The sequence below is a fragment of the Nocardia jiangsuensis genome, assembly GCF_042650385.1.
Lineage (GTDB): Bacteria > Actinomycetota > Actinomycetes > Mycobacteriales > Mycobacteriaceae > Nocardia > Nocardia jiangsuensis.
Map to the genome: position 1 here is coordinate 1 of NZ_JBHSAX010000003.1, position 55,370 is coordinate 55,370.

At 71.8% G+C, this 55,370-nt stretch carries 55 protein-coding genes and 1 pseudogene; 29 read left to right on the top strand and 27 right to left on the bottom strand.

All coding sequences use genetic code 11. The features are described from left to right. The 3 genes from ACFO0B_RS01770 to ACFO0B_RS01780 all read right to left on the bottom strand — a co-directional run. On the bottom strand, positions 1 to 831 hold an 831-nt coding region (locus ACFO0B_RS01770), incomplete at its 3' end, for an FAS1-like dehydratase domain-containing protein (RefSeq protein WP_378610487.1). Then, entirely contained in the window at positions 828 to 1,556 is a 729-nt protein-coding gene (gene fabG / locus ACFO0B_RS01775; protein ID WP_378610488.1) for a 3-oxoacyl-ACP reductase FabG, read from the bottom strand. The genes ACFO0B_RS01770 and fabG, both read right to left, overlap by 4 nt. 10 nt (positions 1,557 to 1,566) lie before the next feature. After that, the gene (locus tag ACFO0B_RS01780; RefSeq protein WP_378610489.1) at positions 1,567 to 2,388 is read right to left on the bottom strand and encodes a mycofactocin-coupled SDR family oxidoreductase; all 822 of its coding nucleotides are present in this window, start codon (positions 2,386 to 2,388) and stop codon (positions 1,567 to 1,569) included. Between the two features lie 174 nt (positions 2,389 to 2,562). Between ACFO0B_RS01780 and ACFO0B_RS01785 the strand changes: the two genes are divergently transcribed. The 4 genes and pseudogenes from ACFO0B_RS01785 (at position 2,563) to ACFO0B_RS01800 (ending at position 7,464) form a co-directional block, all read left to right on the top strand. Next, the gene (locus tag ACFO0B_RS01785) at positions 2,563 to 3,372 is read left to right on the top strand and encodes an NAD(P)-dependent oxidoreductase (RefSeq protein WP_378610490.1); all 810 of its coding nucleotides are present in this window, start codon (positions 2,563 to 2,565) and stop codon (positions 3,370 to 3,372) included. 23 nt (positions 3,373 to 3,395) lie between these two features. Continuing rightward, positions 3,396 to 4,856: an aldehyde dehydrogenase family protein gene (locus ACFO0B_RS01790; protein ID WP_378610491.1), complete on the top strand. Its 1,461-nt coding sequence runs from the start codon at positions 3,396 to 3,398 to the stop codon at positions 4,854 to 4,856. Positions 4,857 to 4,882: 26 nt separating this feature from the next. Next, on the top strand, positions 4,883 to 6,535 hold the full coding sequence (locus tag ACFO0B_RS01795; RefSeq protein ID WP_378610492.1) for an acyl-CoA synthetase: 1,653 nt from the start codon (positions 4,883 to 4,885) through the stop codon (positions 6,533 to 6,535). Between the two features lie 69 nt (positions 6,536 to 6,604). Then, positions 6,605 to 7,464, top strand: a pseudogene (locus ACFO0B_RS01800) (SDR family oxidoreductase). A 7-nt stretch (positions 7,465 to 7,471) separates the two neighbouring features. Here the strand turns inward: ACFO0B_RS01800 and ACFO0B_RS01805 are convergent. From ACFO0B_RS01805 to ACFO0B_RS01815, 3 genes are all read right to left on the bottom strand, one after another. Continuing rightward, on the bottom strand, positions 7,472 to 8,341 hold the full coding sequence (locus ACFO0B_RS01805; RefSeq protein WP_378610493.1) for a phosphotransferase enzyme family protein: 870 nt from the start codon (positions 8,339 to 8,341) through the stop codon (positions 7,472 to 7,474). Continuing rightward, positions 8,338 to 8,742, bottom strand: a complete 405-nt coding sequence (locus ACFO0B_RS01810; protein ID WP_378610494.1) for a hypothetical protein — start codon at positions 8,740 to 8,742, stop codon at positions 8,338 to 8,340. The genes ACFO0B_RS01805 and ACFO0B_RS01810 overlap by 4 nt, the downstream gene beginning before the upstream one ends. Positions 8,743 to 8,819: 77 nt before the next feature. Next, positions 8,820 to 9,986: an acyl-CoA dehydrogenase family protein gene (locus ACFO0B_RS01815; protein WP_378610495.1), complete on the bottom strand. Its 1,167-nt coding sequence runs from the start codon at positions 9,984 to 9,986 to the stop codon at positions 8,820 to 8,822. A gap of 58 nt (positions 9,987 to 10,044) precedes the next feature. On the opposite strand from ACFO0B_RS01815, the gene ACFO0B_RS01820 reads away from it, so the two are divergent. Together ACFO0B_RS01820 and ACFO0B_RS01825 are read left to right on the top strand one after the other, a co-directional pair. Further along, positions 10,045 to 10,551, top strand: coding sequence for a DoxX family protein (locus ACFO0B_RS01820; RefSeq protein ID WP_378610496.1), 507 nt, complete (start codon positions 10,045 to 10,047; stop codon positions 10,549 to 10,551). 77 nt (positions 10,552 to 10,628) lie between these two features. Further along, positions 10,629 to 12,134 (top strand): class I adenylate-forming enzyme family protein, encoded by a 1,506-nt coding sequence (locus ACFO0B_RS01825; RefSeq protein WP_378610497.1) that lies wholly within the window; start codon positions 10,629 to 10,631, stop codon positions 12,132 to 12,134. 3 nt (positions 12,135 to 12,137) lie between these two features. On the opposite strand, the gene ACFO0B_RS01830 is transcribed toward ACFO0B_RS01825, so the two are convergent. Genes ACFO0B_RS01830 through ACFO0B_RS01855 form a run of 6 tightly spaced genes read right to left on the bottom strand, consistent with a single transcriptional unit; the run spans position 12,138 to position 18,203 of the window. Further along, the gene (locus tag ACFO0B_RS01830; protein WP_378610498.1) at positions 12,138 to 12,548 is read right to left on the bottom strand and encodes a PaaI family thioesterase; all 411 of its coding nucleotides are present in this window, start codon (positions 12,546 to 12,548) and stop codon (positions 12,138 to 12,140) included. Further along, complete coding sequence (locus ACFO0B_RS01835) at positions 12,545 to 14,203, bottom strand: class I adenylate-forming enzyme family protein (RefSeq protein ID WP_378610499.1); 1,659 nt, start codon at positions 14,201 to 14,203, stop codon at positions 12,545 to 12,547. The genes ACFO0B_RS01830 and ACFO0B_RS01835 overlap by 4 nt, the downstream gene beginning before the upstream one ends. Continuing rightward, on the bottom strand, positions 14,193 to 15,779 hold the full coding sequence (locus ACFO0B_RS01840; RefSeq protein WP_378610500.1) for a class I adenylate-forming enzyme family protein: 1,587 nt from the start codon (positions 15,777 to 15,779) through the stop codon (positions 14,193 to 14,195). The genes ACFO0B_RS01835 and ACFO0B_RS01840 overlap by 11 nt, the downstream gene beginning before the upstream one ends. Beyond that, entirely contained in the window at positions 15,779 to 16,591 is an 813-nt protein-coding gene (locus ACFO0B_RS01845) for an enoyl-CoA hydratase/isomerase family protein (protein WP_378610501.1), read from the bottom strand. Before ACFO0B_RS01845 ends, ACFO0B_RS01840 begins: the two co-directional genes overlap by 1 nt. Further along, entirely contained in the window at positions 16,576 to 17,379 is an 804-nt protein-coding gene (locus ACFO0B_RS01850) for an enoyl-CoA hydratase/isomerase family protein (RefSeq protein WP_378610856.1), read from the bottom strand. The genes ACFO0B_RS01845 and ACFO0B_RS01850 overlap by 16 nt, the downstream gene beginning before the upstream one ends. 20 nt (positions 17,380 to 17,399) lie before the next feature. Further along, entirely contained in the window at positions 17,400 to 18,203 is an 804-nt protein-coding gene (locus ACFO0B_RS01855; protein WP_378610857.1) for an enoyl-CoA hydratase/isomerase family protein, read from the bottom strand. A gap of 95 nt (positions 18,204 to 18,298) precedes the next feature. Here ACFO0B_RS01855 and ACFO0B_RS01860 point away from each other — a divergent pair, with 95 nt between their 5' ends. Beyond that, a complete protein-coding gene (locus tag ACFO0B_RS01860) occupies positions 18,299 to 18,973 on the top strand; it encodes a PaaI family thioesterase (RefSeq protein ID WP_378610502.1) in 675 nt (224 codons plus the stop codon). Next, positions 18,970 to 19,857: an enoyl-CoA hydratase/isomerase family protein gene (locus ACFO0B_RS01865; RefSeq protein ID WP_378610503.1), complete on the top strand. Its 888-nt coding sequence runs from the start codon at positions 18,970 to 18,972 to the stop codon at positions 19,855 to 19,857. The genes ACFO0B_RS01860 and ACFO0B_RS01865 overlap by 4 nt, the downstream gene beginning before the upstream one ends. Positions 19,858 to 19,927: 70 nt before the next feature. On the opposite strand, the gene ACFO0B_RS01870 is transcribed toward ACFO0B_RS01865, so the two are convergent. The 6 genes from ACFO0B_RS01870 to ACFO0B_RS01895 form a co-directional block, all read right to left on the bottom strand. Next, positions 19,928 to 20,764, bottom strand: a complete 837-nt coding sequence (locus ACFO0B_RS01870) for a TetR/AcrR family transcriptional regulator C-terminal domain-containing protein (protein ID WP_378610504.1) — start codon at positions 20,762 to 20,764, stop codon at positions 19,928 to 19,930. Between the two features lie 170 nt (positions 20,765 to 20,934). After that, positions 20,935 to 21,738: an enoyl-CoA hydratase/isomerase family protein gene (locus ACFO0B_RS01875; protein WP_378610505.1), complete on the bottom strand. Its 804-nt coding sequence runs from the start codon at positions 21,736 to 21,738 to the stop codon at positions 20,935 to 20,937. Further along, positions 21,735 to 22,928, bottom strand: coding sequence for a CaiB/BaiF CoA transferase family protein (locus tag ACFO0B_RS01880; protein WP_378610506.1), 1,194 nt, complete (start codon positions 22,926 to 22,928; stop codon positions 21,735 to 21,737). Before ACFO0B_RS01880 ends, ACFO0B_RS01875 begins: the two co-directional genes overlap by 4 nt. Further along, the gene (locus ACFO0B_RS01885) at positions 22,928 to 23,692 is read right to left on the bottom strand and encodes an SDR family NAD(P)-dependent oxidoreductase (RefSeq protein ID WP_378610507.1); all 765 of its coding nucleotides are present in this window, start codon (positions 23,690 to 23,692) and stop codon (positions 22,928 to 22,930) included. The genes ACFO0B_RS01880 and ACFO0B_RS01885 overlap by 1 nt, the downstream gene beginning before the upstream one ends. Continuing rightward, positions 23,689 to 24,876 carry a cytochrome P450 gene (locus ACFO0B_RS01890; protein WP_378610508.1) on the bottom strand — a complete coding sequence of 396 codons (1,188 nt, stop codon included), beginning with the start codon at positions 24,874 to 24,876 and terminating at the stop codon, positions 23,689 to 23,691. The genes ACFO0B_RS01885 and ACFO0B_RS01890 overlap by 4 nt, the downstream gene beginning before the upstream one ends. A gap of 25 nt (positions 24,877 to 24,901) precedes the next feature. Further along, positions 24,902 to 25,687, bottom strand: coding sequence for a coniferyl-alcohol dehydrogenase (locus ACFO0B_RS01895; RefSeq protein ID WP_378610509.1), 786 nt, complete (start codon positions 25,685 to 25,687; stop codon positions 24,902 to 24,904). Positions 25,688 to 25,802: 115 nt separating this feature from the next. On the opposite strand from ACFO0B_RS01895, the gene ACFO0B_RS01900 reads away from it, so the two are divergent. Continuing rightward, entirely contained in the window at positions 25,803 to 27,041 is a 1,239-nt protein-coding gene (locus ACFO0B_RS01900; protein ID WP_378610510.1) for a cytochrome P450, read from the top strand. 12 nt (positions 27,042 to 27,053) lie between these two features. Further along, a complete protein-coding gene (locus ACFO0B_RS01905) occupies positions 27,054 to 28,538 on the top strand; it encodes an acyl-CoA carboxylase subunit beta (protein ID WP_378610511.1) in 1,485 nt (494 codons plus the stop codon). Between the two features lie 45 nt (positions 28,539 to 28,583). Here the strand turns inward: ACFO0B_RS01905 and ACFO0B_RS01910 are convergent, their stop codons facing one another. Further along, positions 28,584 to 28,823 (bottom strand): hypothetical protein, encoded by a 240-nt coding sequence (locus ACFO0B_RS01910; protein WP_378610512.1) that lies wholly within the window; start codon positions 28,821 to 28,823, stop codon positions 28,584 to 28,586. A gap of 204 nt (positions 28,824 to 29,027) precedes the next feature. Here ACFO0B_RS01910 and ACFO0B_RS01915 point away from each other — a divergent pair, with 204 nt between their 5' ends. The 11 genes from ACFO0B_RS01915 to ACFO0B_RS01965 all read left to right on the top strand — a co-directional run bounded on the left by ACFO0B_RS01915 (position 29,028) and on the right by ACFO0B_RS01965 (position 40,674). Further along, entirely contained in the window at positions 29,028 to 30,653 is a 1,626-nt protein-coding gene (locus tag ACFO0B_RS01915; protein ID WP_378610513.1) for an AMP-binding protein, read from the top strand. A 3-nt stretch (positions 30,654 to 30,656) separates the two neighbouring features. Further along, on the top strand, positions 30,657 to 31,499 hold the full coding sequence (locus ACFO0B_RS01920) for an amidohydrolase family protein (RefSeq protein ID WP_378610514.1): 843 nt from the start codon (positions 30,657 to 30,659) through the stop codon (positions 31,497 to 31,499). Then, entirely contained in the window at positions 31,496 to 32,545 is a 1,050-nt protein-coding gene (locus ACFO0B_RS01925; protein ID WP_378610515.1) for an acyl-CoA dehydrogenase family protein, read from the top strand. Before ACFO0B_RS01920 ends, ACFO0B_RS01925 begins: the two co-directional genes overlap by 4 nt. Before the next feature lie 12 nt (positions 32,546 to 32,557). Next, positions 32,558 to 33,739, top strand: coding sequence for an acyl-CoA dehydrogenase family protein (locus ACFO0B_RS01930; RefSeq protein ID WP_378610516.1), 1,182 nt, complete (start codon positions 32,558 to 32,560; stop codon positions 33,737 to 33,739). After that, complete coding sequence (locus tag ACFO0B_RS01935; RefSeq protein WP_378610517.1) at positions 33,739 to 35,397, top strand: thiolase C-terminal domain-containing protein; 1,659 nt, start codon at positions 33,739 to 33,741, stop codon at positions 35,395 to 35,397. Before ACFO0B_RS01930 ends, ACFO0B_RS01935 begins: the two co-directional genes overlap by 1 nt. Further along, a complete protein-coding gene (locus ACFO0B_RS01940) occupies positions 35,394 to 36,269 on the top strand; it encodes an alpha/beta fold hydrolase (RefSeq protein WP_378610518.1) in 876 nt (291 codons plus the stop codon). The genes ACFO0B_RS01935 and ACFO0B_RS01940 overlap by 4 nt, the downstream gene beginning before the upstream one ends. Further along, complete coding sequence (locus ACFO0B_RS01945; protein ID WP_378610519.1) at positions 36,266 to 37,189, top strand: TIGR03619 family F420-dependent LLM class oxidoreductase; 924 nt, start codon at positions 36,266 to 36,268, stop codon at positions 37,187 to 37,189. The genes ACFO0B_RS01940 and ACFO0B_RS01945 overlap by 4 nt, the downstream gene beginning before the upstream one ends. After that, on the top strand, positions 37,186 to 38,175 hold the full coding sequence (locus ACFO0B_RS01950) for an aromatic ring-hydroxylating oxygenase subunit alpha (protein WP_378610520.1): 990 nt from the start codon (positions 37,186 to 37,188) through the stop codon (positions 38,173 to 38,175). The genes ACFO0B_RS01945 and ACFO0B_RS01950 overlap by 4 nt, the downstream gene beginning before the upstream one ends. Continuing rightward, entirely contained in the window at positions 38,172 to 38,792 is a 621-nt protein-coding gene (locus tag ACFO0B_RS01955) for a cysteine hydrolase (RefSeq protein WP_378610521.1), read from the top strand. The genes ACFO0B_RS01950 and ACFO0B_RS01955 overlap by 4 nt, the downstream gene beginning before the upstream one ends. Positions 38,793 to 38,864: 72 nt before the next feature. Further along, positions 38,865 to 40,121, top strand: coding sequence for an AAA family ATPase (locus ACFO0B_RS01960; protein WP_378610522.1), 1,257 nt, complete (start codon positions 38,865 to 38,867; stop codon positions 40,119 to 40,121). After that, positions 40,087 to 40,674 (top strand): RloB domain-containing protein, encoded by a 588-nt coding sequence (locus tag ACFO0B_RS01965; protein WP_378610523.1) that lies wholly within the window; start codon positions 40,087 to 40,089, stop codon positions 40,672 to 40,674. The genes ACFO0B_RS01960 and ACFO0B_RS01965 overlap by 35 nt, the downstream gene beginning before the upstream one ends. On the opposite strand, the gene ACFO0B_RS01970 is transcribed toward ACFO0B_RS01965, so the two are convergent. Beyond that, the gene (locus tag ACFO0B_RS01970; RefSeq protein WP_378610524.1) at positions 40,645 to 41,052 is read right to left on the bottom strand and encodes a DUF6463 family protein; all 408 of its coding nucleotides are present in this window, start codon (positions 41,050 to 41,052) and stop codon (positions 40,645 to 40,647) included. The genes ACFO0B_RS01965 and ACFO0B_RS01970 overlap by 30 nt on opposite strands. Before the next feature lie 64 nt (positions 41,053 to 41,116). Here ACFO0B_RS01970 and ACFO0B_RS01975 point away from each other — a divergent pair, with 64 nt between their 5' ends. Next, on the top strand, positions 41,117 to 41,698 hold the full coding sequence (locus ACFO0B_RS01975) for a TetR/AcrR family transcriptional regulator (protein WP_378610525.1): 582 nt from the start codon (positions 41,117 to 41,119) through the stop codon (positions 41,696 to 41,698). Here ACFO0B_RS01975 and ACFO0B_RS01980 read toward each other — a convergent pair. Genes ACFO0B_RS01980 through ACFO0B_RS02000 form a run of 5 tightly spaced genes read right to left on the bottom strand, consistent with a single transcriptional unit; the run spans position 41,695 to position 46,218 of the window. Next, on the bottom strand, positions 41,695 to 41,994 hold the full coding sequence (locus ACFO0B_RS01980; protein WP_378610526.1) for a hypothetical protein: 300 nt from the start codon (positions 41,992 to 41,994) through the stop codon (positions 41,695 to 41,697). The genes ACFO0B_RS01975 and ACFO0B_RS01980 overlap by 4 nt on opposite strands. After that, complete coding sequence (locus tag ACFO0B_RS01985) at positions 41,991 to 43,499, bottom strand: class I adenylate-forming enzyme family protein (RefSeq protein ID WP_378610527.1); 1,509 nt, start codon at positions 43,497 to 43,499, stop codon at positions 41,991 to 41,993. Before ACFO0B_RS01985 ends, ACFO0B_RS01980 begins: the two co-directional genes overlap by 4 nt. A gap of 54 nt (positions 43,500 to 43,553) precedes the next feature. Continuing rightward, entirely contained in the window at positions 43,554 to 44,549 is a 996-nt protein-coding gene (locus tag ACFO0B_RS01990) for an NAD-dependent epimerase/dehydratase family protein (RefSeq protein WP_378610528.1), read from the bottom strand. Then, complete coding sequence (locus ACFO0B_RS01995) at positions 44,546 to 44,986, bottom strand: nuclear transport factor 2 family protein (protein ID WP_378610529.1); 441 nt, start codon at positions 44,984 to 44,986, stop codon at positions 44,546 to 44,548. The genes ACFO0B_RS01990 and ACFO0B_RS01995 overlap by 4 nt, the downstream gene beginning before the upstream one ends. An 11-nt stretch (positions 44,987 to 44,997) precedes the next feature. Then, complete coding sequence (locus ACFO0B_RS02000) at positions 44,998 to 46,218, bottom strand: CaiB/BaiF CoA transferase family protein (RefSeq protein WP_378610530.1); 1,221 nt, start codon at positions 46,216 to 46,218, stop codon at positions 44,998 to 45,000. 101 nt (positions 46,219 to 46,319) lie between these two features. On the opposite strand from ACFO0B_RS02000, the gene ACFO0B_RS02005 reads away from it, so the two are divergent. The 7 genes from ACFO0B_RS02005 (at position 46,320) to ACFO0B_RS02035 (ending at position 52,799) form a co-directional block, all read left to right on the top strand. Continuing rightward, positions 46,320 to 47,861 carry an aldehyde dehydrogenase family protein gene (locus tag ACFO0B_RS02005; protein WP_378610531.1) on the top strand — a complete coding sequence of 514 codons (1,542 nt, stop codon included), beginning with the start codon at positions 46,320 to 46,322 and terminating at the stop codon, positions 47,859 to 47,861. A 17-nt stretch (positions 47,862 to 47,878) separates the two neighbouring features. Further along, positions 47,879 to 48,727 carry a mycofactocin-coupled SDR family oxidoreductase gene (locus ACFO0B_RS02010; RefSeq protein ID WP_378610532.1) on the top strand — a complete coding sequence of 283 codons (849 nt, stop codon included), beginning with the start codon at positions 47,879 to 47,881 and terminating at the stop codon, positions 48,725 to 48,727. Then, entirely contained in the window at positions 48,724 to 48,906 is a 183-nt protein-coding gene (locus ACFO0B_RS02015; protein ID WP_357016186.1) for a rubredoxin, read from the top strand. Before ACFO0B_RS02010 ends, ACFO0B_RS02015 begins: the two co-directional genes overlap by 4 nt. Beyond that, positions 48,903 to 50,123 (top strand): NAD(P)/FAD-dependent oxidoreductase, encoded by a 1,221-nt coding sequence (locus ACFO0B_RS02020; RefSeq protein WP_378610533.1) that lies wholly within the window; start codon positions 48,903 to 48,905, stop codon positions 50,121 to 50,123. The genes ACFO0B_RS02015 and ACFO0B_RS02020 overlap by 4 nt, the downstream gene beginning before the upstream one ends. 86 nt (positions 50,124 to 50,209) lie before the next feature. Beyond that, positions 50,210 to 51,382, top strand: a complete 1,173-nt coding sequence (locus tag ACFO0B_RS02025; RefSeq protein ID WP_378610534.1) for a thiolase family protein — start codon at positions 50,210 to 50,212, stop codon at positions 51,380 to 51,382. Positions 51,383 to 51,402: 20 nt separating this feature from the next. Next, a complete protein-coding gene (locus ACFO0B_RS02030) occupies positions 51,403 to 52,173 on the top strand; it encodes an SDR family NAD(P)-dependent oxidoreductase (RefSeq protein ID WP_378610535.1) in 771 nt (256 codons plus the stop codon). Positions 52,174 to 52,193: 20 nt separating this feature from the next. Next, entirely contained in the window at positions 52,194 to 52,799 is a 606-nt protein-coding gene (locus tag ACFO0B_RS02035) for a TetR/AcrR family transcriptional regulator (protein WP_378610537.1), read from the top strand. A 60-nt stretch (positions 52,800 to 52,859) separates the two neighbouring features. On the opposite strand, the gene ACFO0B_RS02040 is transcribed toward ACFO0B_RS02035, so the two are convergent. Then, positions 52,860 to 53,930 carry an NAD(P)H-dependent amine dehydrogenase family protein gene (locus ACFO0B_RS02040; protein WP_378610538.1) on the bottom strand — a complete coding sequence of 357 codons (1,071 nt, stop codon included), beginning with the start codon at positions 53,928 to 53,930 and terminating at the stop codon, positions 52,860 to 52,862. 5 nt (positions 53,931 to 53,935) lie between these two features. Beyond that, entirely contained in the window at positions 53,936 to 55,156 is a 1,221-nt protein-coding gene (locus ACFO0B_RS02045; protein ID WP_378610539.1) for an amidohydrolase family protein, read from the bottom strand. Positions 55,157 to 55,370: the final 214 nt, after the last annotated feature.

The window sequence follows — 55,370 nt, forward strand, 5'->3', positions numbered from 1 at the left end:
GGTGCCGGTGCCGCGCGGTGCGGCGGGGGCGATGCCGGGCGAGGTCTCGGGCAAGGTCTCGGGACGAGTGCGGCGCAGCCGGACCGGGTCGCCGCAGAAGATCGGGGCGAGGTTGCGGTGGCGGAGCAGTACCGGCGGGCCCGGGTGGTCGACGCGCAGCGTCTCGGCCAGTGCCAGCGTGGTGAGCGGGCCGTGCACGACGAGCGCCGGGTACCCCTCGACGCCGGTGGCATAGGGCCGGTCATAGTGGATGCGGTGCGCGTTCGCGGTGGCGGCGCTGAACCGCATGAGCACGGTGGGGTCGGTACGCAGCTCCCAGTCGCCCGGGCCGTGCCGCAGCAGCGGCACCCCGACCGGGTCGGATACCGCGGCGGCCGGGACGGCCACGGGGGCGGCGGCCGCCGCGCGGTAGATCAGATCCTGCCGCTCGCGCACGGCGACGACACCGTCCGGACCGGTCAGCGTGATCTCCACGACCACGACCACCAGCTCGCCGCTGCGCCCGCGCTTGAGCGTCACCGCACTCACCGTGGCCTCGCGCCGGACCGCGCTCCCGACCACCAGCGGCGCCTCGAACGACACCTCGCCCCCGGCGAACATCCGGCGCGGCAACTCCACCGGCGGCAGGAAACCGCCCCGGCGCGGATGCCCGTCCGGCCCGATCTCGTCCGCGGCGGGCCAGCGCGCCAGCGCCGCCCAGTGCCACAGCGGCGGCAGCGGATCACCCGGCCCCACCGCGGGCGCACCGGAGCCGAGCAGCGCGGTGAGCGCCGCCACCGGCCCCGGATCCAGGTACTCCTCGGTGACGACGGTGTGCGGTTCCCAGCTCACATGAACCGCCCGCCGGTGACTTCCAGGGCGGTCCCGGTCATGTACGACGACAGCTCCGAGGCCAGGAACAGCGCCACCCCGGCCACCTCGGCGGGCTCACCGGCCCGGCCCAGCGGGATCTCCGCCATCTTCTGATCCCACACCTTCTCCGGCATGGCGGTGGTCATCGGGGTGCGGATGAGCCCGGGTTGAATGGCATTGACCCGCACATTGAACCGGGCCACCTCCTTGGCGGCGGCCTTGGTCAGCCCGACGATCCCCGCCTTGGCGGCGGAGTAGTTGGTCTGCCCCGCCAGCCCGACCTTGCCCGACAGCGAGGAGAGGTTCACGATGCTCCCGCTCCCGCGCTCCCGCATGATCGCCGCCGCCAGCCGGGTACCGTGCCAGCTTCCCTTGAGGTGCACCGCGATGACCTGGTCGAACTGCTCCTCGGTCATGGTGCGCATGGTGGCGTCCCTGGTGATGCCGGCGTTGTTGACCATGACGTCGAGCGCACCGAACTCGGTCACCGCGACGTCGAGCAGCGCGGCCACGTCGTCGGCGGAGGTGACGTCGCACCGCACCGCCCGGGCGACATCCGCGCCGAGGCGCTCGGCGGCATCACCGGGCTCGAGGTCGCCGACGACCACCGCGGCGCCGTTGCGCACGAACGTCTCGGCGATGGCGAAGCCGATGCCCTGGGCGCCGCCGGTGACGACGGCGACCCGGCCTGCGAGAAGCGACATGGGGGACCTTTCAGTATTGGGTGACGCCCTGGTCGACGGCGACGCTCGCCGCCGTCATGGCGCGGGACCGGTCCGAGGCCAGCCAGAACACGGTCTCGGCGATGTCCTCGGGCTCGGCCACCCACAGTGGCAGGAACGGAGTGATCATGTGGGCAAGCGCAGGGTTGGTCTCGATGGCGCGGCCCAGCGAGGCGACCATGTCGCCGGTGCCCATCGGGGTGTTGACCGCGCCCGGGTGCACGCTGTTGACCCGGATCCGGTGCTTGCCCAGCTCGGCCGCGAGCGCGCGGGCCATGCCGGTGACGGCGTGTTTGCTGGCGGTGTAGTGCACCATGAACGGCTGCATCTTGAGCCCGGCGGCGGAGCTGATCAGGATGATCGAGCCGCCGCGGTCGCCCGCGATGAGGTGCGGCGCCCCGGCGCGCACCGTGTTCCAGACACCGGTGACATTGATGTCGATGGTGTCGCGGAAAGACTCGTCGGTGATCGCGTCCCAGGTCTCCGGGATGCTGATCCCCGCATTGGCGACGACGACATCCAGCCGGCCCAGCTCGGCGACGCCGGCGTCCACGGCGGCTTTCAGCCCCGTCGCGTCGCGCACATCCACCGCCGAGGCCAGGATGCGGCGCCCGGTGGCCTCGACCAGGCGCACGGTCTCGGCCAGGTCGTCCGGGGTGGGGGAGTCGTAGGGCACGGCGGGTGGCAGCGGACCGGCGATATCGACGGCGATGATGTCGGCGCCCTCGCCCGCCAGCCGCAGCGCGTGCGCCCTGCCCTGGCCGCGCGCGGCCCCGGTGATGAGAACGACCCTGCCCGCCAACTCGCCCGCCATTGCACTCCTCGATCGGTTCCGCCGCGGGCAAGCCCCGTGCCGTTCTGTATATAGTAAGCACAACGGTAAAAGCTCCGGAAGCGGTCCGCTCGGTGTGCGGCGGTGCTACGGTCTGTCTTACCGAAGGGTTATCCGTCCGCATCCTCGCGCGGGCGTCGCTGAAGGAGTGCGCGGATGTCGCAGATCATCGGTTTCATCGGGGCGGGCCGGATGGGCAGGCCCATGGTGCGCCGGTTGCTCGATGCCGGGCACCGGGTGCGGGTCTTCGCCCGCCGCGACGAGGTCCGCGAGCGGTTGCGCGAGTGGGGTGCGGAGCTGGTGGCGACGCCCGCCGAGGCCGCGGACGGCGCCGACGCGGTGCTCACCTGCCTGTTCTCCGACGACCAGCTGATCGAGGTGCTCGGCGGGGCCGACGGCGTGCTCGCTGCCGCGGACCCCGGCGTCCCGGTGGTCTCGCACAGCACCGGGACCGTGGCCACGGTGACCGCGCTCGCCACCGCGCACCCCGGCCGGGGCGTGCTGCTCGACGGCCCGGTCAGCGGCACCGCCGACGATATCGCCGCCGGGCGGCTGACGGTGCTGCTCGGCGGGCCGGAGGAAACGGTTGCTCGGGTGCTTCCGGTGCTCGTCGCCTACTCCGACCCGGTGATCACCACCGGCGCGCTCGGCACCGCGTTGAGCGTGAAGCTGGTGAACAACGCGCTCTTCGCCGCCAATGCCCAGCTCGTCGCCGCGGCGGTGGCGGTGGGGGAACAGCTCGGCTCCTCGGGCGAACAGCTGCTGGCCGCGCTCGCCCGGTGCAGCGGAAACAGCTACGCGGTCACCGCGGTGCGGGCCACCGGCGGGCTGCCGTCCTTCACCGCCAATGCCGCCCCCTTCCTGCGCAAGGACGTGGCCGCGTGCCTGTCCGCGGCCGGTGACCTCGGGGTCGACCTGGCCGGGCTCGCCGATGTCATCCGCACCGGTCCACTCGAACTCGCCTGATTCCCGCTGCGAAAGGCCCGATGATGACCCTGCCGCTGACGGCGACCGATCCGCGTGAACTGCTGGCGAACCAGCGGGCGGCGTATCTGCTCGAGGGGCCGCCGTCGGCGGCGGTCCGGCGCGAGCGCATCGACCGGCTGACCGCCATGGTGCTCGACAATGCCGATGCCTACGTCGAGGCGCTGGTCGCCGACTACGGCACCCGCTCGCCCACCGGCATCCGGTTCGCGGAGATCGTTGGCATGCTGTCGGTGCTCGAACACACCCGCTCGCACGTTCGGAGCTGGATGCGGTCGCGCAATCCGAGCCCGGCCGCGCGGCTGATGGGCATTCGCGCCGAGGTGCAGCCGACCCCGCTCGGCGTGGTCGGGATCGTCGGGCCGTGGAACTTCCCGCTCAATCTGGTCATCCTGCCCGCCGCGGCCGCCTTCGCCGCGGGCAACCGGGTGATGATCAAGATGTCCGAGGTGACCGCGCACACCGCCGAACTCACCGCCCGGCTCGCGGCCGAGTACTTCGACCCGGCCGAGCTGGCCGTGGTCACCGGCGGGCCCGACGTCGCCGCCGCCTTCACCGCGCTGCCCTTCGACCACCTGTTCTTCACCGGCTCGCCGCGGGTCGGGCAGCTCGTGGCGCGGGCCGCGGCGGAGAACCTGGTGCCGGTCACCTTGGAACTGGGCGGCAAGAACCCGGTCGTGGTCGGCCGCGCCGCCGATATCGGCCGGGCCGCTCGGCGGATCGCGCGGGCCAGGATGGTCAACGGCGGCCAGGTCTGCGTCTGCCCCGACTACGTCTTCGTGCCGGAGGAGCACTTCGCCGAATTCACCGGCGCGCTGCGCACCGAGCTGCGCGCGCTCTACCCGGCGATCCAGGACGACGCCGATTACACCGCCAGCGTGGACCGCGCCAACTACGACCGGGTGCTCGGCCTGATCGAGGACGCCCGCACCCGCGGCGCCGAGGTCGAATCGCTGGCTCCGCCGCACGAGCCCGAGGCCGACCCGGTCACCCGCAAGATCGCGCCCACCCTGATCACCGGCGTCACCGACGACATGCGGGTGGCGCAGGAGGAGGTGTTCGGTCCGGTGCTCGCGCTGCGGCCCTACCGTGCGCTGGCCGAGGTGACCGACTACGTCGCCGCCGGGCACTCGCCACTGGTCGCCTACTGGTTCGGCCCCGACGACGCCGATTTCCGGACCTTCGTCCGGAAGACCCGCAGCGGCGGGGTCGCGCGGAACGATTTCGCCGTGCACATGTTTCCCAGCGACGCGCCCTTCGGCGGTGTCGGCCACAGCGGGATGGGCGCCTACCACGGCAAGGCGGGCTTCGACACCTTCAGTCACCACCGCACCGTGGTCGGCTCCGCGCTGCCGTTCGCGGTGACCGCGCTGGCCGCGCCGCCCTTCACCCCGTTCCTGCGCAACGGCGTCGGCCTGGCGCTGCGCGCCGCCGCCTTCCGCGCCCGCCGCCGGCTCGGCCGGTGAGCATCCCCGACCTCGAGGAGACAGCAGTGTCCAGCTCCGTGACGACCGAGTTCACCCTCGTGCACACCGCCGACGTGGTGGCCGCGCAGATCCCCGACCGCGAGCTGGTGGTGCACGGCGACCGCCGCTATACCTACGCGCAGATCGCCGAGCGCTCCCGGCGGCTCGCCGCCTTCCTGCACGCCGAGGGCCTCGGCTGCCATCGCGAGCGCGCCGAACTCGCCGGGCACGAGGTCGGCCAGGACCTGGTCGGGATCTACGCCCACAACGGTCCCGAGTTCATCGAGGGCATCGTCGGCGCGCTGCGCGCGCGGGTGGCGCCGTTCAATGTCAACTTCCGCTACGTGCGCGACGAACTGCGGCACCTGATCGGCGATTCCGGCGCCACCGCCCTCATCTACCACGCCGCCTTCGCGCCCCGGCTGGCCGAGGTGCTGCCCGAGCTGCCGCACCTGCGGGTGCTCGTCCAGATCGCCGACGGCTCCGGCAATGCCCTGCTGGACGGTGCGGTCGACTACGAGACCGCCATCGCCGCGGCCGATCCGGACGCGCTGCCGGTCGAGCCGACGCCGGACGACCTGTACGTGCTCTACACCGGCGGCACCACCGGCATGCCCAAGGGCGTGCTCTGGCGCCAGCACGACCTGTTCGTGGCCGCCTGCGGCGGGCGGGACATGAACACCGGCGCGGTGGTCGAGTCCTACGACATCATCGCCGAGCGGGTCGCCGCCAACCCCGGCCTGAAACTCATGATCTTGCCGCCGCTCATCCACGGCGCCGCGCAGTGGGCCGCGCTGACCGCGCTGAGCTCCGGGCAGACCGTGGTGTTCCCGCCGACCGTCGAGCGCATCGACGCCGACGAGGTGGTGCGCACCATCGAGCGCGAGCGGGTCGCGGTGGTCACCCTGGTCGGCGACGCCATGGCCAGGCCGCTGCTCGCGGCGATCGAATCCGGCATCGCCGATGTCTCCTCGCTGGTGGCGATCGGCAATGGCGGTGCCGTGCTGAGCCCCGCGCTCAAGGAGCGGCTGCTGGCCGCCAAGCCGGGGCTGGTGATCATCGACGGCGTCGGGTCGTCGGAGGGCGGGGCGCAGATGTCGCAGGTCTCCGTCGCCGGTGCGCCTTCCGCGGGCACCTTCACCGCCGGTCCGCACACCCGGGTGGTCGCCGAGGATCTCGGCTCGGTGCTCGAGCCCGGGCACGAGGGGATCGGCTGGCTGGCCCAGCGCGGCCACGCGCCGCTGGGCTACAAGGGCGACGCCGACAAGACCGCCGCGACCTTCCCGGTGATCGACGGCACCCGCTTCTCGCTCCCCGGCGACCGGGCCAGGCACCTCGCCGGTGGTGGTATCGAGTTGCTCGGGCGGGACTCGATGACCATCAATACCGGCGGGGAGAAGGTGTTCGCCGAGGAGGTCGAGATCGCGCTGGGCTCGCACCCCGCGGTCGCCGATGTGATCGTGGTCGGCAGGCCGAGTCAGCGCTGGGGGCAGGAGGTGGTCGCGGTGGTCGCGCTCGCCGACGGTTCTGCCGCCACCCCCGAGGAGCTGACCGCGCACGCCGGACAGAGTCTGGCCAGGTACAAGCTGCCCAAGGCGGTCGTGTTCCGGCCCGCGCTCACCCGCAGCCCGGCCGGTAAGCCCGACTACCGCTGGGCGCGGGAGCAGGTGGCCGGGTAGCCGCTTCCAGGGTTGGGCCCATGGCGGGAATCAAGGGCGGCAGGCCGCGCAGCGGCCGGGCGCGGCGTCATGGTCGGCGCAGGGGCGAACCGGGTCGCGATCGTCACCGGTGGAGCGGGTGGCATAGGGGTCGCCACGGCGGCGCTTCTCGGGCGGGAGCAGACGGTGGTTCTCGCCGACGTCCGGGCGGAGCGGCTCGAGTCCGCGGTCGCCGGGCTGGCGGAGCGTGGGATCACCGCGGTGCCGGTTACCTGCGATGTCACCGATCCGGCTGCGGTCGAGCGGCTCTTCGAGACCGCGGTGGGGCTCGGGGAACTCGGGGCGGTGGTGCACACCGCCGGGGTGAGCCCGAGCATGGGCGACGCCGCGTTCGTGCTGCGGGTCAACGCACTCGGCACGCTGCTTGTCGGCGAGACGTTCTTCCGGGTCGTGGGCGAGGCTGCCGCGATCGTCAACGTGGCCTCCATGGCCGCGCACATGCTGCCCGCGCCGAAGCCGTTCCGGCGCAGCTCTTTCCCTTGGCCCTGCGCGACCAGGACGCGTTCCTCGGCGCATTGGAGGAGGCGTGCGCCCTCGCTCCCGAGGAGGCGCGCTCCGGCTACGCCTACGCCATCGGCAAGAGCTTCGTGCGCTGGTACAGCGCCGCGCAGGCCGAGCGCTTCAACGGCCGTGGCCTGCGCATCGTCTCGGTGTCGCCCGGGTCGATCGACACCGAGATGGGGCGGCTGGAGGCCGAGGCGGGTGCGGGTGCGGGTGCGATGGTCGCCGACTTCGCGGTGCCCCGTTGGGGCCGGGCCGAAGAGATGGCGGAGCTGCTCGCCTTCTGCGTCAGCGCGAAGGCCGGTTACCTCACGGGCACCGACATCCTCTCCGACGGTGGCGTGATCGCCTCCATGCACGAGCGGTCCCGGGTCACTGCCGCGGGGTAGCCGCGTGTCACAGCGCGCGCCATTCCCACGGCTTTGCTACGTGACCGCGCAGGCAGGCGATGCGGTGCCGCGCCTCGGCCGCTGCCGCCCGGTCGCGGTGGGCCAGGCCGATCGCGAAGGTGACCCAGCGCAGTTCCTGGATATCGGCGAAGATCCGGAACTCCGGTGTCGAAATCATGTCGTAGCCGCCGTACCCGGTGACGAAGGACCGGTAGGCCGCGGTGTCGAGGCGCGTGAAGTCGGCGTGGTCGACGGCGAGTTGCACGAGATCCCATTCGGGGCGGCCGCGCGAGACCTTGTCGAGGTCGAGGAAGATCGGGGTGCCGTCGGCGGGCACAGCGAGGTTGCCCTGCCAGGCGTCGCCGTGGATCACCGTGATCCGCGCCGGGGGCGGAAGTGCTTCGTACTGCCGCCGCAGTGACGTGTAGTGCCGGATCAGCCACTCCCGCTCGTCGTTCCCGAAGGCGGCGATCCGGTCGTGGAGCCCGCTGAACGGCTCGTATTCCGGCAGTTCGAAGGTGGTCGGTGGGTCGAGAGCGTGCAGGCGGGCGAGTGCCGCGCCGAGCTCGGCGGGGGTGGCGGGGCGGTGGTCCGGGATCAGATGCCACCAGGTGACGGGGCGGTCCTCGACAACGATCGGTTGGGGCAGCGTTGTCATCGCTTCGACCGTGGGGATCCCGGAGGCGTTGAGCCACTGAGAGACGCGGAGTTCACGGTCGGCGGCAGCAACGCTCGCGGATGGTCCGATTCGGGCGACGATACCGCCGCTCAGTTCGACAATGGCGTTGGCACCGTCGCGCAGCAGGGTCGCGGTGTTCATGTCGAGGCCGACGTGGGCGGCGGCACGTTCGAGAATGTCGATGGGTTTCCCGCTCATGGGATCGCTTCGAGATCCGGTAATGCCGCGATGGCATGGCGAAGTTCGGTGACCTCGGCGATCCTCCGGTGTCGCGTCGTAGCGGCGGCGAGATCTCTCGATTCATCCCGCACCCGCTGCGAACGGAGCTGCGCGGCGTCGTCGAGCGCTTCCAAGCCGAGGCCGGCGGCCACGCGCGGCTCGCCGATTCTCATTGTGAGGGTGGCCAGCCGAGTGCGTGAGAAGGTTCGTGAACGGGGGTAATTCTCATCCTGTAGCAGGATGGCCTGCTCGATTCGGGGCGCCGCCGGATCGATACGACGGCGTGCGACGGCGACAGGGATCATGGCTTTTCCGGTGCTCCCCAGGTGTTCGGCTCGGTCGTAGTAGCACATCCAGGGTGGGTCCTCGGCGAATTTCACCGAACACACCGGGCACGCCTGGACCGCCCTCGGCGAGGACGCGCCGGTCACCGACGCCGTCGCCAGACCCTCGCGACCTATCGCGCGCGCTGAGCGGCGCGCACCAGCCCGCCGCCGATGATGAGGCGCTGGATCTCGCTGGTGCCCTCGTAGAGCCGCAGCAGGCGGACGTCGCGATAGATGCGCTCCACGGTGACGTCGCGCATGTAGCCGGTGCCGCCGTGCACCTGGACCGCGAGATCGGCCACCTTTCCGGCCATTTCGGTGCAGTACAGCTTGGCGACCGAGGGCGCGACCCGGCGATCCTCCTCGCTCACCCACAGCCGGGCCGCGTCGCGGACGAGGGCGCGCCCGGCCATCACCCCGGTCTGCATATCCGCGAGCATGGCCTGGACCAGCTGGAATTCGCCGATGGCTGTGCCGCCCTGGGTGGCGCCCGCGGCGTAGGCGACCGATTCGTCCAGGGCGCGCTGGGCGGCGCCGACGGCGAGGGCGGCGATGTGCACCCGGCCGCGCGCGAGCGAGCTCATGGCGGCGCGGTAGCCGACATCCTCGCTGCCGCCGACCAGGGCGTCCTCGCCGACCCGGACGTTCTGGAAGCGGACCTCGGCGGTCCACGCCCCCTCCTGGCCCATCTTGCGGTCCTTCGGCCCGACCTCGACGCCGGGGGTGCGCGCGGGGACGAGGAATACCGCGATCCGGTCGGGGGCCGTGCGCGCGAACACCACGAAGAGGTCGGCGACCGGAGCGTTGGTGATGAAGCGCTTCTGACCGTCGATGACCCAGTCGTCGCCATCGCGGGCGGCGGCGGTGCGCAGCGATGCGGGGTCGGAGCCGGCGCCTTCCTCGGTCAGGGCGAACGAGGCGACCACGGAGCCGGACGCGATGTCGGCGAGCCAGCGCTGTTTCTGCTGGTCGGTGCCGTAGCCGACGAGCACCTGGCCAGCGATGCCGTTGTTGGTGCCGAAGAGGGACCGGAGGGCGAGGGTGGTGTAGCCGAACTCGAGGGCGAGCTCGACGTCCTGCGCCAGGTTCAGCCCGAGGCCACCCCACTCCGGCGGCAGCGCGTAGCCGAAGAGGCCCATGGCCTTGGCCCGGTCGACGATGTCGTCGGGGACGCGGTCGTTCGCGGCGATCTCCCGTTCCCGGGGCAGCACGAACTCCCGGACGAACTTGCGGGTCTGGGCCAGGATCTCGCGGAACTCGTCCTCGGTCACCGCGTCGTTCCCTTCCGCACTCGTCATCGCCGATCCTCCTCGTTGTGTATGTGCTTACTGTAAGACTAGCGGTAAGTTGGTCGCCATGACGGCGTTCGATACGGGTGTGCTGATCCTGCGGTTGTGCCTCGGCCTGACGATGGCGGCACACGGCTATGCGAAGTTCCTCTCCGGTGGGCGGATCGCGGGCACCGCCGCCTGGTTCGACGGTATGGGAATGCGGCCCGGTGCGCTGCACGCCCGGCTCGCGGCGGGGACCGAGGTCGGGGCGGGGCTCGCGCTCGCGGCGGGGTTCCTCACTCCGCTCGCCGCGGCCGCGTTCGTCGCGGTGATGCTGGTGGCGGCGTGGACGGTGCATCGGGAGCACGGGTTCTTCATCGTCGGCAACGGCTGGGAGTACAACCTGGTGCTCGCCGTGTCGGCGGTGGCGGTGGCCACGCTGGGGGCGGGGCGGATCTCGCTGGATCATCTGCTCTTCGGCGCCGACGCGCCGGACGGGTGGTTCGGGCTGGTCGCGGCCGGGCTCGGCGTGCTGGCCGGAGTGGCCCAGCTGGCGATCTTCTACCGGCCGAACGCGGAGCAGGCGCGGTGAGCGGCCGTGCCGAGGTGCCGGGAGATGCCGGACCGGGAGTAGCCGAGCCGTCGCCGGAACCAGCGCGCGATCCAGGTGTGGAGTTCGCCGCCACGCTCGCGGCGCGGCTCGACTCCTACGGTGCGGGTCCGTTCGTCGAGTTCGAGCGGCGCTGGTATACCGGCGACGACCTGTCCGCGATCGCCCGCGCCACCGAGGACGCACTGGCCCGGGCGGGGGTTGGCCCCGGCGAGGCGGTCGGCGTACTCGTGCGCAATCGAGTGCCGCACGCGGCGGTCGTGCTCGGTGCGGTGGCGCGGCAGCGGCCCCTGGTGATGATCAATTCCTACCGGTCGGCGGGCGCGATCGCGCGCGAGGTCGCGGAGCTCGGGCTCGCCGCGATCGTCGCGGGCGAGCAGGACTGGACCGCCGAACTCCGCGCGGCCTGCGCGGCGGCGGGCAGCGCGGGCGTCACCGCGGAGACCGGGCGGACCGTGTGCGCGCGCCACGGCGCGACCGCGACAGCGGCATCCGAGCCGGACGTTCCGACCGGCCGGCCGCAGCGGGTGGCCGTCGGCAACGCAGCATCGGGGCTGCACATCCTGACCAGCGGCACGACCGGCCCGCCGAAGCGGGTGGCGATCGGCACCGCCGCGCTCGCCCACACAGTGCTGACCATGACCGGTGGCCGCACCGCGGAGCCGGACGACCCGCCCGAGCTGGTCTACTGGCCGTTCGGCAGCATCGGAATCTGCCAGCTGCTGGCGGTGCCGTTCCTCGGCACCCGCATGGTGCTCATGGAGAGGTTCACCGTTCCGGAGTGGGTGCGCGCGGTCCGCGACTACCGGGTGCGCCGGGCCGGGGTGCAGCCGACCATCCTGCGCATGCTGCTCGACGCGAAGGTCCCACCCGAGGATCTGGCCTCGCTCGAATACCTGCCCGGTGGCTCCGGGCCGCTGGAGCCCGGTCTGCGCGCCGAATTCGAACAGCGCTACGGCATCCCGCTGCTGTGGGCCTACGGTGCCACCGAGTTCGCCGGGTCGGTCTGCGCCTGGACGCCGGAGCTGCACCGAAGCTTCGGCCAGGCGAAAGCGGGCAGTGTGGGGCGCCCGCTGCCTGGCGTCGATGTCCGCATCGTGGACCCGGAGACCGGCGCCGAGGTGGCGCCGGGGGAGCGCGGGCGGCTGGAGGCGCGGGTTGCGGTGCTCGGCCCGGACTGGATCCGCACCACCGACCTCGCCTCCCGCGACGCCGACGATTTCGTCACCATCCACGGCCGCGCCGACGGGGCCATCAACCGCGGCGGGTTCAAGGTGCTGCCGGAGACCGTCCGCGTCGTGCTGATCCGGCACCCCGCGGTGCGGGACGCCTGCGTGGTGGGCGTGCCCGACCCGCGGCTGGGCCAGGTGCCGTTCGCCGCCGTGGAGCTGCGCAGCGGTCACGCGGCCCCGGCACCGGCCGAGTTGCTGGAGCTCGTGCGCGAGGAGCTGCCGAGCCACCACATCCCCGTGGACATCGCGGTGCTGCCGGAGCTGCCGCGCAATGCCGCCATGAAGGTGCGGACCGACGCGGTCGCCGCACTCTACGGCGGCGACCGCGGCTGACGGTCAGGCCGGCGGGTCGCCGATCCCGGGGAACCCGACATTGGCGAAGTTCGCGGTGGCGATCACCGCGAGGGTGTCGCCCGGCACCACCCGCACCTCGACATCCACCACCGTGGAACGCCTGCCGGAGTGCACGATCCGGGTGTAGGCCCGCGCCGTCCCCTCGGTGACCGCGCGCAGGTACCGGATATTCAGGTCCGAGGTGACCACCCCGGTACCGCTGGGCCGGGTGGCCAACGCGGCCGAGCCCGCGGCGACATCCACCAGGGTGGCCAGCAGCCCGCCCTGGATTCCGCCGGACAGATTGACATTGTGCGCGGCGGCAGGCAGCTCCCAGTACTCGGTGCCGTCCTCGGTGGTCCGGCGGAAGCCGATCCGGTTCATCAGGTCGCCGATCGCTTCGAGCGCTGTCATCGTGGGTTCCTCGCTGTGGTGCCCCAGGCGTCGAGCAGCGCGCGCAGGGCGGGAAGGTCGACCTTGCCGGTGCCGCCGCGCGGCACCGGGTCGTCGGAGTCGAGCAGGAGCCAGACGGCGGGCACCTTGAAGGCGCTGAGCACGCCGCGGGCCGCCGAGCGCAGCTCCTCGGCCGAGGTGTCCGTGTGGCACACCACGGCAGCGGCGATGCGCGGGCCGGGCAGGTCGGTGACGTAGGCCTGGGCCACCGCGGGCAGCGAGCGCAGCGCGCGCTCCACCTCGCCGGGGTAGACGGTGGCCCCGCTGACCTTGACCATGTCGTCCGAGCGGCCGTGGTAGAAGAGGAATCCGGCGTCGTCCAGGCGGCCGAGGTCGCCGGTGCGGTAGTAGCCGTCCGGGGTGAACAGCTCCTCCCGGGTGCGGCCGCACCGGCCGCGCAGAATATGCGGGCCGCGGATCAGGATCTCGCCGATCTCGCCCGGCGCGGGGGAGTCGATGCGGATCTCGGTGCCGGGGAACGGGCGGCCGCAGCTGCCCCATGCCTGCTCGGGCATGTCGGTGTCGGCGGGGTAGCCGCAGTAGGGGCCGAAGGATTCGGTCATGCCGAACAGGTTCGCTCGGGCGCCCGGTCGGGAGCGCAGCTCGGGCGGGAGCAGTGCCTCGAGGCTGCCGGGGCGCAGCGCGGAGAGGTCCGCGCCGACGGCCCCGGCTTCCCGGGCGAGCGCCTGCGCCTGATCCGGCCAGCCCCGGAAGAGCGTGACCCGTTCGCGTTCCAGCAGCCGCAGGGTCGTCTCCGGGTGCGGGATCTCCTCGGTGACGAGGGTGGCGCCCGCCAGCAGTGCGGAGAGGATGCCGCCGCCGAGGCCGCCGACCCAGAAGAACGGCATCGGCAGGTAGAGCCGGGTCTCGGCGGTGATACAGCGGTCGGCCAGTCCGGCGCGCACCGCCCCGAGCGCGCTGCCGTGTGCGTGCACGACCCCCTTCGGGGCGCCGCGGCTGCCGGAGGTGAACAGGATGGTCAGGGGGTCGGCCGGGGTCACGGCGGCGGCCAGGGCGCGGGCTACGTCGGTGGCGTCGCCGCGCAGTGCCGCTGCTTCGTCGATGGTCAGCACGGTCCGCAGGGAGGGCAGTTCGGGGTGCAGGATCGGCGGTGTGAGCGGGGAGTCCAGTGCGGTGCGCAGGTCGTCGAGGTAGCGGTGGCCGCGGAACTCCTCGGCGGCGATCAGGACCTGCACCGAGGCGGTGCGCAGCTGGGCCAGCAGCTCCGGCGGGGTGAGCAGGGTGGAGAGCGGGACCAGGACCGCCCCGATGCGGGTGAGCGCGAGCGCGGTGCGCACCCAGCCGGTGTTGTTCGGGGCGAGCAGCCCCACCCTGGTACCCGTGCCGATGCCCATCGCGACCAGCCCGGCGGCGAGTTCGGCCGTTGCGGTGTCGAGTTCGCGGTAGGTGAGCCGATGGGCCGGGTCGATCACCGCGGGCTTGTCCGGATGGGCCGCCGCCGCGGCGGTGATGGCCGCGTCGATGGTGTCGCAGCGGCTCCCGGAACCGGGGTCCTGCGGAGGCTGCGCGCCGGGACCGGCGTCGGGGACAAAGCGCTCACCGCCGCGCCGGGCCGTCGTCGCGGCGAGGTTCGCGGGTGGCGAGTCACCGGACATGCTCACCTCCGGCGGCGATGGCGCCGTGCACGGGGGCCTCGCCCGCCGCGGGGGAGACCTGAGCTCCTGCCGCCGCGACCTCGGCTCCGGCAGTGGGATGCGAGCCGCCGGGCACAGCTGGGTCGGCGAAGTGCCGTCGCACCGCGCCCAGATCCGGCTTCCCGGACGGGGTGCGCGGAATCTCGGGCACCACCGCGATCTCGGTCGGCACCTCGTAGCCGGCCAGCCGGTCGCGCAGGAACGCCGTGAGGTCGTCCGCGTCGGTGTGCGCGCCGGAGCGCAGCTCCACCATCGCCACCGGGGTCTCGCCGAGCCGCGGGTCGGGCCTGGCCACCACGGCGGCGCCGCGCACCGCGCGGTGCGCCTCGAGCGCGCCCCGCACGTCATCGGGAAGCACCTTGAACCCGCCGCGAATGATGGCTTGATCGGCCCGGCCGAGAATCCAGAGGAAACCGTCGTCGTCGAGCCGGGCGAGGTCGGTGGTGCGGATCCAGCCCGCGTCCGGGCCGAGCTGTCCCGGCGCCACCTCGAGCAGCCCCTGCTCGCCCGCGGGCAGTGCGCCGCCGTCGTCGGCGATGACGCGCAGCTTCGCGCCGCCCTGGGCCCGGCCGACGCTGCCGCGCTTGGTCGCCCAGAATTCGCGGTGGTCGGCGAGTGTCCACCCCGCCACCCCGCCGCCGAATTCGGTGGCGGCGTAGGAGGTGAGCACCGGGATGCCGAACTTCTCGTAGAAGGCGTCGGCGTCGGCGGCCGCCAGCGGCGCGGTCCCCGAGGTCACCACCGCGACGCCGGCGAGATCCTCCCTGGTCAGCTCGGAGTGCAGCACCATGCGCAGCGCCGCGGGCACCAGCGAGACCGCCCGCGGCCGATGCGTGCGCACGGCCCGTGCCCACGATTCCAGCTCGAAGCGCGGCAGCAGCACGAACGGCCGCGCCTCGGCGACGCACTGCAGCACCCGGTAGACCCCACCGATGTGCACCAGCGGCGCGTTCACGATCGCGACCCCGGTGCGCGGCTCGGCCGGGGCGGGCAAGGTGCGGAAGCCGGTCCCGATCACGCTGTGCGCCAGCATGTCGTAGCCCAGGTCGATGCGCTTGGGCGGCCCGGTGGTGCCGCTGGTGAGCATGCGCACGGCCACATCGCAGGTCAGCGGATCGACGCCGTACTCGGGGGTCGGGCCGGTGAACAGCCCGGCCAGCGACCCCGTCGGGGTGTCGTCGGGCACCACCGCCGCCAGATCCCCCGGCAACCCGAGCACCAGCGGCAGGTCCAGCTCGATCAGGTCCGCGCGGGTGCGCTCCTCGCCGCGGGAGGGGTTGATCGCCACCACGGTGCCGCCCGCGCCGAGCACCCCGAGGAAGGCGGTGACATGCGCGGGGGTGTTGCGGAGCAGGATCCCGATCGGGGCCCGGCCGTCGACGGCGTGTGTGCGGGTGAGCGCGGCGATCCGGGCGGCCGGGCCCGCGAGCTCACCCCAGGTGTGCCAGTGCCCGTCGAACTCGATCGCGGGTGCCTCCGGCCGCAACGCGAGCACCTCGGCGAGGCGGCGGATCAGGGGGTGGACGGAGGTGCTCATCAGCGGATCCTCGGTTCGGTGGGGGCGGGCCCGCCGCGGGCGGCGAGTTCGGCGGTGCCGAGCGGATTACCGAGCCGGGTGTAGATGAGCCCCTGGTCGAGAGCGGCGCGGTACGGCTTGTCCAGCGATTCCCAGATCGCCTTGACGGTGCCCTGGGTGGCCGAGGGCGGTTTCGCGGCGATGGTCGCCGCGATCTCGTGCGCGCGGGCCCACAGCTGCTCGGCGGGAACGACCTCGCTCACCAGCCCGATGCGCAGCGCGGTCGCGGCGCCGACCCGTTCGTCATTGCCGAGCAGCGCGATCCGCAGCGTCTCGCCGAGCCCCACCCGGCGCATGAGCCCGATCGGCTCCAGCGCGGAGACGAGCCCGGCCGAGACGTGCGAGTCGAAGAAGGTGGCGCCCTCGGCGCAGAGCACCACGTCGGACTCGTTCACGAAGTAGAACGCGCCCGCGGTGCAGATCCCCTGCACCGCGCAGACCACCGGCTTCCACATCTTCTGCCACTTCGGGCTGAGCAGCTCGCCCGGATCCTCGTGATGCCAGATGCTGTCCGGCTGCCCGTAGCTGGATTTGATGTCGAGCCCGGCGCTGAAGGCCCGCTCACCCGCCGCGCGCAGCACCACCGCGTGCACCCGGTCGTCGGTGCGCAGCGCCTGCCAGATCCCGGCCAGCTCCTCGCACATGCGCCGGTCGAAGGCGTTGAGCCGCTCCGGCCGGTTCAGGGTGATGGTGGCCACGCGGTCCGCGGCGTCGATGTCGAGCAGGACGGTGTCGTACCCGCCCTCCGTGCCCGCGCTCACCGGGCCCGCCATTCCGGGGTGCGCTTCTCCACGAATGCCTTCGGCCCCTCGAGCGCGTCCTCGGTGCGGGTGACGCGCTCGCGGAAGGACTCGGCGAGCATCTCCGCCTCGTGCAGCGGCAGGTCGAGCCCCTTCCGGATGGCCAGCCGGGTACCGCGTACCGCCAGCGGCGCGTTCCGGTTCACCAGGGCGGCGAGCTCGTGCGCGCGTTCCAGCAGCCGGTCGTGCTCGACCACCTCGCTGATCATCCCGAGCTCGTAGGCGCGCGCGGCGCTCATCCGCTCGTGCTTGCCCATGATCGCCATCCGCAGCGCGACCGAGCGCGGCAGCACCCGGGCCAGCCGCACCACCTCGCGCCCGGCGACCAGGCCGATGCTGACGTGCGGGTCGAAGAAGGTGGCCCGGTCGGAGGCGATCACGATGTCGGAGGTGGTCACCCAGTCCAGCCCGGCCCCACAGCAGATGCCGTTCACCGCGGTGAGGATCGGCTTGGCCATGGTGCGGAACGGGGGGGTGCCCTCCTGCGGGGCCTCCCACTGCTCGTAGGTCGACAGGTACGGCCGCTCGTTGAGCACCTTGCCGTCGCCGGGGATCGCCTTGACGTCGGCGCCGGTGCAGAAGGCCCGGCCGGTGCCGGTGACGATCAGCAGCCACACCCGGTCGTCGTTCTCGGCCTCGGCGTAGGCGGCGCGCAGCTCGGTGATCATGTGCGGGCTCAGCGCGTTGAGCGCATCCGGCCGGTTCAGCGTGACGGTGGCCGTATGCCCCTCGACCTCGTATCCGATGGAGTCGTACGGCATGGGAGTCCCTTCGTCGGTGGTCATCGGCCCTCGAATTCCGGCGCCCTGCGGTCCCGGAAGGCCGCCAGGCCCTCCTTGAAATCGCGGGTGCGGCAGGCCAGTTCGAGAGCGAACAGCTCATTGGTCATGGCCTGCGGCAGGGTGGCGTGCAGGTTCTGCGCCAGCGCCTGCTTGGCCAGCCCGAACGCCACCGTCGGCGCGGCGGCCAGCCGGGCGAGCAGTGCTTCGGCGGCGGTGTCCGGGTCGGCGGCGACCTCGTGGATCAGCCCCCAGTCGGCGGCGGTGGCGCCGTCGATCTTCTCGCCGAGCAGCAGCATGCGCCGTGCCCTGGCGAGCCCGGTCAGCCGCGGCAGCAGCCAGGTGGCGCCGGAGTCGGGGCTGAAGCCGCGGTCCAGGAACGGCTCCCAGAAGGTGGCGCCGGGGGCGGCGACGGTGAAGTCGGCGGCAAGTGCGAGATTGCAGCCCATGCCCGCGGCCCAGCCGTGCACCGTGGCGACGACCGGGAGCTGCACGGTGTGCAGCAGCTCGATCACCCGGTGCGCGGTGTGCGGGACGCGGCGCTGCACCGAGCCGGTGCGCGGCTTGCCCTCCCCGGCATTGCCGGAGACCCAGTCCACACCGGTGCAGAAGTGCTCGCCCGCGCCGCGCAGGTGGATCGCGCGCAGGCTGTCGTCGGACGCGGCGGCGGTCAGTGCGGTGATCAGGGACTGCACCATGTCCGGCGTGAGCGAGTTGCGCCGCCCGGGCCGGTCCACGGTGAGCCGCAGCACCGCCCCGTCCCGGTGCACCCGCACCGCCGCAGCGGTATCGCCCTCATCGCCCACGCTCACCCTCCGATCGTTACTGAGATAGATACAGTAGACAATACCGTTGCTCGTCTGCCAAGGTGGGCGTGAGCCCGAGGAGGAACGAGCCCCGCATGGAGATCCATTTCGGCGAACGCCCGCTGGCCCAGACCGAGGCCGCGGCCGCCGCGCTGCGCAGGCTCACCGCGCTGCTGCTCTCCCAGGAGCAGCCGCAGCCGGTGGTCGAGGAGATGCTGCCGCGCTTCGCGGAGTGGGAGCGCGCGCTCACCGCCACCGCGCCCGCCGACCCGCGGCCGCGGGTCGGCGACGCCGAGGACGATCCGGAGCGCCGGATCTACCTCGACCACGCCTTCGACATCGGCACCTACAACCCGAGCTTCCCGGAGTACGTGTTCGACACCATCGATCCGGCGTCGGCGACCGGACGGGTCACCTTCCCGGTGAACTTCGAGGGGCCGCCCGGGCTGGTGCACGGCGGCTTCCTCGGGGTGTTCTTCGACTGCGTGGTCCAGCAGCACAGCTGCGCGGCGGGCGTGACCGGCAAGACGAAGTCGCTGGCGATCACCTACCGGCGTCCGACTCCGCTCCGCACCGAGCTCGGCTTCTCGATCGCGCGCACCGTCACCGAGGCGGGCATCGAGTCCAACGCGCTGCTGCGCCACGGCGAGGAGGTGCTGTGCCGCGCGGCCGCGGTGACGGTCGCGGTCACGCCGGAGCACCTCGCGGGCACCAGATACGGGCGCCGCCGGGTCTCCGGCGCGCCGACGACCGAAGGGATCTCCCGATGACCGCTTCCAGCGCCGCCGACGGCCGTGTCCGCTACCAGGTGGACGACGATCGCCGGATCGCCACGATCACGCTGAACAACCCCGAGCGCCGCAACTCCTACGACGCGACCATGCGCGAGGGGCTGGCGCGCTTCCTCGACGAGGTGGCCGCCGACGACGACATCACCGTGGTCCTGCTGCGCGGCGAGGGCGGGGTCTTCAGCACCGGTGCCGATATGAACAATGCCTACGGCTGGTACGGCGAGGGCAACGGCAACGGCGCGGCGCCGAAGAAGAGCAGGCCGAGCCAGCGGCGCAGGCTCACCGTCGATCGCAAGTCCTTCGACTTCTACCACGAGTTCCTCGGCTTCCCGAAGGTCACCGTCGCCGAGGTCGGCGGCTTCGCGCTCGGCGGCGGATTCGAGATGGCGCTGATGGCCGATATCGCCGTCGTGGCGCGAGACGCCGGACTCGGCATGCCCGCCACTCGCTTCCTCGGCCCCGCGCTCGGCAGCCTGCACATGTTCTTCCACCGGCTCGGTCCGGTGCTGGCGCGGCGGCTGCTGCTCACCGGTGACATCGTCGAGGCGGGCACGCTGGAGCACCTGGGGGTGTTCACCGAGACCTGCGAGCCGGGGCAGGTGACGGCGCGGGCGCGCTACTGGGCGGAGAAGGCGGCGAAGATGCCCGCCGACGGGGTGGTGATCGCCAAGGAGGCATTCCGGCTGGTCGAGCAGAGCCAGGCGTACCAGGGGGAAGAGGTCGCGAGCTACCTCTTCCACGCCTTCGGGACGAATCTGCAGTTCGCCGACGGGGAGTTCAACTTCGTCAAGACGCGGGCGGAGCACGGCACCCGGGAGGCATTCCGATTGCGGGACGAGCACTTCCACGTCCCGGAGCCGTGAACGCGAACGTGCCCCGGCCTGGTGGGCCGGGGCACGGGACGGGCGCGGGCGGCGCCGGGAGGCGATCCGGTCAGGATGCGGCGGCGGTGCGCCGAGCGCGCGTACCCGGCGCCTTCGCGACGGCTCGCTTCGCGGCGGCCTTCTTGGCCGGCTCGGCGGTTTTGGCCGCGGCCTTGGCGGGCGTCTTCTTCGCGGGAGCGGCGGGCGCGCTACCCGCGATCACCCGGCTCGCGTGGTCGAGAACGCATTCCAGCCCGTACTCGAAGTTCCGATCGTCCGGCGCACCGCTGCGTCGCCCGCGCGCCATGGCCTCGGCGAGCAGCGGCGTGGTCTCCGGCTCGATGGCGATGTCCTCGTAGTAGGCGGACGCCTCGGCCTCGAGTTCCTTGTTCTTGTCGTAGAGCCGCTGCAATACGACCGATCCGCGCACGTGCAGATTGATAGCGGAATAGAGGTCGAAGGCGTCGTCCACGGAGAATCCCGCTTTGACCAGAGTGTTGATCGCGCGCTCGATTCCCTGCGCGCCGAGGCGGGCGGCATCGCGGCTCAGCGCGGAGCGAATGAGAATCAGATCGCACAGGATCGGATTGCCGAGAAACGTCTCGCGCATTGTCCGCGCGTGATTGCGCAGCGTCTCGCGCCAGTCGTCGGCCTCGACGAAGGGCGCGGCGAAGGCGTACTGGCTCAGCGCCCGGTCGGTCATGGCGTTGAGCAGGTCGTCCTTCTTGCGGAAGTACCAGTAGATGCTGGTGACACCGACATCGAGGTGTTTGCCGAGCAGCGGCATGCTGAGCCCGTCGATGGAGACCTCTTCGGCGAGTTCGAAGGCGCCCTGGATGATGTCCTCGGGATTGAGCGATCCTCGCTCGCGGCGCTGCCGCTTCACGGGCGTTGCGCGCTTCGCCATCGCCGAACTCACTTCCTCTGCGGTGCTCGGGGTTTCCGGCGTCCGGCGCCGCCGGGGAAATGCCGGAAGCGGATCATCGAAATCCGCACGGTAGATGCTACCACGGGGTTTACCGTTCGGTATTTCCGACGGTGCCGAGGTATTCCGATCGGTCGATAATGTATCTCAGGTCACATTTCCGCGGCGGCCTCCGAATTCGCGTTCGCGCCGGGAAATACCGGCTCGCGTTTCTCCAGGAAGGCGGCGAACGCCTCGAGCACGTCGGGCCCGGCGAGATTGACGGCCTGGGCCCTGGTCTCGGCGTCCAGCGCCTCGTCGAGCGTCCGGTCGGCGCCGGCGGCGAGCAGCGCCTTGGTCTGCGCCAGCGCCGTGGGGGCGCCTGCCGCGAGCCGCTCGGCGAGTTCGGCGGTGAAGGCGTCGATCTCGGGCTCCGGCCGCACCCAGGTGACGAGCCCGAGCGCCAGCGCCTCCTCGGCGCCGATGGCCTCGGCGAGCAGGGTGAGCCGCTTGGCCTGCTGTATCCCGACCAGCCGGGGCAGCACCCACGACCCGCCGCAGTCCGGGGAGAGCGCGCGGCGGGTGAAGATCTGGCAGAAGCGGGCGTCGGGCGCCGCGACCACGAGATCGCAGGCGAGCGCGAGGTTCCAGCCCGCGCCGTAGGCCGGGCCGCGCACCTTCGCCACCGTCGGCACCGGGAGTTCGTGCAGCCGCCGCACCACCTCGTTGATGCCGCGCATCTCCTCGGCCGGGTCCGGGAACTCCTCCACGTCGGCGGTGGCGGAGAGGTCCGCCCCGGCGGAGAAGGCGCCGCCCGCGCCGGTGAGCACCACCGCCCTCGCCGCGCCCGCCGCGATCTCGGCCAGCTGTTCCCGCAGCGCCGCCCACAGCGCGCGGTCGAGGGCATTGCGCCGGTCCGGGCGGTTCAGCGTGAGGGTGCGCACGCCGCCGCGCTGCTCGGCCAGGAGTACGGTCATGGTGTTCCTTCCATGGCGGGGACCGCGATCCCCGCTGTGCCGAGCGCGACGATCTCCCGCGGATCGAAACCCGCTGCGCGCAAGACGGATTCGGTGTGCTCGCCGAGCGCGGGGACGGCGCCCATCGGTGCGGCCCAGCCCTCGATCACCGGCGGCGGCAGCAGCGCGGTCACGGTGCCGCCGGGGCTGTCGACCGGGCGCCACCGGTCCCGCGCCGCCAGCTGCGGGTGCGCGTTGACCTCGTCGGGGGTGTTGAACCTGGCGTTCCCGATCCCCGCCGCGTCGGCGCGGCGCCGGATCTCGTCCAGGGGGAGCTCGGCGCACCACGCGGCGAGCGCGGTGTCGAGCTCGGCCCGGTGTGCCACGCGTCCGGTATTGCTCGCGAACCGCTGGTCCGCCGCCAGCTCGGGCCGGGCGAGCAGCTCGGTCGCCAGCCGCTGCCACTCCCGGTCGTTGGTGGTGCCGAGGACAACGGTGGAGCCGTCGGCGGTCGGATAGGCGCCGTAGGGCGCGACCGCGGGCGAGCCCATGCCGACCGGCGGCTGCTCGCTGCCGGAGTAGCGGGCGTGCGTGAGCGGGTACCCCATGAGCTCGGTCATGGTGTCGAACAGGCTCACCGACGCGGTGGCGCCGCCCCGGCGGTACAGCAGCGCGAGGATCGTGATCGCGGCGTAGAGCCCAGCGGTGACGTCGGCGACCGGTGGCCCCGGCTTGGCGGGCGCGCCGGGGAACCCGGTGACGGCGCAGGCCCCGGACTCGGCCTGGATCAGCAGGTCGTAGGCGCGCTTGTGCGACAGCGGCCCGCCCGCGCCGTACCCGTCGATCTCCAGCGCGATCAGCCCGGGGTAGCGCCGCCGCAGCTCGGCGGGGTCGAGCCCGCGCCGGGCGAGCGCGCCGGGCGCGAGATTCGCGACGAACACGTCCGCCGTGGCCAGCAGCCGGTGGAGCACCGCGAGCCCCTCCGGCGCGGTGATGTCCAGCGCGATCGATTCCTTGCCCCGGTTGGCCCAGACGAAGTGCGCCGCCTGCCCGTGCACCACGTCGTCGTAGTGCCTGGCGAAGTCGCCGCCGCGCGGATTCTCCACCTTGATCACCCGCGCGCCCAGATCGGCGAGGGTGCGGGTGCACATCGGGGCCGAGACCGCCTGCTCCAGGGCGACCACGGTGACGCCTGCGAGCGGTCCCGTCATCAGATCACCAGCCCGCCGTCCACCGCTAGGACCTGCCCGGTGATGTAGGAGGCCGCGTCCGAGGCGAGGAAGACGAAGGCGTTGGCCACTTCGGCGGGTTCGGCCCAGCGGCGGAGCGGAATCCGGGCCAGCGTCTGCTCGGCGAAACGCTCGTCGGTGCGGATGGTCTCGGTCATCGGGGTGGCCGCCGCGGGGGCCAGCGCGTTCACCGTGATCTGCTTGCGGGCCAGCTCCTTGGCCAGCGATTTGGTGAGCCCGACGATGCCCGCCTTGGCGGCGGAGTAGTTCACCTGGCCGAGCGCGCCGGTGAGCCCGGCCGATGAGGTGACGTTGATGATCCGCCCGGTGCCGTCCTGCGGCAGGTACGCCAGTGCGGCCTTGGCGCAGCGGAACGCGCCGAGGACATGGATGTCGAGCATGGCCAGCACCGATTCCTCGGTGGTCTTGGCGAACATCGCGGGTGCGGTGGCGCCTGCGTTGTTGACCACGATGTGCAGAGCGCCGCCGGTCAGCGCGGCCGCGCGGGCCGCCGCGGCGGTGGCCGCCGCACTGTCGCGCACATCGAGCGCCACCGCCTCGGCGATCCCGCCCGCGCTCGTGATGCGCTCGGCCGTCCCGGCGGCCGCGGCGTCGTCCAGGTCGGTCACCAGCACCGCCGCGCCGCGGGCGGCGAGCGCGACGGCCACGGCCGCGCCGATCCCGCCCGCGGCCCCGGTCACCAGCGCCGAGCGCCCGGACAGGTCGAACGGGTCGCGCTCGCTCACCCGGCCACCTCGAACGACACCGGCAGCGCGGTGGGGGAGCGGAACGGCTGGCCGAAGATGTGCGGGTCGTCCTCGGTCAGCAGGGTGATGCCGGTGAGGCGATCCAGCAGGACCTCCAGCGCCACCCTGGTCTCCATCCGGGCCAGGTGCAGCCCGAGGCAGGTGTGCGCGCCTGCGGTGAAGCTGATGTGTGGCAGCCGCTTGCGATGGATGTCGAACTCCTCGGCGCGTTCCCAGCGCCCCTCGTCCCGGTTCGCCGCGCCCAGCGCGATGTCCAGGGTCGCGCCCTTCGGGATCGCGACCCCCTCGAGTTCGGTGTCGCGGGTCACCGTGCGCTGAACCAGGGTCAGCGGGGTCTCGTAGCGCAGCCCCTCCTCGATGGCCGGGCTGAGCAGCCTGCGGTCCGCCTGCAGCGCCGCGAACTGCTCGGGGTGGGTGAGCAGCAGGTAGAGCAGGTTGCCCGAGGAGCGGTAGGTGGTCTCCAGCCCGGCGGGCAGCAGCAGCCGCAGGAACGAGTAGATCGCCTCGTCGGTGAGCTGCTCGCCCTCGATGTCGGCGGCCACCAGGTCGCCGATGATGTCGTCGGTGGGCTGCGACCGGCGCTGGTCGATGTGGCCCTGGAAGTACTCCTGCAGCGCCCCCGACGCTTCGAAGGCGGCCTTGTAGTCGCCGGTGTAGCTGATGATGTCGACCGCGGCCTTGCGGAAGAAGGGAAGATCCTCCGCCGGGAGTCCGAGCAGCTCGGCGATCACCCGGGTCGGGAACTCGAAGGTGAACTCCCGCACCAGATCCGCGGTGCCGCGCTCGGCGAACTCGTCGATCAGGGCGGTGCAGATCGGCCGCACGATCTCCGGCTCCCAGGTCTGCAGCGACTGCGGCTTGAAGGCCGCGGCGACCAGGTTGCGGTGCGCCTTGTGCCTGGAGCCGCTCATGGCCAGGATCGTCGGGCCCATGAAGACACCGATGGTGCTGTCGTAGAGCTTGGAGCTGAAGGTCTCGTTGTCACGCAGCGCGGCGTTCGTGGCCGACCAGGACAGCGCCGTCCAGGAATCCTTCGGCCGGAAGGCCTCCGGGGTGCGGGAGTAGTCCATGACGCCGCCGTGGTAGACGCCGTGCTCGCGCCGCTTCGCGGCGAAGAAGGGGTAGGGATCGCGGAGATCGATCTCCCGTACGGGGCTGTTCACAGTTCACCTTTCGAGTAGTGCGCGGCTACAGCGCGAGCGGGCCGCCGACCGACATCGGGGCGACGAAGCCGCCGTCGATGTGCAGGTCCTGGCCGTTCACCCAGCCCGCGGCCGGGGAGCCGAGGAAATCGAGCACCGGGACGATGTCGGCGGCGGTGGCGTGCCTGCCGACGGTGGCCTTCACCACGTCGAGCACGTCCTTGCCCATCGAGGTCTCGAAGTCGCCGAGGATCGGGGTCTCGGTGGGGCCGGGGCTCACCGAGTTCACCCGGACCCCGTACTTCTGCCACGCCGCGAGCGCGAGGCGCTTCACGTAGAGGACCGCCGCCTGCTTGGAGGTGCTGTACACCGGGTAGTTCGGGTCCTGGCCGGCCTGCCAGGCCTGCACGGCGGCCTCGTCGGTCGCCGCGAGCAACCCCTCGAGCTCGGTGATCCGCTGCTGCCAGCCGAGCGCGGCCACCGAGGCGACGGTCACCACCGCGCCGCCGGTGCGCAGCAGCGGCAGCATGCCCTCCACGGTGCGCCGCAGGCCCAGGTAGTTCACCGCGAGCACGTCGGCGGCGGGCGCGGTGCCGGGCACGCCCGCGACGTGCGCGAGCAGATCCCAGCCGTCGCCGATGCCGGCCAGCAGGTCCGCGATCGAGGCGGGATCGCGCAGATCACACTGCCGGTGCTCGGCGGCCGGGGTGTCGCTGTCCCGGATGTCGACGGCGAGTACGTGCGCACCGGCCGCGTGGAAGTGCGCCGCCGCCGCGGCGCCGATGCCGGAGCCTGCACCCACCACCACGATTCTGCGCTGTGCCTGCGCCATGTGAACACCACCGTCCGGATCGTTTCGAAAGACTTACGGAATGCTTGACAGTAAGCTCGACTATAAATCACGCTGACACTCGAGACAACGAGCCCCGAAGGACGGAACAGCCCAGATGAGCACGCCGATCGTCGATGAAGCCGCGAAGGTACTCGCGGAGCCAGCTGCCTACACCGACGAGCCGCGTCTGCACGCCGCGCTGTCGGAGTTGCGCGCCAACACCCCGGTGTCCTACGTCGACGTCCCCGGGTACAAGCCCTTCTGGGCCGTCACCAAGCACGCCGACGTGCTCGCGGTCGAGCGCAACAGCAAGATGTTCAGCAACTGGCCGCGGCCGGTGCTGATGTCGGCGGAGTCCGACGAGCAGCAGGCCGCGGTCGGCATCCGCACCCTGATCCACATGGACGACCCGCAGCACCGGGTGGTGCGCGCCGTCGCCGCGGACTGGTTCGGCCCGAAGGCCATGCGCGCCATGGACCTGCGCATCACCGACCTGGCCAAGCGGTACGTGGATCGGATGCGCGACGCGGGTGGCGAGTGCGACTTCGTGCAGCAGGTGGCGGTCAACTACCCGCTGTACGTGATCATGTCGCTGCTCGGCGTGCCCGAATCGGACTTCCCGCGGATGCTGAAGCTGACCCAGGAGCTGCTCGGCAGCGACGACGAGGAGTACCAGCGCTCGGCCGTCTCGCAGGAGGAGAAGGTCGGCGCGCTGCTCGACATGTTCGCCTTCTTCAACGATCTCACCGCGGCGCGGCGGGCCACCCCGACCGAGGATTTGGCCTCCACCATCGCCAATGCCCGCATCGACGGCGAGCCGCTCGGCGATATCGACACCGTCTCCTACTACGCGATCATCGCGACGGCGGGCCACGACACCACCAGCGGCACCATCTCCGGCGGCATGCGCGCGCTGGCGGAGAACCCGGACCAGCTGGCCCGGCTGCAGGCCGACATGTCGCTGCTGCCGCAGGCCACCGAGGAGATGATCCGCTGGGTCACCCCGGTCAAGGCGTTCATGCGCACCGCGACCGCCGACACCACCGTCCGCGGCGTGCCGATCGCCGAGGGCGACTCGTTGCTGCTCTCCTACATCTCGGCCAACCGCGACGAGGAGGCCTTCGACGACCCGTTCCGCTTCGATGTCGGGCGGGAGCCGAACAAGCACGTCGCCTTCGGCTTCGGCATCCACTTCTGCCTCGGCGCGGCGCTGGCCCGGCTCGAGGTGAACCGCTTCTTCGCCGAGCTGATCCCGCGGCTCACCTCGGTGGAGCTGGCCGGCGAGCCGGAGCTGATCGCGACCACCTTCGTCGGCGGCCTCAAGCACCTGCCCATCCGCTACTCCCTGCGCTGAGGAAGGCCACCGATGAGCTGGAAGGAAACGCTGGAGGACCTGGATGGGCGCCGGGAGCGGTCCGCGGCGATGGGCGGCCCCGAGCGGGTCGCCAGGCACCGGGCCAAGGGCAAGCTGGACGCCAGGGCCCGGATCGCGCACCTGCTCGATCCCGGCTCGTTCCAGGAGTTCGGCGCGCTGGTCGGCGGTGAGATCGCGGCCGATGCCATCGTGACCGGTTCCGGCTTGATCGGTGGCACCCCGGTGATGGTCGGCGCGGAGGATTTCACGACGGTGGCGGGCACCATCGCGCCGGGCAGCAATGCCAAGCGCTACCGTCTCGCCGAGCTCGCCGTGCGCAACAAGGTGCCGCTCGTGATGCTGCTGGAGGGCGCGGGCTTCCGGCCGACCGGCGCGCACTACGGCCGCACCCCCACCGACCTGCTCGCGCAGGCGCGGTGCTCCGGCAAGGTGCCGATGGTCACCGGCGTGCTCGGCCCGTCGGCCGGGCACGGCGCGCTGATCGCCCCGGTCTCGGATTTCGCGATCATGAGCCGCCAGGGCGCCATCTTCACCGCGGGCCCGCCGGTGGTGCGGGAGTCCACCGGGGAGGAGATCAGCAAGGAGGAGCTGGGCGGCCCGGACGTGGCGGTGCCGAGCGGGCTCATCCACAATGTCGCCGAGACCGACGAGGACGCGCTGGACGAGATCCGCCGCTACCTCGCGTACTTCCCGTCGAGTGCCTGGTCCTACCCACCCGCCCAGCTCTCCGACGACTCCACCGAGCCGCGCGCGACCCCGGAGCTGCTCGACATCATCTCCCGGGACAACCGCAGCACCTACGACATCCGCACGGTGCTCGACGTCGTGTTCGACACCCCGGACTGGTTCGAGGTGCAGCCCGGGTACGGCCCCGCGATCGTGTGCGCGCTTGCCCACCTGGGCGGGCATCCGGTGGCGGTGGTCGCCAACCAGCCCGAGATCCTGGCCGGCTCGATCGATACCGCCGCGGCGAACAAGGCCGCGCACTTCATCACGGTCGCGGACTCGTTCCACCTGCCGCTGGTGTTCCTCGCCGACAACCCGGGGATGCTGCCCGGCAGCGAATCCGAACGCGCGGGGGTGCTGCGGGCGGGGGCGCGGATGTTCGCCGCCCAGACCACGGCGAGCACCATCAAACTGCACGTCACGCTGCGCAAGGCGTATGGGTTCGGGTCGATGGTCATGTCGCTCATCGGCTTCGACAACCAGACCGCCGCCTACGCCTACCCCGGCGCCACCATGGGGGCCATGAGCGCCGCCGCGCTCGGACTGGCCTCCGGCGCGGCGGAGGAGGTGGCCGCGCAGCTGCGCGAGATGGAGCTGCTGGCGTCCTACTACTCCGCCGAGCACATGGGCTTCGACGAGCTGATCCGCCCGGAGGAGACCCGCGACGCGCTGCTGACCGCGCTGCGCCGCGGCATCTTCGCCCGCCAGCAGGTGGCGGAACCGGTGCTGCGCACGGCCATCGTGCCCTGAGTGTCCGGTGGCGCCTCGGGGGAGGCGCCACCGGACAGCGGGCGGTCAGCGGTCGGCGTCGGTGTAGCGGATGATGCCGCGCAGGTCGTGGCCGCCGAGCAGCTCGGCGTAGGCGTCGTTGATCTGCTCAAGCCCGATGTCGGGATAGACCTCGGCGGCCCCGAACTCGGCCGCCCGCTCCCGTTTCCACTGCGCGGCTTCGACCACGAAGATCCGGCGGGCCCCGGAGAGCACGGCGGCCTGCAGCGTGGAGGCCCCGACCGCCCCGAGCTCGATGATCGCCACGTCCGCACCGGGCGCGATCCGGGCAGTGGTGCACGGCCGCGCCGTGCTCCCCGATCTCGATCTCCTCCACCGGCCACGCTGTGTCGAGTCCCCAGAGCAAAGCGCCTTCGGTTTTCATCCGAGTTCCCGTCCCGAACCTTGTGTCATCCCTTACCGATAGGTATACAGTAACAGCGTCAGGCCAGATCGTCGTGGAGGAATGCAGTGACCGAATGGACCATCGGCACGGTGCTCGACGCCGTGGCGTCGGCAGTGCCGGAGCGAACGATGACGGTGTGCGGCGAGCGCCGCAGCACCTTCGCCGAGTCCGCGGAGCGCACCCGCCGGTTCGCCAACTTTCTCGCCGATCGCGGGCTGGGCCTGCACACCGAGCGGGCGGAGCTGGAGCGCTGGGAGTGCGGCCAGGACCGGGTCGCGTTGCTCATGCGCAACGACCTCTACCTCGACGTGATGATCGGCTGCCTGAAGGCGCGTACCGTCCCGGTCAACGTCAACCCCAGCTACACCGCGCACGAGGTCGGCGAGCTGCTCGCCTACCTGCGCCCGAGCGCGGTGGTGTACCACCGGGCCTTCGGTCCGGTGCTGGCCGAGGCGGTGCCCCACCTGTCCGAGCTGCTGCTGATCGTGGTGGAGGACGGCAGTGGTGCGGCGGAGCTGCCCGGCGCGATCGCCTTCGAGGAGGCGGTGCGCAGCGGCGACCCGGACCGGGTCATCGAGACATCCCCCGACGACGTGGCGATGTTGTGTACCGGCGGAACCACCGGGCGGCCCAAGGGCGTGCTGTGGCGGCAGGCCGACCTGTACGTCTCCTCGATGAACGGCGGAGACCACGAGTCCATCGATGTACTCCACGGTTTCGCGCGCGCCACCGGCCAGTCCTGGTTCGCCATGTCCCCGCTCTCGCACGCCGCGGGGATCTTCACCGCCTGCGCCGGGCTGCTGGCCGGGCAGACCATCGTGCTCTACGACGACCGCAACCGCTTCGACGCCCGGCTCGCGCTGGAGACCGCCGAGCGGGAGCAGGCCGCGCTGCTCACCATGGTCGGCGACGCCTACGCCGCCCCGCTCGTCGCCGCGCTGCGCGAGCGCACCTACGACCTCTCGGGGCTGTTCGGCATCGGCACCGGCGGCGCGGCCACCAACCCGGTGTACAAGCGGGCGCTGCTCGAGCTGCTGCCGCACATCATGATCATGGAAGGCTACGGCTCCTCGGAGACCGGCGGCATGGGCTTCGGGCGCAGCAGCAAGGACAACCCGGTCGAGACCTTCGCGCCGATGCCGGGCGGCACCGCCATCTCCGCCGACCGTACCCGGTTCCTGGAGCCGGGGGAGAGCGAGATCGGCTGGGCCGTGCGGGTCGGGCGGGTGCCGCTCGGCTACTTCGACGACCCCGAGGCCACCGCGCGCACCTTCCCCGAGATCGACGGCGAGCGCATGGCCGTGCCCGGCGACCGGGTGACCGTCGACGCGGACGGCACCCTCCGGCTGCTCGGCCGGGACTCGCTGGTGATCAACACCGGCGGCGAGAAGGTCTTCGTCGAGGAGGTCGAGGAGGTGCTGCGCGCCTGCCCCGGTATCGCCGACGCCCTCGTGGTCGGCAGGCCGAGCCCGCGCTGGGGCAACGAGGTGGTCGCGCTGGTCTGCACCGAGTCGGGGGAGATCCCGGCGGCGGAGCTGCGCACCGCCTGCCGGGAGAAGCTGGCCGGCTACAAGATCCCCAAGGACTTCCTCCCCGTCGCCGAGGTGCGGCGCCTCGGCAACGGCAAACCAGACTACCGGTGGGCGGCCGAGCGGGCCCTGGAATCCGTCGCCGGAGAGATCGGAGCCTGATCCGTGACCAGAGTCATCGATGGACTGGTGAACGTGCACTTCGGCGAGGTCGAGCAGCAGCCCGACTGGATGCTGAAGGTGCGCGACGACTACTTCAAGGGCCCGAAGTCGATGTTCGCTCAGCCGGAGCTGGACGAGCTGATCGACGAGATGGACGAGCAGGGCGTCGAGAAGGCGATCCTGATGTACAACATGCGCAAGCCGTCGGCGACCGCGCTGAAGTTCGTGGAGGCGCGGCCGGAGCGGTTCGCGCTGGCAATCAACGGCGTCGACCTGCTGCGCCCCGTGGCCTCGCTGCGCGAGCTGACCGCACTGACCCGCGATCTGCCGGTCGCCTACACCGCCGTCGGCGCGAGCTTCTGGGGCGAGGGCAGGTACCCGCCCAGCGACGCGGTGTACTACCCGCTCTACTACAAGTGCTCGGAGCTGGGGCTGCCGCTCTGCATGAATACCGGCATCCCGGGCCCGCCCATCCCGGGCGAGGTGCAGAACCCGATCTACCTGGACATGGTCTGCGTGCGCTTCCCCGAGCTGAAGCTGTGCATGATCCACGGCGCCGACCCGTGGTGGGACGTGGCGATCCGGCTGCTGATCAAGTACTCGAATCTGCGGCTGATGACCTCGGCCTGGTCGCCGAAGCGGCTGCCGGACAGCCTGATCCACTACATGCGGACCAGAGGCAAGCAGAAGGTCATGTTCGGGTCGGACTGGCCGGTGCTGCCGATGCGGCGGGTGATCCCCGAGGCGCTCGCGCTCGACCTGCCCGCCGACGTCATCGACAACTACCTCTACGCCAACGCCGAGGCGTTCTTCTTCGGTGGCAGGGCGGGTCAGGAGCAGGAATGAATCGCTACGAACTGCGCAGACAGGACTACAGCCTCTCCGAGGACCAGTCCGAGCTGCAGGCCGTCTACGCCAAGTTCTTCCGCACCCGCTGCCCGATCGACACGGTCCGCGCGGCCGAGGGCACCGGGTTCGACAAGAGCCTGTGGGAGCAGCTCGCGGGTACCGGGGCGACCAGCATGGCGCTGCCGGAGTCGGCGGGCGGCGACGGCGCGGGCCTGGTCGAGCTCACCCTCCTCGCCGAGGAGCTGGGCCGGGCGCTCGCGCCGGTGCCATGGATCGAGCACGTCACCACGGCGCGGCTGCTGGCCCGGCTGGGGTCGGTCCAGGACGATGTCGTGCAGGGCAGGCGGATCGTCGCGCTGGACCCGGACCCGGCCGCGCGGCCCGGCCCCCGGCTGATCCCCGCCGGGGCGGTCGCCGACGAGGTCGTCCTGCTCGACGGCGCGGACGTGGTCCGGCTGACCTTCGACAGCCCGCCCGCCCGGGTGGAGAACATCGGCAAGCTGCCGATGGCCTGGGTGGACGCGAGCACCGCGGATTCCGTCACGGTGCTCGCCTCCGGCCCGGACGCGGTGGCCGACTACCGGCGCGCGCTCGACGAGTGGCGGGTCCTCACCGCCGCCGCACTCGTCGGGCTGCTCGACGAAACCCTGCGCATCGCCGCCGAATTCGCGACCTCCCGCTACACCCTCGGGGTGCCGATCGGCACGTTGCAGGCGATCTCGCACCCGCTGGCGAACATCGCCGTCGCGGTGAACGGGGGCCGCAACCTGAACCGGCGCGCCGCCTGGTTCCTCGACCACGAGCCGGAGCATCAGCCGGAGCTGCCCGCCGCGGCGTTCGTCTTCATCACCGGCGAGGCGCCCGCCGCGGCGACCGTGGCCGTGCAGGTGCAGGGCGGTCTCGGGGTGTCGGCCGAGGCGGCCTCGGCGGCCTACCTGGTGCGGGCCAGGGGCTGGGCGCTGGCCGGCGGCGACCCCGCGCTGCACGCCCGTGAGCTGGCCGAGACCGTGGCCCGGCGCGAAGCCGCGGCCGAATCCGCATAGGAGTACGCAGACATGGATTTCTCACGGGTGGAACTGTCCGAGGAGGACACCCGCTTCCAGGCCGAGGTTCGCGCCTTCCTCGACGAGCACGTCACCGACGAGGTGCGGCGCCGCGACCGCGAGACCGGTGACAACTTCGACGAGGGTGTGCACCTGGCCATGGCCGCCGCCGGCTGGCTCGCCGCCGAGCTGCACCGGGAGGGCGGGCCGGAGCTGAACCGGCTGCGCGAGCGGCTCTGGGACCTGGAGAAGCGCCGCGCCGAGGTGCCGTGGGTGACCTGGGGGACGACCAAGATCGTGGTGCCGTCGGTGCTGCGGCACGGTTCGCAGGAGCTGCAGGACGAGGTGCTGCCCGGCGTGCTCGACGGGACCGTCCGGCTCTGCCTCGGCTACACCGAGCCGGACGGCGGCTCCGACGTCGCCACCTGCAAGACCCGCGCGGTGCGCGACGGTGACCACTGGATCATCAACGGCTCGAAGATGTTCACCACCGGCGCGCACAACTCCCGCTACGTCTTCCTGATCACCAACACCGACCCCGCCGCGCGCAAGCACAAGAGCCTCACCATGTTCCTGGTGCCGCTGGACACCCCGGGCATCGAGATCCAGGGGCTGCGCACCGTGGACGGCGACCGCACCAACATCGTCTACTACAGCGACGTGCGGGTGCCCGACCGCTACCGCCTCGGCGAGGTGAACGACGGCTGGGCGGTGCTGCTCGGCCCGCTCAACGAGGAGCACGGCGTGGTCGACGCCGCCAACGACGGGCTGCAGGACGTCTCGATCATGACGCACCAGGGATCGACCATGGCGACCACCGTCGATCGGGTCGCCGGGCTCGCCGCCGACCGGGTGGCCGAGGACGCCTCGGCGGCGGTGCGGCTGGGCCGCAGCGTCGCGAAACTCGAGGCCGCGCTGAGCGCGCCGCACATGTTCGGCCGGGTGGCGCTGGCCCAGACCATGCGCGACATCTCGCCCGATCTGATGGATGTGCTCGGCCCGGCGGCGGCGCTGTCCGCGGGCGCCGATGGCGCCGCCGACGAGGGCGCCGCCGGCTACCTGTACCGGTGGGCACCGCTGTGCGGGATCTACGGCGGCACGCTCGAGGTGTTCCGCAATATGATCGCCCAGCACGTCCTCGGTCTCGGCAGGCCCGCCTATGCGCCGCCGAAGCAGCCCGTGGCCGCGAGCTGATGCCGGAGCACGACGCCCAGCGCCCGCTGCCGCTGCTGACCCCGCAGAACGAGTTCTTCTGGACCTCGGGAGCGGACGGGCGGCTGCGGGTGCAGGAGTGCCTCTCCTGCAGCGCGCTCATCCACCCGCCGCAGCCGGTGTGCCGGTACTGCCGCGGCGAGCAGATCGGCGTGCGGGCGGTCTCCGGTGCCGCCACCCTGATCGGGTTCACCGTCAACCACCGCTTCGCGCTGCCGGGCCTGCCCGCCCCCTACGTGGTGGCGCAGGTCGCGCTCAGCGAGGACGCGCGGGTGCGGCTGACCACCAACGCGGTGCAGTGCGATCCGGACACCCTGCACCTCGGGATGCCGATGGAGGTGGTGTTCGAGCAGCACGACGACGTCTGGCTGCCGCTCTTCCGCCCGGCCCCGCCGCCCGCGCTGCCCGCGCCGCTGCCCGAGGACGAGGTCACCGCCGACACCGTCGGCCGGTACGTGCGCCGCCCGGCGAGCACGGAGAAGTTCGAGGACCGGGTCGCCATCACCGGCATCGGCGCGACGCCACCCGGCAGGCGCACCATGGCCGACCCGCTGGCGCTGACGCTGCGGGCCTGCCGGGAGGCGGTCGCCGACGCCGGGCTGCTGCTCGACGACATCGATGGCCTCTCCACCTACCCGGGCCCCAACCTCGGCCCGTTCGGCGAGGGCGGGGTCACCGCGGTGGAATCCGCGCTCGGGCTGCGGCCGACCTGGCACAGCGGCGGCCCGGAGACCTTCGGCCCCGGCGGCTCGGTGATCGCGGCCATGCTCGCCGTGGCGAGCGGGCTGGCCAGGCACGTGCTGTGCTTCCGCACCATCTGGGAGTCCACCTACGGCGAGCTGGTGCGCACGGGCAGGCTCACCGCGCCCGGTGGCCGCACCGACAGCTGGCAGATCCCGTTCGGCGCCACCTCGGCCGCGCACACCCTGGCCCAGAACGCGCAGCGGCATTTCCACCGCTACGGCACCGACCGGGAAACCCTCGGCTGGATCGCGCTCAACCAGCGCGCCAATGCCGCCCTGAACCCGGACGCCATCTACCGCGACCCGCTCACGATGGACGACTACCTGAATGCCCGCCCGATCACCACGCCGTTCGGGCTCTACGACTGCGATGTTCCGTGCGATGCCGCCGTCGCCGTTGTCGTCTCGGCGAAGGACGCCGCCCGTGACCTGGCCCGCCCGCCCGTCCTGGTGGAGGCCGTCGGCACCCAGATCATCGAGCGGCTGGAGTGGGACCAGAGCACGCTCACCCACGAACCCCAGGTCATCGGCCAGGCGGCGCACCTGTGGACCCGCACCGACCTGCGCCCGGCCGACGTCGATGTCGCCCAGCTCTACGACGGCTTCACCTTCAACTGCCTGTCCTGGATCGAGGCGCTCGGCTTCTGCGGGATCGGCGAGGCGAAGGACTTCCTGCGGGCCGGGAAGAACATCGCGCGCGACGGCGTGCTGCCGCTGAACACCCACGGCGGCCAGCTCTCGCACGGCCGCACGCACGGGATGGGGCTGCTGCACGAGGCGATCGTGCAGCTGCGCGGCGACGGCGGGGCCAGGCAGGTCGCCGGCGCCTCGGTCGCGGTGGTCTCCAGCGGCGGGCTCACCCCCAGCGGGGTGCTGTTGCTCCGGGCCGACCGATGAGGGCCCGCACCGTCGAGGTCGACGGGATCCCGATGTCGGCGCTCTGCGCGGAGGTCGACGAGCCGCGCGCGGTGCTGGTCGCCGTGCACGGCGGCGCGGCCAACGCGCGCTACTTCGACCTGCCCGGCCATCCGCGCGCGTCGCTGCTGCGCACCGGCGCCGCGCTCGGCTTCACCGTGCTGGCGCCGGACCGCCCCGGCTACGGCGCCTCCGCCGTCGCCGAGGCCGAGTTCCGGCCGCCGCGGCGCCGGGTCGACGCGATGTACCGCACCGTGGACGCCCTGCTCGGTGCCCGCAGCCGCGGTGCGGGCGTCTTCCTGGTCGGGCACTCGGCCGGGTGTGATCTCGCCGTCCGGATGGCCGCCGACGAGCGCGGCGACGCCCTGCTCGGGCTCGAACTCGCCGGAACCGGGCTGGTCCGGCAGGAGCGCGCCATCCAGCGGATCGCGGCCCTGGTCCGGGAGCAGGACCGCGCCGGCATCCGCGATCTGCTGTGGCAGCCGGCGCGGGTGTATCCGCCGGAGCTGTTCGGCGGCAGGCCGATTGCCGACAGGGCGCCCGGCTACGAAGCCGACGTCGCGGTGGACTGGCCGGACGACTTCCGGGCGCTGGCCCCCGATATCCGGGTTCCGGTGCGCGTCACCTGCGCCGAGCACGAATCGGTGTGGCGACGCGACGCCGCGGCGCTCGACGAGATTCGCGGAATCTTCCCCGGCGCACCGCGGTTCGAGTTCAACCACCAGGCCGACGCGGGGCACAACCTGAGCGCGGGTCACGGCGCCACCGCCTACCACCTCGGCGTGCTCGCCTTCGCCGAGGAGTGCGCGGTGGCCGCCGCGGCCGCACCGGACGAGAAGGAGCGCGGCGCATGAAGTACGTGCTGGAGTATCCGAGCGAACAGCCCAGTGCCCCGCTCGACTACCTGCGCCCGGAGGTGATCCGCGAGGTCGCCGTGCGCGCCGAGGCCGTCGGCTTCGACGCGCTCGCGCTGAGCGAGCACCCCGCGCCTTCGGCCAAGTGGCGGGGCGCGGGCGGGCACGAAACCCTCGACCCGATCGCGGCGCTCGGCTTCGTGGCCGGCGTGACCAGCACGCTGCGGCTGCTGACAAACCTGTACGTGCTGCCGTTCCGCAACCCGTACCTGTCGGCCAAGGCGCTCGGCAGCCTGGATATCGTCTCCGGCGGCCGGCTGATCGCCGGGGTCGGGGCCGGGTACCTGCGCGCCGAGTTCGCCGCGCTCGGGGTCGCTCACGAGCGGCGCGCCGCCCTGTTCGACGAGGCGCTGGGCGCGCTGCGCTCGATCTGGACGGACCCCGCGAAGCCGGTGTCCGGCAGTGGCTTCGGCGCACCGGGCGAGACCTGGTCGCAGCGGCCGGTGCAGCGCCCGCACCCACCCCTCTGGATCGGCGGCAACGGCGCCGCGGCCCGGCGGCGGGTGGTCGTGCACGGTGACGGCTGGATGCCGATCATCGCCGCCGCGCGCATGGCCGCCGCCATGCGCACCGCCGCACTGGAGACACCCGAGCAGTTCGGGGACGCGGTCGATCGGCTGCGCCGAGATCTGGAGCGGGCGGGACGTGACCCGGAATCGGTGACGATCCAGGTCGTGTGCCCGCACTTCCGCTTCGACGACCCCGCGAGCGTCGCCGACGCCCGTGCCGTGCTCGCCGACCTGGGCAAGCGCGGCGCCACCTCCGCGGTGGTGCACGCCGACGGCAGCTCGCCCGCGGCGACCGCGGCCTTTCTCGACCGCTTCGGCGAGACATTCCACGACGACTGGAGGACATCGTGAAGGTTCCGTTCACCTGGAAGGTCACCGGCTGGTTCATGATCGGCTGGTCGGCCGAGTTCCCGCAGGGGCAGAGCAGCCCGCTGCACTACTTCGGCGAAGACCTGGTGGCCTACCGCGACGACGCGGGGGAGCTGCACGTGCTCACCGGGCACTGCCGCCACCTCGGCGCGCACCTCGGGCACGGCGGCAAGGTCGTCGGCGACTGCATCGAGTGCCCGTTCCACGGCTGGCGCTGGGGGCCGGACGGCCGCAACAAGAACATCCCCGGCGAGAGCCGGGTCAATCGCGGGCTCAAGCTGCGGGTCTACCCGGTGAACGAGCAGAACGGGTGCGTGTTCATGTGGCACCACCCCGAGGGCGAGCCGCCGAGCTGGGAGATGCCGGACATCCTCGGGCTCTTCCCGGATCTCGCCAGGGATCCGGACTCCTTCTACCGGCCCTATCCGGAGTTCTCCCGCAAGGCCGAGCGCGAGCCGGTGCACCCGCAGGTCGTGCTGGAGAACGGCCCCGACAGCGCGCACTTCCGCTACGTGCACCGCGCGACGGTGACCCCGAAGATGCTCGAATGGACCGAGGAGGGCCACACCTGGAACTTCCTCACCGGCTGGCCCGACGTCCGCAGTGAAGACCCGGATGCCATGGCGCTGCGTATCCACGCGCAGATGTTCGGGCTCGGCGGCTCGATCAGCGCCTTCGAGGGCTCGTCCAACCACCGGCTCATCTTCGCCGCCACGCCCGTGGACGACGAGAGCTCGGATCTCTTCTACTCCATCTGGTGGCCCAAGCTGCCCGGTGACGACGGCGACGTGCCGCCGCCGGAGGTGCAGGCCAAGGTGGAGCGGCAATTCCTCATCACGGTGTGGGACGACCTGAGCATCTGGCGCTACCAGAAGTACGTCGAGCACCCGGCGCTCTCGCCCGCGGACGTGAAACCGTATATGTCGCTGCGCAAGTGGGCGCAGCAGTTCTACGACGTGCCGGTGTGAGCCGCCCGCTGCCCGCTGCGCTGGTCGACCCGGCGCACACCGCGCTGATCACCCAGGAGTTGCAGGGCGCGGTCGTCGGCCCGGCCGCCGGGCTGCCCGCGCTCGCCGAGGTCGCCCGCGCCGAGGCGCTGCCGAATATCGCCGCGCTGCTCCCCGCGGCTCGTTCCGCCGGGGTCACCGTGGTGCACTGCCTGGTCGAGCGCCGCGCCGACGGCCGCGGCTCCAACCACAATGCCGCGCTCTTCGCCCTCGCCCGGCGCGGCGTCGCCGTCACCCCCGGCAGCCCCGGTGCCGCGCTCCTCCCCGAGTTCGGCCCGGAACCCGAGGATCTCGTGTCGACCCGCCGCCACGGCCTCGGCCCCATGGGCGGCACCGACCTCGACGCCACCCTGCGCAACCTCGGCATCCGTACCCTCGTCGTCACCGGCGTCTCCCTGAATGTCGCCATCCCGAACCTGGTCATGGACGCGGTCAACCGCGCCTACGACGTCGTACTGCCCCGAGACGCGGTCGCCGGGGTGCCCGCCGAGTACGGCGCCGCCGTCATCGCCAACTCCCTCGCCCTGCTCACCACGGTCACGACGACGGCCGAGCTGATCGAGGTGTGGTCGGAGTAGGGGGTTTTTACCGCGATGACGTAGTATTTCCTCGCATACGGTACGAAAACCGGCTCGGGGAAGGGGTGCGCCATGCTGTTGAAGTTCCGCGTAGCCAACTTCCGCTCGATCCGAGACGAGCACGAGCTGTCATTCGTCGCCGCCGACCCGGACGAGGGGACGGCATGGCCGACCGGTGTGGTGGCGGGCGGCAAGGAGATCTCGCTCCTCTCGGTCGTCGGCATCTTCGGGGCGAACGCCTCCGGTAAGTCCAACGTGCTGCAGGCCGTCCTCGCCATGCGGTCCGCCGTCGTGGACTCCGTGGCCGAGTGGGCGCGGCTCGATGGCATTCCGCGCGAGCCCTTCGCGCTCGATCCTGCGGCTCGCGGGGAGACCACGCTCTTCGAGGTCGATGTCCTGCTCGGTCCACGCAGAGTGCGGTACACCTACGGTTTCGAACTCTCCGACGAGCGGGTCGAGGCCGAGTGGCTGCACGCCTATCCCGAAGGCCACAAGCAGGTCTGGTTCGATCGCGAGGCCGATCGGGAAGACGGTGACGACTTCCGCTTCCCGAATTCGAACCTTCGGGAAGGTAAGCGGCTCACCGAACTCACCAGACCGAACGCGCTGCTCCTCACGGTCGGGGCGAGTTTCAACCACAAGCAGCTCGGCGAGGTGCATCGGTGGTTTCTCAAGGATCTGCGGCTGGTCACGTCGGATCGCGACGTCCGGAGCCGCAGTGCCCATACCCGCGATCGGCTGATCGACGGCCGGTACCGCGAGCAGATCGAGGCCCTGCTGGTCGCGGCCGACCTGGGAATCGTCGGATTGGCGATCGATAGTTCCCTGCCGAGGGAGAAGCGGGTCCGGCTCCTGCATCGGACGCGTGCGGGCGCACCGGTCCCGCTCGATTTCCTCTCCCAGGAATCACTCGGGACGCACGCCTGGTTCGCTTTTCTCGGGCCCGCGCTCGACGTGCTCGCGAGCGGCTCGGTTCTGCTGGCCGATGAACTCGACGCCAGCCTGCACCCGCTGCTCGCCGCCGAGGTGATCGGCATGTTCCAGGACCTGGAGGCCAACCCGAATCGGGCCCAATTGCTGTTCACCACCCACGATGCGACGCTGCTCGGCACCGCGGCCGCCGGTCGGCCGCTCGGTCGCGAACAGGTCAGGGTGACGGCCAAGAAGGCCACGGGGGAGACCGAGCTGTATCCGCTCACCGACGCCCATCCGCGCAGGGACGAGAATTTGGAGCGGGGTTATCTGCGCGGTCGCTATGGCGGGGTGCCGCGGGTGATGACCGGTGAGGTGGCCCGTGAGGTCGCGCAACTCCGGGCGGCGGACGAGTGAGCCGGAAACGCCGCAGCGATCCGAATGCGGAGCGGTCGGTGCATCCGGCACCGGGGCGGCCACGTTCCGTCCGGCTCTTCTATGTCGCCGTCGAGGGCGAGAAGACCGAGCCCGATTATCTCGCTCATCTCCAGAGGAGTCACGGCGAGGAGTACGGGTTCCGGATTCACCCGCTGTTCCGCCCGAATGGGCGAGGTGCGGCGTCCAGATCGCTTTCTCGCATCCCTCCTTCGGCCTGTGGCTTCTTCTGCACTTTCAATCGTTCGGTGGCGCGCAGGGCGGCTCCGACAGAATCGTGCACGAGAAATTGCGGGGTCGGCAGCACTGGGAGTCGTTCTCGGATCGGGGTGACAAAAGCGTCGGAGGCTACCGTGCGGCGACGTTGACAGGAAAGCACCGGGCAGCCGCGCGACGTGCCGAAAAGCTGACCGAGGATTGCCCGACCGATGGTTGTTCTGCCGCGTCGGGGCACAGGAGTCACTGCGACCCGCTGAAGCGGGATCCGTCGACCGACGTGTGGCGGCTACTCGAAGCCCTGGGGCTGCTGAGGTAGCGAAAGTCGCTGGCGGCGAGCTCCAGCGACCAGCAGGCCGACGGCGATCCAGATGACCGGCCAGGGGGCGGGTTCGAAGATGATCGCGGCGAACACGGACCAGACGCCCAGCCCGACGGCGAGGAACGTGGGCGGGGCGATGTCGCGGCGATCCAGCCACATCACCAGGGCGCCGATCAGCGCGAGCGGCAGGCCGAAACTGCCCGCGGTGAGCCAGAACGCGCTGTTCGCCGGAGTCATGTCGATGATGTCACCGCCCTCGCCCCACACCCCACCGGAGAACCAGTCGCCGCCGTGACGCGGGGCCGTGAGCACGAGGCCCGCCAGCAGATGTCCGGCGCCGAGAAGCAAGAGCAGGCGGCCCGCCCAGGTGATCATGTCGCACTCCGTCCTAGATACGGAACTATAGGTTCCGGAACTGATGGTTCCGTATGCTAGGGGAGTGAGTGAAGTCAGGCAAGGTGGGCGGCCGCGGGATGAGCAGGTCGACCGAGCGATCGAGCGGGCGGCGCGCGAGTTGCTGGCCGAGCGCGGGTATGCCGGGTTCACGGTCGATGGTGTGGCGGCGCGGGCGGGGGTGGGGAAGGCGGCGATCTACCGGCGTTTCCCCACCAAGCAGGAGCTGATCTACACCGTCGCCATCCACGGCGGGAGCGGGGAACCGCCGCCGGATCACGGCTCGCTCGCTGAGGATCTCGGCGCGGTCTGCGGCACCCTCGCCACGCAGCTGGCCGCCGCACCGCCCGGCGTCTACACGGGTCTGCTCGCGGATCTCTACGGCTCGTCAGGGCTCGCCGCCCGGTTCTCGGAGGTCTTCCTCGCGCAGCAGCGAGCCGTGCTCGAGGAGGTGCTGAACCGGGCCGTCGCGCGCGGCGAGCTCGCTCAGGAGCCCGACCCGCTCGTGCTGCACGCCCTGGTGGTGGGCCCGCTCTTCGTCTGGCTCTTCGTGCTCGGCGGCCCGCCCGAAGACGTCGGCAAGCTGGTCGACACGGTGGTCAGCGGCGCGCTGGCTGTCCTGCGTTAGTCGCTGGAGGGCAGCTGGACGGCCTGCTTGAGCCCCAGCGGAATTCCGTCGACGGCGAGGCTGCCCGCCCCGGCGCGGGTGACGAGCAGTTCGGCGCCGCTCTCGTGGGCGTACCGCTTGCCGAGCACCGTGCCCTCGGCGAAGTCGGGGTCGAGGACGGCGTCGGCCTGTTCGGCGCCGAGGGCAGCCAGCGGTGCTCCGCCGCAGGTCAGGGCGTCGAGCGCGGGGGTGGATTTGACCACGATGACCTGGGTTTCGCACACCTGGCTGGCCAGGCGGGTTCCGTTCCTGATCACACTGTCTCCTTGTCGATGGCGGTGAACTCCGCGACCAGGTCGCGGCGCAGGATCTTGCCGGTCGGGGTGACCGGGAGCTCGTCGCGGAAGACGACGCGGTCGGGGGTGCGGGAGCCGCGCAGAGCGGCGCGGACGTGGGCGCGCAGCTCCTCGGGGTCGGCCACGGCGCCGTCGGCCGGGACGATGACGGCGAGGATGATCTGGCCCCATTCGGGGTCGGGTACGCCGACGACGGCGACTTCGCGCACCGCGGGGTGCTCGACCAGGACGTCCTCGAGCTCGGCGGGGGCGATGTTCTCGCCGCCGCGGATGATGGTGTCGTCGGAGCGGCCGCCGAGGAACAGGTAGCCGTCGGGGTCGAGTTCGGCGAGGTCGCGGGTGGGGAACCAGCCCTCGGCGTCGAGCGCCGAACCGATGCCGGTGTAGTTGCCCGAAACCTGTGGGCCGCGCACGAACAGCTCGCCGGTGGCGCCGGGGTCGAGCACCGCGCCCGACTCGTCGCGGATCTGCAGCTCCACACCCGGCACCGCGCGCCCGACCGAGCCGAGCCGCCGGACGACGGCGGAATCCTCCGAGGCCGCGGCGAGCCGGTGATCCTCGGGCGTGAGGACGGCGATGGTGGAGCTGGTCTCGGTCAGCCCGTAGGCATTGACCAGCCCGACCGACGGCAGCAGTGCCATGGTCCGGCGGACAAGGGGGAGCGGTGCTTTCGCGCCGCCGTAGGCCAGGGTGCGCAGGGCGGGCAGCTCGGTGGGGTGCGCGGTGAGCTCGGTGACGATGCGGTCCAGCATGGTCGGGACCACGGTGGCATTGGTGACGCGTTCCTCCCGGACCAGCCGGACCCAGTCGCGCGGGTCGAACCGGCGCAGGTAGACGATCCTGCGCCCCGCGTACAGGTTCGACAGTGCGGCCCCGACTCCCGCGATGTGGTAGGGCGGGACGCAGACGAGCACCGCGTCATCCGGCTCCGCGACGGCGAAATCAACCGTGCCGGTGACATATTCGGTGAGGTTGGCGTGGGTCAGCTCGACCGCCTTCGGCTGCGCGGTCGTCCCCGACGTGAACAGGACCACCGCGACGTCGTCCGGGTCGGGGAAGACCGGCTCGGAGGGGGCGGCGTGCGCGCGGGCGGTGGCCAGGAAGAGCGCGGTGTCCACCACCTGCTGACCGGCGCCCCGCATCACCTCGGCGTACTCGCGATCGGCGACCACCAGCGGCGTGGTCAGCCGGTCGACGAGTTCGTGCAGCGCCGCGGCGCCGAGCCGGTAGTTCAGCGGGGTGAAGGGCAGGCCGGCGCGCGCGCTCGCGAAGAGCAGCAGGGGAAGCGCGAGTCCACCGGTGCCAACGTAGGCGACGTGCCGCACCCGGGACTCGAGGAGGAATGCGGCCGCCCGGTCGGCCATGACGTCCAGTTCGGCAACGGTGACCGACGCATTGTCGGCACTGACCGCCACGCGCTCCGGATCGCCGGAGACGGCCATGTCGAGCAGTAGCGACAGGCTCATCGCGGCACCGTCGGTAGGGGGGTGACGAGGGGCATGGTGACTGTCCTTCGAATGTCAGGAATGGAGTACGCGGTCGCGCCTGCGCTCGACCGCGAAGCGGGCGGCGCGCTCGATGGCCGCCGCGGCCGAACCGGGCCGCCAGCCGAGCTCCCGCTCGGCCTTGCCGTGGTCCAGCGGCGCGGTGCGGCGGAGCAGTCGCACCGCGGTCGCGTTCAGGACGATGTCGCGGCGCAGCAGCCGTGCGGCGAGCGAACCGGCGCGGCCGGCCGCTACCAGCGCGAACTGCGGGATACCGAAGCGCGGTGGCGGAACGCCCCCGGCCGCGGCGGCGAGACGGTAGATCTCCCGCTGGGAGAGGAAGCGCTCGGAGACGATGTAGCGCTCACCCGGCCGCCCGTGCTCCGCGGCGAGCAGCAGGGCCCGCGCGGCGTCCTCGACATCGACGACCTCGGAGCCGACCCCGCGGAAGTACACCGGCATCCGGCCGAGCGCCGCGAGCGCGACCAGCGAGCCGTGCGGTGTCGGCTGCCAGTCGCCGGTGCCGTAGGTATTGGCGACGCACAGCGCCACCGCGGGCAGGCCGTGCCCGAGCACGAGATCCTCGGCCGCGCGGCGCGACCGGATGTAGTCGCCCCCGTCCCAGTCGAACGGCGTGTCCTCGGTGGCGGGCGCGCGCCCGTCGCCGAGCGCGATGGTGCCGATGGTGCTGGTGAACACGAAGCGCCGCAGCCGCGCCTGCGCCGCGAGCCGCAGCACCCCGCGCAGCCCTTCGACATTCGTGCGGAACAGCGGCGCCGGGTCGCGCAGCCAGGCACGGGTGTCCACGACGCAGTAGTAGACGACCTCGCACCCGGCCATGGCGGTGCGAACCGCGTCCTCGTCGAAGATGTCCCCGTAGTGCCGCTCGACATCGAGATCATCGATCCCGCGGGTGGGGCTGGTCGCGCGCAGCAGCACCCGAACCCGGTCGCCGCGGGCGACGAGCTGCCGGGTGACATGCGACCCGAGGAACCCGCTGGCCCCCATGACCAGCACCGGAGCGGCGCTCATCGGGGCAGTTCGAGCAGGGTCCGGGTCAGCTCGAGCGTCGCGATCGTCCACCGCCCGCCCGCTTTGACGTAGCTCTCGTGGTAATGCCCGGCACCGCAGACCTTCTGCCCACCGGGGTAGAGCAGCCGGTCCTCCATGGCCCAGATACCGGTGGCGGTGGTGGCGGAGGTGAGCTCCAGCTCCGCGGTGTGGCAGTGGTGCATGGTGGCCGCGCCGTTGAGGCTCGCGGTCACCCCGGCGACGAACTCGTCGGCGCTGTCGTAGGTGAGCGCGGGCGGCGCGTCCGGCCCCGGCGCGGTGATGGCCACCCGGACCTTCAGGTCGTCGCGCAGCAGCGCCCGCCAGCCCGCGAAGTCGCGGGTGTCGAGCAGGTGGCAGTAGCGCGCCTTCAGGGTGCGCAGCGCTTCCAGCTCCACGACGGTGGTGAGGGGATCCATGGGATCTGCTCCTAGAGAACGGCGCCGGATTCCTTCGCGGCGATGATCTGATCCCAGTCCATGCCCAGCTCGAGCAGGATCTCCTCGGTGTGCTGGCCGTACTCGGGGGCGCGGGTCGGCGCGGGCGGGGTCTCGTCGAACTGCACCGGCGCGGCCACCGTGCGGAACTCCTCGCCCGCGTCGTCGGTGAGCGTGAGGAAATAGCCGTTGGCCTGGGCCTGCGGATCGTCGAGCACCTCGCGCGGGGTGGCGATGGTTGCCCACACGCCCGGCTCGTCGGCGAGCGCCTTCTGCCAGTCGGTGAGGTCGCGCTCGGCGAAGGTGCGGCGCAGCTCGGCGGTGGCGGCGTCCTGGTTCGCGACCAGGTTCGCCAGCGGGACGAAGCGCTCGTCGGTGCCGAGGTCGGGGCGGCCGATGCGGGCGCAGAAGCCGGGCCAGAAGCGGTCCGCCTGCAGCAGCACCAGCTGGACCCAGCGGCCGTCGCGGGTGCGGTAGCGGTTCACCGCGGGGTTGGGCGCGGTGCCCGCGTTGCCGACCGGGATGCGGTCGATGCCGAAGTAGTCGGCGGCGGCGATGTCCGGGGCGACCGCCCACATGCCCTGGGCCAGCAGTGAACTGTCGACGATCGGGGCGTGCCCGGTGCGTTCGCGGTGGAACAGCGCGGCGGTGATGCCGCCGGCCAGCGTGATGCCGCCCTGCAGGTCACCGAAGGCGGGGGTCTGGGTCACCGGGAACTCCTGATCGGCCACGGTGAGCGCGTGCGCGACCCCGCCCCTGGCCAGGTAGCTCGCGGCGTCGAAGCCGCCGCGGTCCTTCTCCGGCCCGCGGCTGCCCTGCCCACTCCCGCGGGCGATGATCACCTTCGGGTTGAACTCGCGGATCTGCTCCACGGTCAGCCCGGCGCGCTCCAGCGGTGCGGGCAGCCAGTTGGTGAGGAAGACGTCGGCGCGGGCGATGAGCTCGCCGAAGATCCGCCTGCCCTCGGCGGACTTGATGTCCACCCCGATGCTGCGCTTGCCGTGGTTGCCGATCTCCATCATCACGCTGGCACGCACCCGCGCGTCGGCGGGATCGAGGCCGCCGATGGTGAGGTAGCGACACGGGTCACCGCCGCGGGTGTCCTCGATCTTGATCACCTGCGCACCCCAGTCGGCCAGGGCCGCGCCCGCACTCGGGACATAGGTCCACGAGGCCAGCTCCACCACCTGCACACCGTCGAGCAGACCTGACATCGCCGCTCCTCTCCACGTCCGTCCACTGTCTTGAAGTACTATACGGTAAGAGTTACAGTTACTCACCCGATACCGGATGTCGGGAACGAACTGGAGGGCTTGTGAGCGACGTTCTCGGAGCACGGACCGCCCCGGTCCTCGAGGTCGCGGCGCGCGCCGCGGCGCGGGCCGAACGCAGGATGCTGATCGACGGCGAGCTGCGGGCGGCCGCGGACGGCGCCGAATTCGACAACATCGCCCCCGCGACCGGGCAGGTACTCGGCGGCACCGCCGCCGCGACCGCCGCCGACATGGACCGGGCGATCGGCGCGGCCAGGCGCGCGTTCGACGACACCGACTGGCCGCGCAACCGCGCGCTGCGCGCCCGCTGCCTAGAGCAGCTGCAGACGGCGCTGGAGGGCGAGAAGACCGAACTCGGCGAGGAGCTGATCGCCGAGGCCGGCTGCCCGGCCATGACGCTCACCAATGCGCAGGTGGACTGGCCGCTGGCCGAGGCGCTGCGCTACCCGCTGCGGCTGATCGACGAATTCGCCTGGGAGCGGGTACTTCCCGGCGGCGGGCTGTTCGGCGAGCGCAATGTGCGCACCGTGGTGCAGGAGCCGGTCGGCGTGGTCGCCGCGATCTGCCCGTCGAACTTCCCGGTCGAGGTGGTGCTGAACAAGATCGGCCCCGCCCTGGCCGCAGGCAATACCGTGGTACTCAAGCCGGACCCGAACACCCCGTGGAACGCCACCCGGCTGGGCCGGCTGATCGCCGAGCGCACCGACTTCCCGCCCGGCGTGCTCAACGTGGTCACCACCCCGAGCAACGAGGTGGCCGGGCTGCTGGCCACCGACCCGCGGGTGGACCTGATCTCGTTCACCGGCTCGACCGCGGTCGGCAAGCACCTCGTGCGCACCGCCGCCGACACCATGAAGCGCACCTTCCTCGAGCTCGGCGGCAAGTCCGCGCTCATCGTGCTGGACGACGCCGACCCGATGGCGGCGATCCGCAGCGCGATCGGGGTGTGCGTGCACGCGGGCCAGGCCTGCGCCGCCACCAGCCGCATGCTGGTGCCGCGCCACCTGGTCGACGAGATCACCGCCCAGGTCGCCGCCGCCTACGGCGCCGTGCCGCCCGCCGACCCCGCGCTGCCCGACACCCTGGTCGGCCCGCTGATCAGCGCCGCCCAGCAGCGCCGGGTGCTCGATGCCGTCGAGCGCGGGGTCCGCGACGGCGCCCGGCTGGTCACCGGCGGCGGCATCCCCGATGACATCGCCCCGCACCTGCGCGACGGCTTCTTCGTGCGCCCCGCGGTCTTCGCCTGCGCCGACAACACCCTGCCGATCGCGCGGGACGAGATCTTCGGCCCGGTGCTGGTGATCATCCCGCACGACGGCGACGACGACGCGGTGCGGCTGGCCAACGACAGCGACTACGGCCTGGCCGGCGCGGTGCTGTCGAGCTCCCCGGAGCGCGGCATGGCGGTGGCCAGGCGGGTGCGGACCGGCGCGATCGGGGTCAACGGCGGCATGTTCTACGGCGCCGATGCCCCCTTCGGCGGGGTCAAGCAGAGCGGGCTCGGCAGGCAGTGCGGGCTGGAGGGCTTCCAGCAGTACCTGGAGACCAAGACGATCGGCACCCGCAGCCCCCGGCCGCGGTGAACAGAAAGGCGAAATCGGTGGCACGACTCGAAGGCAGGGTCGCGGTGATCTCCGGCGCGGCCCGCGGACAGGGCCGCTCGCACGCGGTGAACCTGGCCGCGGCGGGCGCGAGCATCATCGCGCTCGACATCTGCGCGGACCTGGCGGGCAATACCTATCCGCTGTCCCGGCCGGAGGACCTGGAGGAGACGGTCCGGCTGGTCGAGAAGGAGGGCGTCCCCGCGTGGTCGGCGGTGGTCGACGTGCGGGAGCGCAGCGCGGTCTGGGGCGCGCTGGAGGACGGCGTCGCGGCGCTGGGCGGGCTCGACATCGTGGTCGCCAACGCGGGTATCGCGCCGCTCGGCAAGGGCCAGACCATCCAGTCGTGGTCGGACACCATCGACACCGACCTGGTCGGGGTCTTCAACGTGGTGCAGGCGAGCCTGCCGCACCTGAGCGACGGCGGCTCGGTGATCGCCACCGGCTCGCTCGCCGCCCAGCTGGGCAGCTCGACCAAGCAGGGCCCCGGCGGCTCGGCCTACAGCTTCGCCAAGCAGGTCGTCGCGCACTACGTCAACGACCTCTCGATCCAGCTGGCCAAGCGCTCGATCCGGGTGAACGCGGTGCACCCCACCAATGTCGACACCGACATGCTGCACAACGAGGGCATGTACCGGATCTTCCGCCCTGACCTGGAGAGCCCCACTCGCGAGGACGCCGAGCGGTCCTTCGGCGCCATGCAGGCCATGCCGGTGCCCTACATCTCCCCGCAGGACGTCTCGAACCTGGTGGTGTTCCTCGCCTCGGACGAGTCCCGCTTCATCACCGGCAGCCAGCTGCGGGTGGACGCGGGCGGCTACGTGAAGGCGAAGCCGTGGCAGGGGTGACGACGGCGTACAAGCTGTACCGCTGCCTGGTCTGCAACTTCGAGTACGACGAGGCGCTCGGCTGGCCGGAGGACGGGATCGAGCCGGGCACCCGCTGGGACGACATTCCCGAGGACTGGAGCTGCCCGGACTGCGGCGCCGCCAAGGCCGATTTCGAGATGGTCGAGGTCGCCCGGTGACGGTCCCGCCCTCCGGACGGGTCGTCATCGCGGGCACCGGCATCGCGGGCGCCACCGCCGCCGAAACGCTGCGCAAACGCGGCTTCGACGGCGAGGTCGTGCTGCTCGGCGCCGATCCGGCGCCGCCCTACCGGCGGCCGATGGTCTCCAAGGAGCTGCTCGCGGCCGCGTTCCCGGCGGAGAAGGCGCTGCTGCGCCCGCCCGCCGCCTGGCCGGAGCTGCGCATCGACCTGCGGACCGGCACCCGGATCGAGGCGCTCGACCCGAGCGCGTCGCGGGTGGCGCTCGCCGGCGGCACCGCGCTCGGCTACGACGCGCTGCTGCTGGCCACCGGCGGCCGTCCCCGCTCGCTCGGCGTGCCCATCCCCGGCGCGGTCACCCTGCGGGACCGGCACGACGCCACGGCGCTACGCGACGTGCTGGCCCGGCCCGGCATCGAGGTGCTCGTGGTCGGCGGCGGGCTGATCGGCACCGAGGTGGCGGCGTCGGCGCGGGCAGGCGGCGCGGCGGTGACGATCCTCGAGGCGGGGCCGCGCATTCTCGACCGGGTATTCCCGCAACCGGTCTCCGCGGCCCTGGAGCAACTGCACCGCGCACACGGGGTCGCGGTGCAGACCGGTACCGCGGTGACGGAGGCGGACGAGATCTCCGGCCGGACCCGGCTCCGCTCGGCCGACGGCCGCGAGTGGATCGCCGATGTCGTCGTGGTCGCCGTCGGCATGACCCCGGACGACGAGCTGGCCCGCGCGGCGGGGCTCCGCGTCGACGACGGCATCGTGGTCGACGAGTTCTGCGCCACCTCGGCGCCTGGCATCTACGCCGCGGGTGACGTCGCGCGGTTCCCGGATCCGGTGCACGGCGGCTCGGTGCGCGTCGAGCACTGGAACCACGCGCAGTCGCACGGCGCCGCCGCCGCGGCCGCCATCGTCGGCGAGCGCAGCCCGTACCGCGAGGTGCCGTGGTGCTGGACCGCCCAGTACGGCCGCACCGTCCAGGCCGCGGGCAGGCCGACCGCGGGAGCCGAGCTGATCCTCGACGGCGACCCCGCCGGGGACGCGTTCCTCGCGCTGGCACTGACCGGGGACCGGCTGGTCGGCGCGGTCGCGGCGGGCAGGCCGCGCGACCTGCGCGCCGCCCGCACCTTGATCGGGTCGGGCGCCGGGCTGCCGCGCCATCTGCTCGACGGCTCGATCGACCTGGTCGCACTGGCTGTCTGAAGCACTTACCGCATGGCATACTATTGGCATTACGACAACAAACCGCGCCGCAGCGGCGCGGCCCGACAACCCAGGGGTTGAGAGATATGGCCGAGCCCGTCATCGTCGGAGCGGCACGGACCGCGATCGGACGCTCGTTCAAGGGCGCGCTGGTGAACGTGCCGAGCGAAACGCTGGCGACCACCATCCTGCCCGAGGTGATCCGCCGCGCCGGGCTCGACCCGGAAGCCGTGGACGACGTGATCTTCGCCGAATCGCACTACGGCGGAGGCGATCTGGCCCGCTACGCCGCGGTCGCCACCGGGCTCACCTCGGTGCCGGGCCAGGCAGTGAACCGGCACTGCGCGGGCAGCCTGACCGCGATCGCCAACGGCGCGGCGCACGTCGGCGTCGGCGCGGAGCGGGTGATCGTCGCGGGCGGCGTGCAGTCGCTCTCCACCAACCCGGTGTCGCGCTGGCGCATCCCCGGAACCGCCGATTTCCAGGACGGCTGGATGCCGCCCTCGCACCCCGCGACCCCGGACGCCCCGACCCTGGACATGGCGATCACCGTCGGCTGGAACACCGCGCGGATCGCGGGCATCTCCCGGGAGGAGCAGGATGCCTGGGCGGCCCGCTCGCACCACCGCGCCATCGCCGCCATCGACGCGGGCAAGTTCCTCGACGAGATCGTGCCGCTGAAGGTCGAGCAGCCCGACGGCAGCGTCCTGGACTTCACCGTGGACGAGCACCCGCGCCGGGACACCACCGTGGAGCGGCTGGCGCAGCTGAAGGTGCTGCACCCGGAGATCGAGGGCTTCTCGGTCACCGCGGGCAACAGCAGCGGCATCAACGACGCCGCCGCGGCCGTCGCGCTCACCGCCCGTGAGTACGCCGAGGCGGAGAACCTCGCGGTCCTGGCCCGGGTCCGTGCCTGGGCCAACGCCGCGGTGACCCCGGCCGAGACCGGTTTCGGCGCGGTGAAGGTGATCGGCAAGGTGCTCGACCGGGCCGGGCTGAAGCCGTCGGACGTCGCGCTGTGGGAGATCAACGAGGCCTTCGCCTCGGTCCCGATCGCCGCGGTCCGCGAGCACGGGCTGGACGAGGAGCTGGTCAACTTCTCCGGCAGCGGGTGCAGCCTCGGCCACCCGATCGCGGCCTCCGGCGCGCGGATGATCACCACGCTGATCTACGAGCTGCGCCGCCGCGGCGGCGGCATCGGGGTCGCGGCCATGTGCGCGGGCGGTGGCCAGGGTGGCGCCGTCGTCATCGAAGTCTGATCGAACGAGAGGAAAACACTGTGTCTTTCGAAGGAACGGTTGCGCTGGTAACCGGCGGCGCCGGTGGGCTCGGCGCGGCTACCGTGCGGCGGCTGCACGCAGCGGGCGCGGCGGTCGTGATCGCTGATCTCGCCGACGACAAGGCCAAGCTGCTGGCCGACGAGCTCGGCGAGCGGGCCGTCTACGTGCGCACCGACGTGCTGGACGAGGACTCGGTCGCGGCCGCCATCACCGCGGCCGGCGAGCTGGGCACGCTGCGCTACTCGGTGATCGCGCACGGCGGCTTCGGCGTGCTGGAGAAGGTCGTCAACCGCGACGGCTCGCCGCACACGCTGAAGGGGTTCACCGACACCATCGCGCTCTACCTGACCGGCACCTTCAATGTGCTGCGGCTGGTCGCGGCGAAGATCGCCACGCAGGAGCTGGACGAGCGCGATGAGCGCGGCGCCATCGTCATGACCAGCTCCATCGCCGGGTACGAGGGGCAGATCGGGCAGTCCGCCTACTCCGCGGCCAAGGGCGCGGTGATCGGGCTGACCCTGACCGGGGCCAGGGATCTGAGCGCGACCAAGATCCGGGTCAACAGCATCGCCCCCGGCACCATGCACACCCCCATCATGGAGCTCATCGGCGAGGAGGGGCTGGCCAAGTTCGCCGCTACCGTCCCCTTCCCGAAGCGGCTGGGCAAGCCGGACGAGTACGCTTTCCTGGCCCAGCACCTGCTGGAGAATCCGTATATCAACGGTGAAGTGATCCGGATCGACGGCGGCCAGCGGTTCCAGCCGAAGTAACGGGCTCGAGCGGCGCGGAGGTGGCAGTGCAACCCGACGGGGGAGACGATCCGCGCCGCTCGCGTTCCCGGGCGCGGCTGCTGGCCGCCGCGACCGCGCTGGTGGAATCCGGTGGGGTGCATGCGGTCACGGTGGAGGCGGTGACCCGCTCCTCGCGGGTCGCGCGCACCACCGTCTACCGGCACTTCCACAGCATCAAGGAGCTGCAGGCCGCCGCGCTCGGCCAGCTCCTCGCCCCGGTGGTGGCCTCCGCGCCCAGCACCGGCACCCTGCGCGACCGGCTGCTCGACCTGGTCCGGCGCCAGGCCGAGGTGATCGACACCGTTCCACTGCACCTCGCGGCGCTGACCTGGGTCGCGATCTCCGGCGACGGGTCGGAGGAGGCCGGGTCGCTGCGCAACCGGCTCATCGAACAGTACCGAAAACCCTTCGATGAGCTGCTCGGCAGCCCCGAGGGCAGGCGGGCGCTGGCCGGTTGCGACACCGACGCCGCGCTCTCCCAGCTCTTCGGACCCATCGTCTTCGCCAAGCTCGTCGGTTTCGGCGGGGCCGGGCCGGAGCAGTGCACCCGCATCGTCGACGACTTTCTCACCGCGCGCATGGTGAACAGCGGCCCCGGAGAGTGATCCGCACAGTCGAACAACTCCGCCCCCGATCCATGGACCGGGGGCGGAGCTGTTTCGGGGTCAGGGGAGCGAGATCAGCCCCCGCGGGAGCGGGAGGATGTCGGCGTAGGTGACGATCCCCGGCGCGGCGGCGATCACCTGGGGGATGGCGTTCACCGCGGGCATCGCCGTGAGGATCATCGGCAGCCGCATGAAATCGCTCATGGTGGTGCCGCGGAAGTCCGGCGGCGGCGCGATGTCCAGGCGCAGGCTGACCTTGGGACAACCGTCGACGATGATCCGGTGCCCGGTGTCGATCGGCCAGTCCGGCTCCAGCGTCTGCCCCTTGCGCCAGACGGTGCGCAGCTCCACGACGCCGCGCCCGCCGACCCGGCCGTGCCAGCTGGTGGCGATGCCCGCCACGCACCCCGCGTCGATACTCCAGGAGCCCAGATCGACGTCCGCGGTGGTGATCGCGTACTCCGGCGCGCAGACGATCTCGTCGAAGGCGATGCCGAGCGCGTCGCCGAGCAGCTCCACCGCGTCGATGAACACCTCGGTCGCCTTCGCCGTCATCGCAGGCAGCTCGGGATCGCCGATCGGCCTGCCGAAACCGGCGGGCAGCTCGGTCTCCGGTGAGTCGTAGCCGCTGATGTCGGCCTCCTCGACAACGGTGATCTTGTCGACCCGGTCGCAACCGCTCGCGGCGACGACGGCCAGCAGATCGACGAAGCCCGGGTTGATCCCGGAGCCGAAGATCGAGGAGCCGCCCTTCGCGCACGCGTCGAGGATGCGGGCCCTGCGGTCGGCGCCGAGCGAGTGCCCGGTGACGAAACCGGCCGTGGTCACCACATTGATCCCGTGTTCCAGGATGCGCGTGAGCTCCTCGACGTCGATCCACATGGGGTTGTAGACCACGCATTCCGGCTGGAGTGCGAGGAGCGCGTCGACATCGTCGGTCGCGGTCACCCCGGCCGGTTCCAGGTCGCACAGCTCACCGACGTCGCGCCCCACCTTCTCCGGTGACCAGGCGTAGCACCCGACGAGCCGGAGATCGGGGTGGGCCAGCACGGCCCGCACGGACTGCCTGCCGACATTGCCGGTGGTCCACTGGACCACCCGGGCCCCGCCCGGCGCGGAGGCGGTCGCCATCGCGGTCAGCTCGGCGATCCGCTCGGCACCTTCGTGCCGAGCAGCTCGAGCGCGTTCTCCCGCATGACCCGCCGGGTGTCCTCGTAGGAGAACTCCGGGAACTGCGGGATGTCGGCGGTGAAGGTGGTGGGGTCGGCCAGCCCCTCGCCGTGCGGCCAGTCCGAGCCGAAGAGCACCTTGTCCACGCCGATGGTCGCGGCCAGCAGCTTGACGTCGTCCTCGTAGTAGGGCGCGATCCAGACGTTGTTGCGCAGCTGCTCCACCGGGTCCTCGGTGAAGTGGTAGGGCGCGGTGTTGGCGGCCTTCTTCAGCCGCTTGATCAGCCGGTAGACGAAGTACGAGCCGTTCTCGATGCTGGCGACCTTGAGGTTCGGGTGCCGAGTGAACACCTGGTGCACGATCATCGAAGCCATGGTGTCGTGGATGGCGCGGTCGTCGAGCAGGATCTGGTCGAGCGGGTCCTTCTTGCCGAAGCCCTCGAAGGTGGCCTTGCCGCCCCACTGCGCCGCGATGGCGAGGTAGCCGCTGTCGGAGAGGTGGAAGCCGACCGGCACCCCCGCCTCGGCGAGCCGGGCCCAGACCGGGTCGTGCAGCGGATCGCCGAGCGATCGCGGCTTCACCACACCCGGCACCGGCGCCGGGCGGACCAGCACCATCTTCGCGCCGCGCGCCAGCACGAACTCGACCTCGGCCACCGCGGCCTCGGGGTCGGCGAGCGAGATGATCGGGGCGGAGATGATCCGGTGGTCCGGGCGGTCGAAGCCCCAGTCCTCATCCAGCCACAGGTTGAAGGCATGCACCGAGGCGATGGTGGCCGGAATGTCGTGCTTGAGCGCCTCCTCGACCCCGCAGGCGAAGGTCGGCAGCATGAAGACGGTCTCCAGCTTCTGCCGGTCGAGCACCGTGATCCGCGCGTCGCGGTTCTGGTACTCGGGGTGATCGGGCAGCCGGTCCAGCTTCATCAGCGAGCCGGGGTCGACCCCCTCCGGGATCTCGCCGCGGAAGAGCAGATCGAGGCAGCCGGGTTCGACGATCGGATCGAAGGTGGGGTTGGGAACGAAGTGGTTGGCTTTCTCGCCCATCAGCGCGATCGTGCGCTTGCCGCTGGTGACCATCTGCACGCCGCGGGTACGGAATTCCTTCGGCAGGTGGCGGGTGAAGGCGTCCAGCGGTTCGTAGTAGTGGTTGTCCACGTCGATGGCCAGGTAGTCCAGCTTCGTCGTCATTTCTCGTCCTTCTGCGCGGTGGGTCGGAGCATTCGAGGCCGTCGGTCACGCCGGGGCAGGCCGAGGCGGGTGTCGGCCGTCGCGGTATCCGATTCGGGGTAGACGCACAGCAGCATCTCGGCGGTGACGGTCTTGATCGGCGGACTTCCGCGGTTCGCCATGCGTGCTCCCAGCGCCTCGTCGGGTAGGCCAGTGCTACTTACTGTATACCTAT

Coding starts and splice junctions, on each gene's coding strand:
- fabG (WP_378610488.1), bottom strand. CDS start 1,556: ATGTCGCTTCTCGCAGGCCGGGTCGCCGTCGTCACCGGCGGCGCCCAG.
- ACFO0B_RS01780 (WP_378610489.1), bottom strand. CDS start 2,388: ATGGCGGGCGAGTTGGCGGGCAGGGTCGTTCTCATCACCGGGGCCGCG.
- ACFO0B_RS01785 (WP_378610490.1), top strand. CDS start 2,563: ATGTCGCAGATCATCGGTTTCATCGGGGCGGGCCGGATGGGCAGGCCC.
- ACFO0B_RS01790 (WP_378610491.1), top strand. CDS start 3,396: ATGACCCTGCCGCTGACGGCGACCGATCCGCGTGAACTGCTGGCGAAC.
- ACFO0B_RS01805 (WP_378610493.1), bottom strand. CDS start 8,341: ATGAGCGGGAAACCCATCGACATTCTCGAACGTGCCGCCGCCCACGTC.
- ACFO0B_RS01815 (WP_378610495.1), bottom strand. CDS start 9,986: ATGACGAGTGCGGAAGGGAACGACGCGGTGACCGAGGACGAGTTCCGC.
- ACFO0B_RS01820 (WP_378610496.1), top strand. CDS start 10,045: ATGACGGCGTTCGATACGGGTGTGCTGATCCTGCGGTTGTGCCTCGGC.
- ACFO0B_RS01830 (WP_378610498.1), bottom strand. CDS start 12,548: ATGACAGCGCTCGAAGCGATCGGCGACCTGATGAACCGGATCGGCTTC.
- ACFO0B_RS01835 (WP_378610499.1), bottom strand. CDS start 14,203: ATGTCCGGTGACTCGCCACCCGCGAACCTCGCCGCGACGACGGCCCGG.
- ACFO0B_RS01840 (WP_378610500.1), bottom strand. CDS start 15,779: ATGAGCACCTCCGTCCACCCCCTGATCCGCCGCCTCGCCGAGGTGCTC.
- ACFO0B_RS01845 (WP_378610501.1), bottom strand. CDS start 16,591: ATGGCGGGCCCGGTGAGCGCGGGCACGGAGGGCGGGTACGACACCGTC.
- ACFO0B_RS01850 (WP_378610856.1), bottom strand. CDS start 17,379: ATGCCGTACGACTCCATCGGATACGAGGTCGAGGGGCATACGGCCACC.
- ACFO0B_RS01860 (WP_378610502.1), top strand. CDS start 18,299: ATGGAGATCCATTTCGGCGAACGCCCGCTGGCCCAGACCGAGGCCGCG.
- ACFO0B_RS01865 (WP_378610503.1), top strand. CDS start 18,970: ATGACCGCTTCCAGCGCCGCCGACGGCCGTGTCCGCTACCAGGTGGAC.
- ACFO0B_RS01870 (WP_378610504.1), bottom strand. CDS start 20,764: ATGGCGAAGCGCGCAACGCCCGTGAAGCGGCAGCGCCGCGAGCGAGGA.
- ACFO0B_RS01875 (WP_378610505.1), bottom strand. CDS start 21,738: ATGACCGTACTCCTGGCCGAGCAGCGCGGCGGCGTGCGCACCCTCACG.
- ACFO0B_RS01880 (WP_378610506.1), bottom strand. CDS start 22,928: ATGACGGGACCGCTCGCAGGCGTCACCGTGGTCGCCCTGGAGCAGGCG.
- ACFO0B_RS01895 (WP_378610509.1), bottom strand. CDS start 25,687: ATGGCGCAGGCACAGCGCAGAATCGTGGTGGTGGGTGCAGGCTCCGGC.
- ACFO0B_RS01900 (WP_378610510.1), top strand. CDS start 25,803: ATGAGCACGCCGATCGTCGATGAAGCCGCGAAGGTACTCGCGGAGCCA.
- ACFO0B_RS01905 (WP_378610511.1), top strand. CDS start 27,054: ATGAGCTGGAAGGAAACGCTGGAGGACCTGGATGGGCGCCGGGAGCGG.
- ACFO0B_RS01925 (WP_378610515.1), top strand. CDS start 31,496: ATGAATCGCTACGAACTGCGCAGACAGGACTACAGCCTCTCCGAGGAC.
- ACFO0B_RS01930 (WP_378610516.1), top strand. CDS start 32,558: ATGGATTTCTCACGGGTGGAACTGTCCGAGGAGGACACCCGCTTCCAG.
- ACFO0B_RS01935 (WP_378610517.1), top strand. CDS start 33,739: ATGCCGGAGCACGACGCCCAGCGCCCGCTGCCGCTGCTGACCCCGCAG.
- ACFO0B_RS01940 (WP_378610518.1), top strand. CDS start 35,394: ATGAGGGCCCGCACCGTCGAGGTCGACGGGATCCCGATGTCGGCGCTC.
- ACFO0B_RS01945 (WP_378610519.1), top strand. CDS start 36,266: ATGAAGTACGTGCTGGAGTATCCGAGCGAACAGCCCAGTGCCCCGCTC.
- ACFO0B_RS01960 (WP_378610522.1), top strand. CDS start 38,865: ATGCTGTTGAAGTTCCGCGTAGCCAACTTCCGCTCGATCCGAGACGAG.
- ACFO0B_RS01970 (WP_378610524.1), bottom strand. CDS start 41,052: ATGATCACCTGGGCGGGCCGCCTGCTCTTGCTTCTCGGCGCCGGACAT.
- ACFO0B_RS01985 (WP_378610527.1), bottom strand. CDS start 43,499: ATGAGCCTGTCGCTACTGCTCGACATGGCCGTCTCCGGCGATCCGGAG.
- ACFO0B_RS01990 (WP_378610528.1), bottom strand. CDS start 44,549: ATGAGCGCCGCTCCGGTGCTGGTCATGGGGGCCAGCGGGTTCCTCGGG.
- ACFO0B_RS01995 (WP_378610529.1), bottom strand. CDS start 44,986: ATGGATCCCCTCACCACCGTCGTGGAGCTGGAAGCGCTGCGCACCCTG.
- ACFO0B_RS02000 (WP_378610530.1), bottom strand. CDS start 46,218: ATGTCAGGTCTGCTCGACGGTGTGCAGGTGGTGGAGCTGGCCTCGTGG.
- ACFO0B_RS02025 (WP_378610534.1), top strand. CDS start 50,210: ATGGCCGAGCCCGTCATCGTCGGAGCGGCACGGACCGCGATCGGACGC.
- ACFO0B_RS02040 (WP_378610538.1), bottom strand. CDS start 53,930: ATGGCGACCGCCTCCGCGCCGGGCGGGGCCCGGGTGGTCCAGTGGACC.
- ACFO0B_RS02045 (WP_378610539.1), bottom strand. CDS start 55,156: ATGACGACGAAGCTGGACTACCTGGCCATCGACGTGGACAACCACTAC.